The sequence below is a fragment of the Nodularia sp. LEGE 04288 genome (genome assembly GCF_963896525.1).
Taxonomy (GTDB): domain Bacteria; phylum Cyanobacteriota; class Cyanobacteriia; order Cyanobacteriales; family Nostocaceae; genus Nodularia.
Window position 1 is genome coordinate 1 of record NZ_CAWQOY010000109.1, and the last position, 57,671, is coordinate 57,671.

48 protein-coding genes and 1 pseudogene (1 of these 49 running past the window's edge) are annotated in these 57,671 nt (G+C 41.6%); 23 read left to right on the forward strand and 26 right to left on the reverse strand.

Annotated features, from left to right (window positions below; genetic code table 11):
* Positions 1-133: 133 nt before the first annotated feature.
* The 9 genes from AACX33_RS12285 to AACX33_RS12325 all read right to left on the reverse strand — a co-directional run bounded on the left by AACX33_RS12285 (position 134) and on the right by AACX33_RS12325 (position 5,170).
* A complete protein-coding gene (locus AACX33_RS12285) occupies positions 134-592 on the reverse strand; it encodes a ferredoxin (RefSeq protein ID WP_193997205.1) in 459 nt (152 codons plus the stop codon).
* A complete protein-coding gene (locus tag AACX33_RS12290; RefSeq protein WP_193997206.1) occupies positions 592-978 on the reverse strand; it encodes a DUF1257 domain-containing protein in 387 nt (128 codons plus the stop codon). The genes AACX33_RS12285 and AACX33_RS12290 overlap by 1 nt, the downstream gene beginning before the upstream one ends.
* 40 nt (positions 979-1,018) lie before the next feature.
* Positions 1,019-1,228, reverse strand: coding sequence for a DUF2997 domain-containing protein (locus AACX33_RS12295; RefSeq protein ID WP_193997207.1), 210 nt, complete (start codon positions 1,226-1,228; stop codon positions 1,019-1,021).
* A gap of 459 nt (positions 1,229-1,687) precedes the next feature.
* Positions 1,688-2,299 (reverse strand): PIN domain-containing protein, encoded by a 612-nt coding sequence (locus AACX33_RS12300; protein ID WP_193997208.1) that lies wholly within the window; start codon positions 2,297-2,299, stop codon positions 1,688-1,690.
* 18 nt (positions 2,300-2,317) lie between these two features.
* Entirely contained in the window at positions 2,318-2,764 is a 447-nt protein-coding gene (locus tag AACX33_RS12305) for a hypothetical protein (RefSeq protein WP_193997209.1), read from the reverse strand.
* A 95-nt stretch (positions 2,765-2,859) separates the two neighbouring features.
* Entirely contained in the window at positions 2,860-3,531 is a 672-nt protein-coding gene (locus AACX33_RS12310; RefSeq protein ID WP_193997210.1) for a hypothetical protein, read from the reverse strand.
* 146 nt (positions 3,532-3,677) lie between these two features.
* On the reverse strand, positions 3,678-4,316 hold the full coding sequence (locus AACX33_RS12315; protein ID WP_193997211.1) for a hypothetical protein: 639 nt from the start codon (positions 4,314-4,316) through the stop codon (positions 3,678-3,680).
* A 108-nt stretch (positions 4,317-4,424) separates the two neighbouring features.
* A complete protein-coding gene (locus AACX33_RS12320; protein ID WP_193997212.1) occupies positions 4,425-4,763 on the reverse strand; it encodes a XisI protein in 339 nt (112 codons plus the stop codon).
* Positions 4,751-5,170, reverse strand: a complete 420-nt coding sequence (locus AACX33_RS12325) for a XisH family protein (RefSeq protein ID WP_193997213.1) — start codon at positions 5,168-5,170, stop codon at positions 4,751-4,753. Before AACX33_RS12325 ends, AACX33_RS12320 begins: the two co-directional genes overlap by 13 nt.
* Positions 5,171-5,392: 222 nt before the next feature.
* Here AACX33_RS12325 and bioU point away from each other — a divergent pair, with 222 nt between their 5' ends.
* Positions 5,393-6,397 (forward strand): (S)-8-amino-7-oxononanoate synthase BioU, encoded by a 1,005-nt coding sequence (gene bioU / locus AACX33_RS12330; protein WP_193997214.1) that lies wholly within the window; start codon positions 5,393-5,395, stop codon positions 6,395-6,397.
* Positions 6,398-6,401: 4 nt separating this feature from the next.
* On the opposite strand, the gene AACX33_RS12335 is transcribed toward bioU, so the two are convergent.
* The 4 genes from AACX33_RS12335 to AACX33_RS12350 form a co-directional block, all read right to left on the reverse strand.
* Positions 6,402-6,953, reverse strand: coding sequence for a hypothetical protein (locus AACX33_RS12335; RefSeq protein ID WP_193997215.1), 552 nt, complete (start codon positions 6,951-6,953; stop codon positions 6,402-6,404).
* A gap of 126 nt (positions 6,954-7,079) precedes the next feature.
* Complete coding sequence (locus AACX33_RS12340) at positions 7,080-8,300, reverse strand: type II secretion system F family protein (protein ID WP_193997216.1); 1,221 nt, start codon at positions 8,298-8,300, stop codon at positions 7,080-7,082.
* A gap of 34 nt (positions 8,301-8,334) precedes the next feature.
* Positions 8,335-9,459, reverse strand: a complete 1,125-nt coding sequence (locus tag AACX33_RS12345) for a type IV pilus twitching motility protein PilT (RefSeq protein ID WP_193997217.1) — start codon at positions 9,457-9,459, stop codon at positions 8,335-8,337.
* Positions 9,460-9,518: 59 nt separating this feature from the next.
* Entirely contained in the window at positions 9,519-11,534 is a 2,016-nt protein-coding gene (locus AACX33_RS12350) for a GspE/PulE family protein (protein ID WP_227789065.1), read from the reverse strand.
* Between the two features lie 485 nt (positions 11,535-12,019).
* Between AACX33_RS12350 and grpE the strand changes: the two genes are divergently transcribed.
* The 8 genes from grpE (at position 12,020) to AACX33_RS12390 (ending at position 21,163) form a co-directional block, all read left to right on the forward strand.
* Complete coding sequence (grpE, locus tag AACX33_RS12355; protein ID WP_193997219.1) at positions 12,020-12,766, forward strand: nucleotide exchange factor GrpE; 747 nt, start codon at positions 12,020-12,022, stop codon at positions 12,764-12,766.
* A 294-nt stretch (positions 12,767-13,060) separates the two neighbouring features.
* Positions 13,061-15,025: a molecular chaperone DnaK gene (gene dnaK / locus AACX33_RS12360; protein WP_193997220.1), complete on the forward strand. Its 1,965-nt coding sequence runs from the start codon at positions 13,061-13,063 to the stop codon at positions 15,023-15,025.
* Between the two features lie 721 nt (positions 15,026-15,746).
* Complete coding sequence (gene dnaJ / locus AACX33_RS12365; RefSeq protein WP_193997221.1) at positions 15,747-16,883, forward strand: molecular chaperone DnaJ; 1,137 nt, start codon at positions 15,747-15,749, stop codon at positions 16,881-16,883.
* Positions 16,883-17,140 carry a sulfurtransferase TusA family protein gene (locus AACX33_RS12370; RefSeq protein WP_193997222.1) on the forward strand — a complete coding sequence of 86 codons (258 nt, stop codon included), beginning with the start codon at positions 16,883-16,885 and terminating at the stop codon, positions 17,138-17,140. The genes dnaJ and AACX33_RS12370 overlap by 1 nt, the downstream gene beginning before the upstream one ends.
* Positions 17,137-18,294, forward strand: a complete 1,158-nt coding sequence (gene rsgA / locus AACX33_RS12375; RefSeq protein ID WP_193997223.1) for a small ribosomal subunit biogenesis GTPase RsgA — start codon at positions 17,137-17,139, stop codon at positions 18,292-18,294. Before AACX33_RS12370 ends, rsgA begins: the two co-directional genes overlap by 4 nt.
* Positions 18,295-18,554: 260 nt before the next feature.
* Entirely contained in the window at positions 18,555-20,147 is a 1,593-nt protein-coding gene (locus tag AACX33_RS12380; protein ID WP_193997224.1) for a glycoside hydrolase family 57 protein, read from the forward strand.
* 297 nt (positions 20,148-20,444) lie between these two features.
* A complete protein-coding gene (locus AACX33_RS12385) occupies positions 20,445-20,831 on the forward strand; it encodes a hypothetical protein (protein WP_193997225.1) in 387 nt (128 codons plus the stop codon).
* Positions 20,831-21,163 carry a hypothetical protein gene (locus AACX33_RS12390; protein WP_193997226.1) on the forward strand — a complete coding sequence of 111 codons (333 nt, stop codon included), beginning with the start codon at positions 20,831-20,833 and terminating at the stop codon, positions 21,161-21,163. Before AACX33_RS12385 ends, AACX33_RS12390 begins: the two co-directional genes overlap by 1 nt.
* A gap of 123 nt (positions 21,164-21,286) precedes the next feature.
* Here AACX33_RS12390 and AACX33_RS12395 read toward each other — a convergent pair whose 3' ends face one another.
* The 3 genes from AACX33_RS12395 to AACX33_RS12405 form a co-directional block, all read right to left on the reverse strand.
* Entirely contained in the window at positions 21,287-21,718 is a 432-nt protein-coding gene (locus tag AACX33_RS12395; RefSeq protein ID WP_193997227.1) for an NUDIX hydrolase, read from the reverse strand.
* A 54-nt stretch (positions 21,719-21,772) separates the two neighbouring features.
* The gene (locus tag AACX33_RS12400; protein WP_193997228.1) at positions 21,773-22,225 is read right to left on the reverse strand and encodes a DUF3531 family protein; all 453 of its coding nucleotides are present in this window, start codon (positions 22,223-22,225) and stop codon (positions 21,773-21,775) included.
* A 134-nt stretch (positions 22,226-22,359) separates the two neighbouring features.
* Positions 22,360-23,298, reverse strand: a complete 939-nt coding sequence (locus tag AACX33_RS12405; RefSeq protein WP_193997229.1) for a Sll0314/Alr1548 family TPR repeat-containing protein — start codon at positions 23,296-23,298, stop codon at positions 22,360-22,362.
* A 280-nt stretch (positions 23,299-23,578) separates the two neighbouring features.
* On the opposite strand from AACX33_RS12405, the gene AACX33_RS12410 reads away from it, so the two are divergent.
* The gene (locus tag AACX33_RS12410; RefSeq protein WP_193997230.1) at positions 23,579-24,244 is read left to right on the forward strand and encodes an ABC transporter ATP-binding protein; all 666 of its coding nucleotides are present in this window, start codon (positions 23,579-23,581) and stop codon (positions 24,242-24,244) included.
* A 39-nt stretch (positions 24,245-24,283) separates the two neighbouring features.
* On the opposite strand, the gene AACX33_RS12415 is transcribed toward AACX33_RS12410, so the two are convergent.
* On the reverse strand, positions 24,284-24,454 hold the full coding sequence (locus AACX33_RS12415; protein ID WP_193997231.1) for a hypothetical protein: 171 nt from the start codon (positions 24,452-24,454) through the stop codon (positions 24,284-24,286).
* Positions 24,455-24,460: 6 nt separating this feature from the next.
* Here AACX33_RS12415 and rsmG point away from each other — a divergent pair, with 6 nt between their 5' ends.
* Complete coding sequence (gene rsmG, locus AACX33_RS12420; protein WP_193997232.1) at positions 24,461-25,210, forward strand: 16S rRNA (guanine(527)-N(7))-methyltransferase RsmG; 750 nt, start codon at positions 24,461-24,463, stop codon at positions 25,208-25,210.
* A gap of 142 nt (positions 25,211-25,352) precedes the next feature.
* Here rsmG and AACX33_RS12425 read toward each other — a convergent pair whose 3' ends face one another.
* Entirely contained in the window at positions 25,353-26,645 is a 1,293-nt protein-coding gene (locus tag AACX33_RS12425) for a family 10 glycosylhydrolase (RefSeq protein ID WP_193997233.1), read from the reverse strand.
* A gap of 168 nt (positions 26,646-26,813) precedes the next feature.
* On the opposite strand from AACX33_RS12425, the pseudogene AACX33_RS12430 reads away from it, so the two are divergent.
* A pseudogene (locus tag AACX33_RS12430) lies at positions 26,814-27,059 on the forward strand (hypothetical protein); the annotation flags it as partial.
* Between the two features lie 59 nt (positions 27,060-27,118).
* On the opposite strand, the gene AACX33_RS12435 reads toward AACX33_RS12430, so the two are convergent.
* The gene (locus AACX33_RS12435) at positions 27,119-28,540 is read right to left on the reverse strand and encodes an NADP-dependent isocitrate dehydrogenase (protein WP_193997234.1); all 1,422 of its coding nucleotides are present in this window, start codon (positions 28,538-28,540) and stop codon (positions 27,119-27,121) included.
* Positions 28,541-28,819: 279 nt separating this feature from the next.
* On the opposite strand from AACX33_RS12435, the gene AACX33_RS12440 reads away from it, so the two are divergent.
* A complete protein-coding gene (locus AACX33_RS12440) occupies positions 28,820-29,545 on the forward strand; it encodes a GUN4 domain-containing protein (RefSeq protein ID WP_193997235.1) in 726 nt (241 codons plus the stop codon).
* A 378-nt stretch (positions 29,546-29,923) separates the two neighbouring features.
* On the forward strand, positions 29,924-31,027 hold the full coding sequence (locus AACX33_RS12445; protein ID WP_193997236.1) for an ABC transporter ATP-binding protein: 1,104 nt from the start codon (positions 29,924-29,926) through the stop codon (positions 31,025-31,027).
* 146 nt (positions 31,028-31,173) lie between these two features.
* On the opposite strand, the gene AACX33_RS12450 is transcribed toward AACX33_RS12445, so the two are convergent.
* The 3 genes from AACX33_RS12450 to AACX33_RS12460 form a co-directional block, all read right to left on the reverse strand.
* The gene (locus AACX33_RS12450; RefSeq protein ID WP_193997237.1) at positions 31,174-32,058 is read right to left on the reverse strand and encodes a hypothetical protein; all 885 of its coding nucleotides are present in this window, start codon (positions 32,056-32,058) and stop codon (positions 31,174-31,176) included.
* 233 nt (positions 32,059-32,291) lie between these two features.
* Entirely contained in the window at positions 32,292-33,335 is a 1,044-nt protein-coding gene (gene mtnA, locus AACX33_RS12455) for an S-methyl-5-thioribose-1-phosphate isomerase (protein ID WP_193997238.1), read from the reverse strand.
* A gap of 106 nt (positions 33,336-33,441) precedes the next feature.
* Entirely contained in the window at positions 33,442-35,451 is a 2,010-nt protein-coding gene (locus AACX33_RS12460; RefSeq protein WP_193997239.1) for a cation:proton antiporter domain-containing protein, read from the reverse strand.
* Positions 35,452-35,790: 339 nt separating this feature from the next.
* On the opposite strand from AACX33_RS12460, the gene AACX33_RS12465 reads away from it, so the two are divergent.
* Complete coding sequence (locus AACX33_RS12465) at positions 35,791-36,177, forward strand: hypothetical protein (RefSeq protein WP_193997240.1); 387 nt, start codon at positions 35,791-35,793, stop codon at positions 36,175-36,177.
* A gap of 49 nt (positions 36,178-36,226) precedes the next feature.
* On the opposite strand, the gene AACX33_RS12470 is transcribed toward AACX33_RS12465, so the two are convergent.
* Positions 36,227-36,814 (reverse strand): TetR/AcrR family transcriptional regulator, encoded by a 588-nt coding sequence (locus AACX33_RS12470; RefSeq protein ID WP_193997241.1) that lies wholly within the window; start codon positions 36,812-36,814, stop codon positions 36,227-36,229.
* 56 nt (positions 36,815-36,870) lie between these two features.
* Between AACX33_RS12470 and AACX33_RS12475 the strand changes: the two genes are divergently transcribed.
* Complete coding sequence (locus AACX33_RS12475; protein WP_193997242.1) at positions 36,871-38,232, forward strand: cytochrome P450; 1,362 nt, start codon at positions 36,871-36,873, stop codon at positions 38,230-38,232.
* Positions 38,233-38,515: 283 nt separating this feature from the next.
* On the opposite strand, the gene dxs is transcribed toward AACX33_RS12475, so the two are convergent.
* Positions 38,516-40,423, reverse strand: coding sequence for a 1-deoxy-D-xylulose-5-phosphate synthase (gene dxs / locus AACX33_RS12480; protein WP_193997243.1), 1,908 nt, complete (start codon positions 40,421-40,423; stop codon positions 38,516-38,518).
* A gap of 87 nt (positions 40,424-40,510) precedes the next feature.
* A complete protein-coding gene (locus tag AACX33_RS12485) occupies positions 40,511-41,224 on the reverse strand; it encodes an S-layer homology domain-containing protein (RefSeq protein ID WP_228048602.1) in 714 nt (237 codons plus the stop codon).
* Positions 41,225-41,821: 597 nt separating this feature from the next.
* On the opposite strand from AACX33_RS12485, the gene rpiA reads away from it, so the two are divergent.
* Positions 41,822-42,532, forward strand: coding sequence for a ribose-5-phosphate isomerase RpiA (rpiA, locus tag AACX33_RS12490; RefSeq protein ID WP_193997244.1), 711 nt, complete (start codon positions 41,822-41,824; stop codon positions 42,530-42,532).
* Between the two features lie 162 nt (positions 42,533-42,694).
* The gene (locus AACX33_RS12495; protein WP_193997245.1) at positions 42,695-45,148 is read left to right on the forward strand and encodes a GH116 family glycosyl hydrolase; all 2,454 of its coding nucleotides are present in this window, start codon (positions 42,695-42,697) and stop codon (positions 45,146-45,148) included.
* Positions 45,149-45,488: 340 nt separating this feature from the next.
* Here AACX33_RS12495 and AACX33_RS12500 read toward each other — a convergent pair whose 3' ends face one another.
* On the reverse strand, positions 45,489-46,094 hold the full coding sequence (locus AACX33_RS12500) for a hypothetical protein (RefSeq protein WP_193997246.1): 606 nt from the start codon (positions 46,092-46,094) through the stop codon (positions 45,489-45,491).
* Positions 46,095-47,222: 1,128 nt separating this feature from the next.
* On the opposite strand from AACX33_RS12500, the gene AACX33_RS12505 reads away from it, so the two are divergent.
* The 5 genes from AACX33_RS12505 to AACX33_RS12525 form a co-directional block, all read left to right on the forward strand.
* The gene (locus AACX33_RS12505) at positions 47,223-50,258 is read left to right on the forward strand and encodes a cysteine peptidase family C39 domain-containing protein (protein ID WP_193997247.1); all 3,036 of its coding nucleotides are present in this window, start codon (positions 47,223-47,225) and stop codon (positions 50,256-50,258) included.
* Positions 50,259-51,176: 918 nt separating this feature from the next.
* Complete coding sequence (locus tag AACX33_RS12510; RefSeq protein ID WP_339406611.1) at positions 51,177-51,431, forward strand: hypothetical protein; 255 nt, start codon at positions 51,177-51,179, stop codon at positions 51,429-51,431.
* Positions 51,432-51,544: 113 nt separating this feature from the next.
* Positions 51,545-51,919, forward strand: coding sequence for a HetP family heterocyst commitment protein (locus AACX33_RS12515; RefSeq protein WP_193997248.1), 375 nt, complete (start codon positions 51,545-51,547; stop codon positions 51,917-51,919).
* Between the two features lie 2,392 nt (positions 51,920-54,311).
* Positions 54,312-54,944 carry a helix-turn-helix domain-containing protein gene (locus AACX33_RS12520; protein ID WP_193997249.1) on the forward strand — a complete coding sequence of 211 codons (633 nt, stop codon included), beginning with the start codon at positions 54,312-54,314 and terminating at the stop codon, positions 54,942-54,944.
* Positions 54,945-54,965: 21 nt separating this feature from the next.
* Positions 54,966-57,671: the 5' portion of a peptidase domain-containing ABC transporter gene (locus tag AACX33_RS12525; RefSeq protein WP_193997250.1), read on the forward strand. It continues 342 nt past the right edge of the window; only the first 2,706 of its 3,048 coding nucleotides appear in the window; its start codon is at positions 54,966-54,968; its stop codon lies off the right edge, out of view.

A 57,671-nucleotide genomic window follows, 5' to 3' on the forward strand; every position in this document is an offset into this window, starting at 1 on the left:
GGGTTGGGGTTCTTGTCTCTCACTTAACTGATAACTGCTATAACTCGTAAGTGATCATAATTATGTATCAGGTAGAAATTTTCATCTCCACCTGATACAAGACCACCTATAGCGGCTTTTTAATGAGGAATTATTAACGGGGTTTTTGGTTTTTTAACTTTTGCTTTTTACGTCGTCGTTCAGTCGTAGATACAGCTTGTTCCACTGGATAGCCGGCAATTGGTATAGCCTGATATTTGCGTTCTTCTTCTAACTTTTTCAGTTCAGTGTAATCAACCCAATGGATGCAATCGACCGGACAAGTCTCAATTGCTTCCTGGATGATTTCCTCCCCGTCACCATCTTGGCGAATCACACGCGATCGCCCATAATCTGGTTCAATGTAGAAGGTGTTACGCGCCACATGAGCGCAGTGTAAGCAGCCAATGCAGGTGATTTCATCAACGTAAACACCCTTTTGACGCTCAATACCGCCCAATTCCGGCTCTAAACCAGAGCGCTCTGGGTCATCCCGTAAGAAGCCGCCTAACTCTGGTTCCCAACCGGAACGGTTCTCTTCTGGTTCTGACTCCGACGGCAGAAAATCAGCCATTACGCACTCCAGCGCTGTACTACTAAGCGAATTGAGCCATCTTGATTTTTTTCTTGTTCAGTAACTTGAAAGCCTGCGCGAGCGGTTTCTTTGACAACTGACTGATAAGCATAGCCTTGAGTGACTTGGCGTAAGAACCCATCGACAGACAAGCCTTGTTGCCAATATTGCAAATCAGCCACCAACTCATATTCTTTGCCATTCCATCTAAAGCCGATGTCATAGCCGTTTTCCTGCTCAATCGTTACTTCCGCAGGATGAGTTTGACCGCGATAGCCGCGAACTTCGCGTGGGCCTGGTTTCCAGTCTATGCCCAATTCAGTTAGAGCATCTTTTAAAGAGTCAAGGTTACGGATTTGAGTCTTAATTTGGCTAAAGTGTGACATGGCAGTTGTGAATATAAGGACACGAAACTTTTAAGAAAACTTACCAATCGCTGTATGTGGCTTGGGTGGTTGCTACAGCAGATTGCTGCACCTGTGCAGCAAAAAATTCTGAGGTTGGCTCATGACTAAGTACTTGTCCCAGTTCTGCTTCTATTGCTGCTGTAACCTCAGCGCAAGAATTGCCCACAATGCCAGTGACTGTTTCTTGTACCCGACCGTCTGGATAGATGATGAACTCTAATGTCTCCATGCTTTTGGCCAACCGTGATAGTACTTTGGAACTTTACTGCCTGAGCAGCAGGCTAAAAATATAGCCGTCGGAACATTGTTACTTAGATACAAATCTTGCCATTTGTTAACTAATGTTCCATCTTTCAAAATATATATCTCAGAATCTTTACAAATTTTATTAATATTATAAGCACATACATCAGTTATTAGTTAGTTTCTCTTAACATACTAAATTAGTCAAGCTGACAATTTCTCTGCCAGAATTAGCGACAAAAGCCCTCAAAGCAAGCATTAGCAGTAGTTTAGCCAGTTCGCCGCTTCACAAAAATATACGATTTATTGAAAATATTTATCATTACCATTGAATCTCCACTATTCTTGCTAAGGATAGGTTCAATGAGGGTAGTTTCAGCCAGTCGGATTATTTCATCTGTGCGCTACGGGATGCGATCGCGCTACTGATTTTTTGACAAAATAGCTAAATGGACTGCAACCACCCTAAAAAATCTTTTGTACTGGCGAAATATTTTCGTATTCCTGCTGCGCCCAATATTTGCTTGATCTCTTTTGTCCCAAAGTCGTTAGAGTTTCCAGTCAACAGAACTTTCTGAGCATCTGAAGAGGTTTTAGCGTGATTAAGAATAGAATGTAAAATTAAGTTATCTGTGGGATCAGGAATAAATTTTTGATTAAGACTGTCTATAAATATAGCTGGTTCTAGATTTATTAAATTTAAATTATTTGCAGCCCATGTTAACACTTCAAATAGGCGATTTTCAATATCATCAGTCATCGCTTCGTTATTAATTTTCGCAATTTGAAGAGAACGCAAAATTTCAGCAGAATATTTTGACTTGATATTTCCTTTCAGTTCATTTCTTTCTTTTTCTAACTTTTCTGTAAAATCGTGTCGCCTTCTGCGTTCATCTGCTAAAACAGAAAGAGACTCCATATAACAAATTGCAGGAGTCACAATTGTAATATTTGATATTTCCTCCAACTCTTGAGGATAAATTAAAATCCGAGAATTTTGGTCTTGGTTTTTAGCAAAGCTAATAAAAAAATTAGTTTCAATATAAAGTGTAGTCACTAGATTTTATACCCAAAATTATGCTGCATCTGCCAAATTTTGCACAAAACCAATTTGTTTTAACTCTTGTAATTTAGGAGGATTATCTGTTTTCCAGTTGTACGCTAAATCTCTTAACCAACTCTCAACTAATGTTTCTAGATAAGATTCAGAAATTCTCTTAGTTGCAAATTCGGAATCGTATTCAGTCATCACTTCATGAGTTGGGAACGTGTAGACAGTTGCTAGATTTTTACCATCCCATTGAAAAATATTAATGTCTTCAGGAGTAGCAGTCATCCCATAAGGAACTATGAGATGATTATGTTCTTTCTCAAATTTGAGAATTTCTTCTACTTTTCCTTTAATATCTTCCTCAATGTCTCTGGCTCTAATTTTCGATACTAAAAGCTTTTGTCCCTTTTTATCCCAAGCTGTAATATCAGATACTTCTGTTATTGGGCTACTTAGCTTTTCAACGTCCATTTTTTCGTCCTCGTGACATTGACTGTATCGACTATATATTAATTTTAGACGATAGGCGATCGCACTCTACTTTACATCCACAATACAATCGCTCATTATGTGTTTAAGAATTGCACAAGAAACTGACCAATTTCGTTCGGATGATAGATGTCTTCAAAAATAAGTTCAGCACGAATTAATCCAACAGTATAAAGTGATTGACAAGTCGCATCGTCAAGGAAATTTGAGAATGGCTTACCACAGGAAGGCTCATATTCACTTAATTTTGAGTAATAGTTTTCTAGATTCTTTAGGTCACTAATAAAAGCTCGGTCTATTATATTAGCCAGCTTTGAAAAAGTTACATCATCTATAGCACCTTTCATGTATCCTGCAAATATCTTTCCTAGTATTAAAGATTTTTCAAAATCTTCATGCCGATCTAGCAAAAGTACCAAAGATTCACCAACTTTTTGGGAAAAAATGGAATCTGATTCCATTTTATTTTGAAATTTTTCCCTTTCCTGTTCAGGAACTCTACTTGTTCCATAGAGGAAATTTGCAACCTTTTTCAAGAACAGACGATCACGCACATTTATCACTGCACCATAACTTTTTACAAACCATCCAAAAATTGGTATTTCCTTTAGAAATCCTTCTTTTTCATCGAAGACAGCATCTAAAGCAATATCACCAAATTCAGTCGTCATCTCACTCAATTTAGGTGTCCATAAAGACTCAACCAGAGATTTTCCAATATTTTTAGTAGTCTGTTTTTGAGGTTCCATAATAAATGCGCTTAGGTATGAAAATTTATGTAAAATATCACAATTCGTGAATTTTATATCATTGGTTTGGTATTGTTAGGAAATGAGACAATATTGCAGCATATAAATATGTAATTAGAAATATATTTTTCTATGCTAACCATTTATCATGTAGTCAGATTTTTTTTAATAAGAAAACTTACAACTTTTTCTTCTAAATTTTTCGGTAAATACATTCTTATTAAATCATCTCCAAATCCATCTCCAATTGCTGTTTGGATACTTAGATAAAAAGAATAGTTATTATCTACTGTGTTTTGTATATTATGAATTAAATCTATTACCAAATCAAAAGGTTCTTGGGTATTAATATAAAATGAATCTCCTATATTCATGAACTCATACTTGGGAATTTTCTTTCCAAAGCTATAGTTAGCATATTCCCTCATTTCTTGTAGACTTTGAAAAGTGTCCAGGTAACTATTTGGTAGTAATTTCCTCTGCATTAATCTTTCCTTAATATATTTTTTTAGCGTCTGATGCTTGATTTTTGTTAATTCATGTGTCTGAGTTTGATAATCAATAAATAAAGCTGCAATAGACAAGTGAAAAACTGAATAATAAAATCCAATGGGTGGTAATAATATTGTATTAGTACTTTCCCATATTGCTTGGGAATTTTCTCTAAAACATATTGCTGCTAAAAGATGATGAGCAGACTTATGAAGACGACTAGACCAGATGTCTTCTTGTTCTGGTATCAAAACTTGTTTTAGGTCTATTAAATAATTAGATACTAAACTCATGTTTGCCTTTTATGCTACTCTAAACGACTTCCCTTAAACCAAATTCTAAATATAGAAGTAACTTACCTTAAATAAAGTTAAACTAATAATAAGTTTTTCATCTTACTATTAAGAAACAGCAAATTCTGTATATTTGCGAATCTCAGGAGATTTAAAACCTAAAATAATATGTGCTTTTGGTATTCCCGCCGCAACTAAATCATTAGCAACTCCGTCTTCTGTGCCATCATGTTGAATCCAAACTTTATGATCAATTAAATCAATATGTAATAAAGTTCCATAGATACGATAACCATTTTTCCAGCCTGACTCAACTAATAAATAACGATCATTTTTTTCATCTAACACCAGTTCAACTTGAACTTCTTCATCATTACCGAGAAAATCAGCGTAGTCTTCGAGAATCTTTTTAATAATCTGACGATATTTATTGGTTAAGGAATCCATCTCACAATTACCTCCTGTTCAGCATCGAAGCTAAATAAACGAATAACACCATCTTCAATTAAAGTTTGACCAGCTTCTTCTTCAAAAACTGTTTTACAAGTGCTTTCACTCACAGCTAAAAATAATTTATATTCAGGATAATAACGCGCCAATAAATGCTCATATAAAACAAATTGACCAACAGCATCTTCTAGGTCTTTCATATCCGAGGGACGAGTAAAACTTTTCACTTCAATAGCTATTTTTTCCGTTTCTCGCTCTGCTGCTAGTAATCTTTCTGCACCTAAATCAACAAATAGATTTTTACCTCTCGCTAAACGAATTCGTAAAGGGTCATAGACAATTTTCCAGCCATCTTTGATGAGTGCATTTTTTACGGTGCTGTGATAAATGTCTCTAGCTGGCATAATTAAAAATCAGGTTTCCAAACCTGAGCAACTTATTCATATTTAGTATTTTCTGTCAAGTCGTAAGTTCCATAACAATTGTAATCTAAACATTGCCGTCTTTGTAGTCAAGTTCAAATCAGCAAAATATTCTGGTAAAAAAATGATGAGTCAGCTAACGAACCAAGGATAATGGAGCATAATTAACCTTTATAGCTGTTAACACAACGCCACAAATTAAATATGAATACACAACCAACAAATCAACCTATCCGCGTCGGAGTCCTGGGTTTCGGTGGACTGGGACAAGCAGCCGCTAAACTCCTCTCCAGCAAACGGGAAATGATCTTAGTCGCAGCCGCAGACCAAAAAGGCTACGCTTACTCTACTGAAGGTTTAAATACTCAAGAATGCATTAAAACCTACCAAAGTCAAGGTTCCGTCGGTTATTTAGAACCAGTTGGCAGATTAAGCAATAACAGCATTCAAGATTTAATCGCTACCACTCAGCCTGTCGATGGGTATTTCCTCGCCTTACCCAACCTCCCCAATGACTTTATCCCCTCCGTCGCCCAAGAATTTATCAAATCCGGTTGGCGGGGTGTGCTAGTGGATGCAATTAAGCGCACCAGTGCAGTAGAACAACTTTTGTCGATGAAAGACGAACTGCAAGCCGCCGGAATTACCTATATGTCTGGATGTGGTGCGACACCCGGACTATTAACAGCCGCCGCCGCTTTAGCCGCCCAAAGCTACGCCGAAATTCACAAGGTAGAAATTACCTTTGGTGTCGGTATTGCCAATTGGGAAGCTTACCGCGCCACTGTTCGCGAAGATATTGGACATATGCCTGGTTATAGTGTAGAAACTGCTAGGGCAATGACTGATGCTGAAGTTGAAGCCTTACTGGATAAAACCAATGGCGTGCTGACTTTAGAGAATATGGAACACGCTGATGATGTGATGCTAGAGTTTGCCGGTATTTGTGCGCGCGATCGCGTTACAGTTGGTGGAGTAGTCGATACCCGCAATTCCAAAAAACCCCTCAGCACCAACGTTAAAGTCACAGGACGCACCTTTGAAGGTAAAATTTCCACCCATACCTTTACATTAGGAGATGAAACAAGTATGGCAGCCAATGTTTGCGGCCCCGCCTTTGGCTATCTCAAAGCTGGTAGACAATTACACCAGCGCGGTATATATGGCATCTTCACTGCTGCTGAAATTATGCCCCAATTTGTGAAATAAAAAACTAGGGGCTAGTCTCTAGCCCCTGCTGAATCTCCTCTTCTAGTAAAAAAGAGGGTGTTTGCATAATAAATGGCAGTTCTGCCCCCACAAGACCCCTCTGAATGCGTTCTGAGGTTTCACTAAAAACCACAAATAGGGGATATACAGTATTTGCGCCATCACTCAAAATATGACTGTGACGCAAAGGCATTAGCCACTCATAGTCTTTATCCAGCAGCACTTGGGTTTTTCGCCAACGCCCCAATAAATCAGAAAAGTCTTCCTGGGGACGATGAATAAAAAGTACAATTTCGACTCCAGTTTTAATCTTCCACTCTGGGTCACACATAATAATTCCGATGTCACAGGGTAAGCACGTTATCTGTGTATCGGTTGTGGCAGGGCTACGGAAGCGTACAATCGGTAAAGGGATAGTAATAATACTGTCATTTGGACGACGCAGACTGGGAATCATTTCTAAGTATGGTCGGTGTTGCTTGAGTAAGGCGATCGCAGCTAAATTATTGCTATACTCTGCTAAGCTGGCTTCATAGTGAGATTTTTTGACAGCCATAATTCATTTACTAATTCGTAATTAAAAACATTATTCAATTTGGGATTTTCAGCCATATCCAAAATCATATAGAGTTAGGAATAAAAACTTTTAACTCCTAACTCATAAATCATCAATTTTAATCACTTACCCCAATGTTTCAAACACTTTAAACATCGGCAAATACATCGCTAGCAAAATTGTCCCCACCATACCCCCTAAAACCACAATCATTACGGGTTCTAAAATACTGGTTAGTGATTTAACTGCTTGTTCTACTTCATCTTCATAAAAATCTGCGACTTTCATCAACATCGCATCTAATTCACCAGTTTCTTCACCAATACTAATCATCTGAATTGCCATAATCGGAAACACTTCATCTTGTTGCAAAGCCAGGCTAATCATTCCTCCTTGTTGAATCTCTACACGGGCTGCATCGATAGCGTTAGCAATTACTTGGTTTCCTGATGTATCCCGGACAATTTCCAAGCAAGTAAGAATTGGCACACCTGAACGAGTTAGAGCGCCGAAAGTACGACTAAAGCGTGCAACTGATGATTTTTGGATCAAGTCACCAAACAAAGGCAGTTTTAGAGAAAGGCGGTCAATAGTTATGCGCCCGATTGGTGTTTTGTAGTATTGCTGAAAAGCAATACGGAATACGATCAAAGCACCAATAATAGCTAAAGACCACCAACTTCTCAAGACTTCACTACACCACATCAGAAATTGGGTAAGGGCTGGTAATTCTACCCCTATATCTTCAAAAATATTCGCAAAGATAGGAATCAGAAAAACAGTCATAGCAACAAAGATAGTTGTTGCTAAAATACCAACAACAACTGGATAAGACAACGCTGATTTAATTTGGTTTTGTAATCGAGCAACATCCTCTAACAACTTAGCCAAACGATTCAGTACATCATCCAAAACACCGCCAATTTCACCGGCTTTAACCATGCTGACATACAAACCATCGAAGCAGGCAGGATGTTTCTGCATTGACTCGGAAAGGTTCATCCCAGTTTGCACATCATTACCTATTTCAATCAGTGCTTGCTTTAATTTAGGATTGCTACACTGTTCAGATAGCACCCCTAAACTTCTGACAATTGCTACACCTGCATTCATCAAAACAGCAAATTGACGCGAAAAGACGGCTTTATCTTTAACGCTCACTTTAACCATTGACATCTGAATTTTTTGCAAATCAAAGCTGGGAAGACTCTGAGATTGCTTTAAGTCTTGGATAACAAAACCTTGCTGTCTAAGATTAGTACGGGCTTCCGACAAGGATTCGGCAACAACTTTTTCCTTTCGGGATTTTCCTTGAGAATCCCGAATACGGGCAACATATGTTGGCATGGATTAATTAATTCCAAATTAGATCAGTAAAAATTTAATGCGCTCTCGTAGCGCCAGCACCAGGTCTTGTACCAGATGGTGGTGCAGAAGTACCGATGAGACGTTGAACTTCATCAGGCTTGGAAGTTTTAGACATTGCGGCTTCAAAAGAAATAGTTCCAGCTTTGTACAAATCAGCTAAAACCTTTTCCAAAGTTTGCATCCCCAATTTGCCCCCAGTTTGGATAGTGGAGTAAATTTGTGATGTTTTTCCTTCTCGAATCAAGTTAGAAATAGCAGGAGTAACAATGAGAATTTCTTGAGCCATTACCCGGCCAAATTCACCAGGTTTAGGATTTTTCTTAGTTACCAATGTTTGGCTAAATATGGCTACTAAAGAGTTAGATAACTGCACCCGCACTTGAGTTTGTTTCTCATGGGGAAACACGTCAATAATCCGGTCAACAGTTTGAGCTGCAGAACTGGTGTGTAAAGTCCCAAATACCAAGTGTCCTGTTTCCGCCGCCGAAATAGCCAAAGAAATCGTTTCTAAATCACGCATTTCTCCAACCAGAATAATATCTGGATCTTCCCGTAAAGCAGCTCTTAAAGCATTAGAAAAACTCTTGGTATCTTCATTGAGTTGTCTTTGGTGGACTAGGCTTTTAATTGGTTCATAAATAAATTCAATCGGATCTTCCACCGTGAGAATATGCTCTGCTTTGGTGCGGTTAATTAAGTCAATCATTGCCGCTAGAGTGGTTGTTTTCCCGGAACCTGTGGGACCTGTTACCAGAATTAATCCTCTGGGCTTATCTGACATTTCCCGCACTATATCTGGCAGACCTAACTTTTCAAAGTTAGGAATTTTGGAACTCAGCGCCCGTAAACAAGCAGCATAAGAACCACGTTCTTTATAGACATTCACCCGGAAACGAGCTAAACCTTTCACACCATAGGAACAATCCAACTCCCATGTTTGTTCTAAGGTTTTACGCTGGGTGTTATTTAGCATACTAAAAATTAGCCTTTGGCACTGGTCGGCACTCAATACTTCGTTACCGATAGGGGTCAGTTTGCCACTGATGCGAAAGTAGGGAGGCAAACCAGCGGATAAATGCATATCCGAGCCACCCATTTCAATCATCTGTTCCATCAAGTCTTCAATCATCATTTCCATAGTTCTTTGACCTCAATTTTTAATCCAAAATCCCAAATTCAAAGTCCAAAATTGTCTAACTAATCTGGAAAACGAGCTGTCATACAATATGGACAATCCAGCCATTCTGGTTGTAATACTGCATTACAATTCACACAAGTAAGACCACTCTTGCGTTTGGACTTTAACTCTGCTTCTAACCCAGTATCAGTAAAGGTTACGCGTTCCACTTCTTCGAGTGTGCTGACACCTTGGCGGACTAAATCCAGACTGTAAGACAGCAAAGTTTTCATGCCTTCTTCAACTGCAACTTCCTTAATGCGGTCTGTGGATGCTTCTTGGTTGATCATGGTTTGCAGGTTTTCGGTGACTCGCATCACTTCATAAACACCACAACGTCCTTTGTAGCCAGAGCCATTACACTTGGGACAAACTTCCTGATTTTTGGCTTTTGCCTCCGTAATTTCATCTAATGTTAAAGTGTTAGCTTTGTAAAAAGTTACGCCTACATTTTGGGAAGCTGATAGTCCATAGCGAGCTAGTTCCTCAGTTGTGGGAGTATAGGGAATACGACATTCAGAACAGACACGCCGCACCAAACGTTGAGCTAACACACCAATTAGGGAACTAGAAATCATAAAAGGCTCAATACCCATTTCTCCCAGACGCGCGATCGCACCTGGAGCATCGTTAGTGTGTAAAGTAGTTAATACTAAGTGACCAGTTAAGGCAGCCTCAATCGCGGTTTTTGCTGTTTCTTTGTCCCGTGTCTCACCCACTAGCAATACATCCGGATCTTGCTGCAAAAAGGCTCGCAAAGCCGTAGAAAAATCTAACCCTTTTTCCCGAATTACTTGTACTTGAGTAATCCCTGGCAAGCTGTACTCAATGGGGTCTTCAACTGTACTAATATTCACCCCAGGCGAGTTTTTTTCTGCTAATGCCGAATATAGCGATGTGGTTTTTCCAGAACCAGTCGGTCCAGTCACCAAAATCAACCCAAAAGGACGGCTGACCATATCTTGAACAATATGCAAAGTTTCGGGATCGGTAATTAACTTATCTAATCCCAATTGGGTGGCAGAATTATCCAAAATCCGTAGTACTACTTTTTCCCCGTAGCGACTAGGCAAGGTACTGACGCGGAAGTCCACCTTACGTCCCTCGAACATTCGCCGGATGCGCCCATCTTGGGGTAAGCGTCGCTCGGCAATGTCTAGATTGGAGATGATTTTAAATCGAGCTGTGACCGCCATCACGATTTTTTTGGGTAGGGGGTCGAAAGCTTCACTCAATACCCCATCCTTCCGAAACCGAATTCGTAAATTTTCCTCCTGTGGTTCGATGTGAATATCAGAAACCCCTTCATGTAAGGCTTTGGCCAAGACTCTGTTTACAAGGTTGATCACTGGGGCATCTTCCGCACCCTTAATGACCGCCCCTAAATCAGCCTCCATCTCTTCCGGGTTCTCGTCCACGTCGATATTACTCAGATTTTCTAAATCTTGATGAATATCTGTCAACTTTTCTTTGTCCAGCAACTTTTGCCGCACAGCTAAATCATCCAAATATTGGTTAATTAGCTGTTGGTAATCGTCTTGGGCAATTACCATGCGTTGTAATGCCAAACCTTGGGGACGCAGGATGCGGTTGAGATCATCAGAAGCTTCGAGATTATCCGGATCGACCATCGCCACCAAGACACTGGGCGGGTTTTGGTCTTCATTTTTGGATAATGGGACCAAGTGATGGCGACGACAAATCTCTGCCGGGATCAGGCTTTCAATCAGGTTGCCCACTTTGGGGTTGCCAATGTTGTTGACTTCTGGATCTAGGAACTCAACACCGTATAGTATTTTTAGCTCAAAGAGCTGTTGTTTTTTATATTGTCTGAGGAACTCAGGCGATAGTTGTTGTCCGGTAATAGACTCCAAGACTTCCGTCAGGGGTTTGCCAGACTTGCGGCTTTCAATCAGCGCTAGTCTCATCTGTTCGCTATTGATATAGCCAGACTGTACTAGCTTGTTGCCGAAGGGCGAAAACTCTGTCTTTGTAGTGAGAGCGGTACTGCGCCGTTGTGGTGACGAATAAGTCATAGGTGAGCAATGAGTAGGAAAAACCTCTAGTTACATTATTCCCAGGCTGGAGCCGATAATTTTCATTTGCACTGAGTAAATTTAGGTCAAAGTTTTTGCTGGTGCTTTTTTTGGATGTTCAGGTTTCCACTCCGGGGATTTGCCAGAGACAACTCAGTAATGTAAAAATATTTAATTTGGCTCGTAGTCAGCAACCATAAAGATTAATGATCATGTCCGCAGTTTCAGTAGTGACTTGTGACAAAACTGACTTATGACTAATGAGGAGGGACGAAGAATATCAAGCACCACTCTTTCAAAAGGCTTACTTCTGGTGCTAACCTACTCGTTCGGGATACCGTCCCGTGTCTACGCTAAGGTGTTCACCATTTGTCACAATAAAAGGACGGTGGCATCACTTCCAGGAAAATGTCAGCAAAAAAAATTAGCCTCAGTTGTAAGCTGTGGTGACATACTGCCATAAAACAATCTGGGACGAGTAGACAATGATGGACGAAAATAAACAGGTAAACAATACAAGCCAGCAATTGGGTGAACCAACAGAGGTAAAGCAATCAATGAAGAGCGACTCCCCAGCCCAAACCAACTCCAACGAATCTGGTAGCGAGGTGACTGAGCAAGTGACAACTCCAATAGATGTATCATCAGATACAGTAATTGCCCCAGAAAATGGTGTGGCTGCCACTGATCAAACGGAAATAGAAACGGCTGCTTTGGCAGAATTGACTCAACAAATTGAGTCTCTCAAAGGGCAACTAGAAGAACGCAGTACTCAATATATGAGGATTGCCGCCGATTTTGAAAATTACCGTAAACGCACCAGCAAAGAAAAAGAAGAGCTGGATTTGCAAGTGAAGCGGAATACTATTTTGGAATTGCTACCCATAGTCGATAATTTTGAGCGGGCGCGAGCGCACCTCAAGCCACAAAGTGACGGCGAGATGACAATTCACAAAAGTTATCAAGGGGTTTATAAACAACTAGTAGAATGCCTCAAGCGCATAGGCGTATCACCAATGCGTCCGGAAAATCAAGAGTTCGATCCCAATCTCCATGAAGCAGTTATGCGGGAACCTACGGATGAACATCCAGAGGGAACAGTGTTAGAAGAGTTAGTACGCGGATATTATTTGGGCGATCGCGTGCTGCGCCATTCAATGGTCAAAGTAGCTGCTCCCAAGGAAGACACACCACCTGCACCCCAAGATCAGTCGAGTTCAGCTGACAGTTAAACTGTACTTGCTTGTCTGGTTGACCAAAAGTGCCTAAGTTCTATCAAGAATAGGCATCGCATATCTCAGAAAGGATAGGGCTGTTGACAGTTTGCTGGACTTTCGCAGCCCGCCTTTTGGTAGCATCTGGCATCTGGGGCGCAACTTGAAGAGTAAAAAGCCGACGCTATAGAACTGTCCCTGTGTAAAATGCTCCCAAGAGAAATTCCACAGACGTTACCTTCAGCTTTCGCCAATACAAAAGATCATCCGTGAAATATCATAGAAGAATAAATAAGTAAAAATACTGTACGTATGGGAAAAGTTATTGGGATCGACTTAGGCACTACTAACAGTTGCGTCGCTGTTTTGGAAGGTGGTCAACCAATTGTGATCTCCAGCACTGAAGGAGGACGTACTACACCTAGTATTGTGGGATTTGGCAAGGGTGGCGTTCGCTTAGTCGGTCAGATGGCAAAGCGCCAAGCCGTAACTAATGCTGAAAACACAATCTATAGTATCAAGCGATTTATCGGTCGTCGCTGGGAAGATACTCAAACAGAACGCAGTCGTGTACCTTATACCTGTATCAAAGGTCGAGACGATACTGTTGATGTCCAAATTCGCGAACGGAACTACACACCCCAAGAAATATCCGCTATGGTTCTGCAAAAACTCAAGCAGGATGCAGAAACTTTCTTGGGTGAAGAGGTAACTCAGGCAGTGATTACCGTACCAGCATATTTCACAGATGCCCAAAGACAAGCCACTAAAGATGCTGGTATCATTGCTGGACTAGAAGTTCTACGGATCATCAACGAGCCAACTGCTGCGGCTTTAGCCTTTGGTTTAGAAAAGCAAGACCAAGAGCAGTTGATTTTAGTATTTGACTTAGGAGGGGGTACCTTCGATGTCTCCATCCTCCAACTGGGGGATGGAGTTTTTGAAGTTAAGGCAACTTGTGGTAACAATCATTTGGGCGGAGATGACTTTGATAACGCGATCGTCAGCTGGATGATGGAACGTTTCCAGGAACAAGAGAAAATCGACCTTGCCCCCGATAAAATGGCACTGCAACGTCTGCGAGAAGCAGCAGAAAAGGCAAAAATTGAACTTTCTCATATGGCAAGTACCTCAATTAACTTGCCATTTATTACTGCCGATGAGACTGGGCCAAAACATTTGGAAATGGAACTCAATCGCGCTCAATTTGAAGAAATGTCAGGGCTTTTAATTAAAGCTACCATTGAGCCGATGATTCAAGCTCTTAAAGATGCAGACCTCCAAACACAAGACATAGATCGGATTATTTTGGTAGGTGGTTCTACACGTATTCCCGCAGTCCAGAATGCCCTGATCAAGTTTTTTAACGGTAAAACTCCCGATCGCTCTATCAACCCTGATGAGGCCGTAGGTCTGGGTGCAGCAATTCAAGCTGGGGTACTCAGTGGCGAGGTCGATAATCTTCTGCTCTTGGATGTCACTTCCCTATCCCTGGGAATTGAAACTTTAGGAGAAGTATTTACCAAAATTATTGACCGTAATACGACAATTCCCACCAGTAAATCCCAAGTTTTTTCCACTGCTGTTGATGGACAAACCTCAGTGGAAATTCACATCCTCCAAGGGGAAAGAGCAATGGCACGGGATAACAAAAGTTTGGGTAAATTTCTGTTGGCAGGAATTCCGCCATCTCCCCGTGGTGTTCCACAAATAGAAGTATCTTTTGAAATTGATGTGAACGGTATCCTCAAGGTCGCAGCCCAAGACAAAGGTACTGGTCGAGAGCAAAGTATTCGGATTACTAATACAGGCGGTTTGAATAGCAACGAAGTAGAACGGATGCAGCAAGAAGCCGAAGTATTTGCCGAAGAAGATAAAAAACGTAAAGAATTGGCTGATCTCAAAAACCAAGCAGATAATTTGTTATTCAGTTACGAATCAAGTCTCAGGGATAATGCTGACTTTATTGGTGAGCAGATTAAAGCTTTAGCCAAAGAAAAAGTCATTCAACTCCAAGCTGCAATGGCTAATCCCAGCATTTCGCTCACAGAATATCAACTCTGCTTAGATGACTTTCAACAGACTTTGTTTGCTATTGGTGCTGATGTATACAACCGAGCTAACGACCAAGAAAATATTGACGAAGTTGGAAAAGTTTCAGATAGTCTGTTGACATCAGAATTAGAGCTACCGAACAATGAAACACCAATACCAGAATTCAACTTTGATTTTGAGGACGAAAGTACAGCACAGGCTGATTATGAAGCGATAGATTAGTCATTGGTCAATCAATTTTAGATTTTAGATTTTAGATTTTGGATTAGACTGCAATCTAAAATCGCCAATCCAAAATTTATTAGTCATTGGTCATTAGTCATTAGTCATTGGTCATTGGAAAGTTTCTTCTCCCCTGCTCCCTGCTCCCCTGCTTCTTCTCCCCCGCTCCCTGCTCCCCTGCCTCTTCCCCTCTCCCTAATTTTGCTAGATTGTAGAAGCGAATTGCCGTGGGCTAGACATTGCACCAGTACAAATGCCAGCAAATGCATCTGGGGGGTTTTCCGCACCTAATTGTGCGGCTAGCTCCTATGATTCATGAGCGGGGGTTCACCCTACTAAGTAGCACAATGTAAAAGAGACAGTTGATCTCCCCGACTTGAGCGGCTATTGTTGTCTCCCATGAGGAAAGCAACTGTTGCTTTAAACTGGCTGGTGATTTTTGTGAAAGGTAAAAGGTAAAATCAATATATTAATAAAAATTTACTTTTTCTTTCTGCCTAGTTTCCGGCAAGCCGCCCTCCCAAGAACCCTGCGTTACCCAAACAAGTCAACTGAGGGAGTTTTCGCCCTTGGGCGAACCACAGGAATAAAATTTATTGTCCTGACTGGCTTACTGTCATGAGTAGCCGCTCCTCAAGAATATGACTTACCGTAGGATAGCAAGTGTTTGTGGCGTGTATTGCCTTGTTGCTTTCTTCCTCCTAACTTTTACCTTTGCTATATGGCCCGCGACTATTATGAAACTCTGGGTGTCTCTCGTGACGCCGACAAAGAAGACATCAAACAAGCCTACCGCCGTTTAGCCCGGAAGTATCACCCAGATGTGAACAAAGAACCGGGAGCGGAAGATCGGTTTAAGGAAATTAACCGCGCTTATGAAGTGCTTTCTGAGCCAGATATTCGAGAACGTTATAACCGTTTTGGTGAAGCTGGTGTTTCAGGTGCTGCTGCTGGCGCAGGTTTCCAAGACATGAGCGATATGGGCGGCTTTGCCGATATCTTTGAAAGTATTTTCAGTGGCTTTGCTGGTGGCGGTATGGGTGGTCCCACGACGCAACGACGGCGCAGCGGTCCAGTGCGGGGTGACGACTTAAGGCTAGACCTGAAGTTAGACTTTCGAGAAGCGGTCTTTGGCGGCGAAAAAGAAATTCGCATTTCCCATTTAGAAGTCTGTGATACCTGTGGTGGTTCTGGTGCCAAAGCTGGTACTCGCCCTCGGACTTGTTCCACTTGCGGCGGTTCGGGTCAAGTCCGTCGTGTGACAAGAACACCTTTTGGTAGCTTTACTCAAGTCTCCACTTGTCCCACCTGTAACGGTACGGGAATGGTGATTGAAGACAAATGTGATGCTTGTGATGGTAAGGGTACAAATCAAGTACCGAAAAAACTAAAAATTAACATTCCGGCTGGGGTGGATAATGGCACGCGTTTGCGGATCTCCCAAGAAGGAGATGCTGGTCAACGTAGTGGACCTCCTGGGGATTTGTATGTCTACTTATTTGTTAATGAAGACGAAGAATTCCAAAGGGATGGTATTAACGTTCTCTCGGAACTCAAAGTTAGCTACCTGCAAGCAATTTTAGGTTGCCGTTTGGAAGTAGAAACGGTAGACGGGCCAGTGGAACTAATTATTCCTGCTGGAACGCAGCCGAATACAGTCATGAAGTTGGAAAATCGCGGTGTACCTCGCTTGGGAAATCCTGTGAGTCGCGGAGACCATCTGTTGACAATATTAATTGACATTCCGACTAAGGTGACCCCGGAGGAAAGAGAATTGCTGGAGAAGCTGGCTAAAATTAAGGGAGACCGTACTGGTAAAGGTGGTCTAGAAGGATTCTTGGGAAATCTGTTTAAGTAATGAAGTCTTCTCACCTTTCAACTCCTGACGCTCAACTTGACTTGCGCGGCACTCCTTGCCCGATTAATTTCGTGCGGACAAAATTATGTTTGGAAAAAATGCTGCCGGGATGTTTGCTCGAAGTCTGGCTAGACTCTGGAGAACCTATTGAGCAAGTTCCCGATAGCCTGATTATGGCAGGTTATCAGGTTGAGCAAATTACAGATTGCATTGGTTATTTTTCTTTGTTAGTACGCCGTCCCGCGACTGCCCAATGACAACAGTGGAAACTATGTCTACTAATGGACAGTTACTCGGTACGGTGCTAGCCGTGCAAGCAAATTTTTATCGTGTGCAGATGGATGTAGAAGACAAGAGTACAAGGGTACAGGGTGACAGGGAAGATTTTTCCCCACTTCCTACTCCCCACTCCCCTTCGGCTTCGCTCAGGGCAAGCCTACTCTCTACTCCCCCTATGCTTCTTTGCACCCGCAGAACTCGGTTAAAAAAAATCGGGCAACAGGTGATGGTAGGCGATCGCGTGGTGGTGGATGAGCCAGATTGGTCTGGTGGTAGGGGGGCAATTTCCCATGTTCTACCCCGTCAAAGCCTCTTAGACCGCCCTGCGATCGCTAATGTTGACCAAATCCTCCTGGCATTTGCGGTTACAGACCCACCTCTGGAACCTTATCAATTAAGTCGATTTCTGGTAAAGGCTGAGTCTACTGATGTAGATGTGCTGTTATGTTTGAATAAGAGTGATTTAATCTCACCACAAGTCCAAGAAAAAATTAGCGATCGCCTATTGGGTTGGGGCTATAAACCCCTATTTATTAGCGTCCAAAATGGCATCAATCTTGCAGAATTAACTAACCATCTAAATAATAAAATTACCGTGATTGCTGGGCCTTCCGGCGTGGGAAAATCTAGCCTGATTAATGTGCTGATACCCACTCTTAACCTGCGAGTGGGGGAAGTCTCTGGCAAACTAGCACGAGGTCGCCATACAACGCGCCACACAGAATTATTTGAATTACCTGGGGGTGGTTTGCTGGCAGATACTCCCGGCTTTAACCAACCTGATTTGGATTGTCGTCCCGAAGAATTAATCTATTATTTCCCCGAAGCCAGAGAGCGGTTAGCAGCGGCTAGCTGTCGATTTAGTGACTGTTTGCACCGAGACGAGCCTGATTGTGTGGTGCAAGGCGACTGGGAAAGGTATGAACATTACTTGGAATTTTTAGATCAAGCGATCGCGCGTCAAACACAGCTTCATCAACAAGCCGATCCCGAATCAACGATGAAAATCAAAAGCAAAGGAAACGGTAAGCAACAGTACGAACCGAAGTTAGAGAGTAAAAAATATCGTCGCATCTCTCGGAAAACACAGTTGCAAGAGTTAGAACAATTGTATAAAGAACCCGAAGATTAAATCAGTTATCAGTTATCAAGGGATAAGGTGGGGGATTTAAATTAGCCACCGACCCTTAACACTCATTGGCTTTCAGTTGTCAGTTAACGCCGATGTCGTGGAGGAATTGAACCTCAAGGCTCTGGAAAAAACCCTAGTTAAATATCTTAACAATACAGCCAACTAGAAAACTACAGTCACGCACCCCATAAAGTCTTAAAATATTGTTAATTTCGCCAAACCCTCGTTCTTAAACTTACAAGTACTACCCTTAAATCATTATGGCTATCGGCTACGTCGCGCTTGTACTTCATGCACACCTGCCCTTCGTTCGTCACCCAGAAAGTGACTATGTGTTGGAAGAAGAATGGCTTTATGAAGCCATCACCGAAACATACATTCCTTTATTAAAAGTATTTGAGGGCTTAAAGCGAGACGGGATCGACTTTAAAATCACCATGAGTATGACACCGCCACTAGTGTCAATGCTCCGTGATCCCCTACTGCAAGAACGCTATGACGCGCACCTAGCCCAACTAGAAGAACTTATAGAACTGGAAATTGAGCGTAATGCCAAAAATGGGCATCTTCGTTATTTAGCAGAACATTACGCTACTGAGTTTAACGAAGCGCGTCAGGTCTGGGAAGGCTACAAAGGTGACTTGATCACAGGTTTTAAGAAGTTTCAAGATAGCAACAACTTAGAAATTATCACTTGTGGTGCTACCCACGGCTATCTACCATTAATGAAAATGTATCCCCAAGCTGTGTGGGCGCAAATTCAGGTAGCTTGCGAACACTACGAGCAAACCTTTGGCAAAGCACCCAGAGGGATTTGGTTGCCAGAATGCGCTTACTATGAGGGTGTGGAGCGAATGCTAGCGGATGCTGGTTTACGCTATTTCCTCACTGATGGACATGGCATTTTATATGCCCGTCCTCGCCCACGCTTTGGTACTTATGCGCCGATTTTTACAGAACCTGGTGTTGCAGCTTTTGGTCGGGACCATGAATCTTCGCAGCAGGTATGGTCTTCTGAAGTGGGCTATCCCGGTGCAGCAGAATATCGGGAATTTTACAAAGATTTGGGCTGGGAAGCCGAATATGAGTACATTAAGCCCTACATCATGCCCAATGGTCAGCGCAAAAACACGGGGATTAAGTATCACAAAATTACTGGACGTGGTTTAGGACTTTCAGATAAAGCCCTCTATGATCCTTATTGGGCGCGGGAAAAAGCGGCAGAACACGCTGCTAACTTTATGTATAACCGTGAACGCCAAGCAGAGCATTTACACGGTATTATGGGTCGCCCGCCAATTATTGTTTCGCCCTACGATGCCGAGTTATTTGGTCACTGGTGGTATGAAGGACCTTGGTTTATTGATTACTTGTTCCGGAAATCATGGCATGATCAAGGAACATATGAAATGGCTCATTTGGCTGATTATTTGCGGACAGAACCGAACCAGCAAGTTTGTCGCCCTTCGCAGTCAAGTTGGGGCTATAAGGGTTTCCATGAGTATTGGTTGAATGAAACAAATGCTTGGATTTATCCACATTTACATAAAGCCACCGAACGCATGATTGAAATATCCCACATAGAAGCGGAAGACACTTTGCAGGAAAAAGCACTGAATCAAGCCGCGCGGGAACTTTTACTAGCACAATCTTCTGACTGGGCTTTTATTATGCGGACAGGAACAATGGTTCCCTATGCTGTGAGAAGAACGCGATCGCACCTGATGCGGTTTAATAAACTCTACGAAGACGTTAAAATTGGCAAGGTCGATAGTGGTTGGCTGGAAAAGGTGGAATTAATGGATAATATTTTCCCTGAAATCAACTATCGGGTTTACCGTCCTTTGTCGTAGTAGCCTCAAATGGTAGTGGACTGACAAGCCTAAAATAGTGTATAAGCATAAATATTGTGGGGTGGGCTTCTAGCCCGCCCAGGGATAATCAAACTTAGACACCAAAAAGGTTTTCACCCACTCCCCACTCCCTACTCCCTACTCCCTACTCCCTACTCCCTACTCCCCAGCTATATCACTACAACATTTATTAGTAAAATTTGCTTTTTTTGAATTAGCATAATGAAAAACTTCAATTATTTATTCTCTACGTTAAATTTGAAGTAAGTTGAGGATTTAATCCCAGGAGCGATTGCTATGGATATATTGATTGAATCTACAAAAGATTTTGAGCAAGATTTAGAGCAATTTAGTAATACAGAAAAATTTAAGATTATTAAAAAACTGAATCGATATGTTGAGTTACTTTCAGTAGACACAAATCTATTTTACAAAAATAGCACACAATTAAGAAATATCAGACTCAATGAAAATTATGATTCTTCCATATATTCTCTGAGAATTAATGAAAAAATTAGAATCATTCTGACTATTGATGATGATCCCATTTTTGATCGGACAGTGATCACTTTATTTCGAGCTGTCAAGGCTGAAGATGCACCAAAAGCATATAATTCAGTTGCAGAGACTCTTTACCAAGACTTCACCGTAGAGAATCAAGAGTTTGAGGTTCATTCTAGCTAATGGCACAAATTAAGCCTCTTTTAGATGAATATGGTGTGATTCATGAAGCAATTAAGATTTTACCAGAAGATTTAAAAGTTGATTTTCTTCAGGCTTTAGCTGAACTAGAAGATAATGAGTGTCATCGAACTAGAAGTTTTCCTAAAACCAGATTACATAAAGTCACAGGTATTAAACAAGCCATATACAGAGCCGATATCGATAAAATATCAGGTTGGCGTATTCATATTCAATATATTGAAGGAAAAATACATTTAAAAGACATCATCGAAGGTCAACAACATGATGATGTGATTAAAGTCATTAAGTCAAAGAAGGATAGATATGAGTAATTCGTAATTTGTAATTCGTAGTTCGTAATTTGTAATATTTTCTATGGCTAATTCCATGCTGTGCTATCGGAAACGCTGCGCGAACATAGTTCGTAATATTTACTGGATTACTGGGTTAATACTTTACAAGTAGGCGAAAAATGCTTCGGGAACTAATCTGAATTTACCAGATTTAAAGTCAGCAATATCTACCCATAGTGCTTTATGTTGATGATTTTTTGATTCAGAAAATATTAAGCTTTCCAGTTGATAGAATTTGGAATCAACAAAATCACATTGATAAAGTTGAATAATTTCGTGTCCTTGCTGACCGTTAAATGTAAAAATACTTTCTATGCAACCCAGATAGTGAATATTTGTTAAGTCTGCTTGAATTTCTTCTTGAAATTCTCTTGCTAAAGCAGCTTGGCTAGTTTCACCAAAGTCAACTCCACCACCTAAAGCCCGATAATAAGTTTCTTGCTTTACGGGTTCGTAGCCTTCATAAACAAAAATGCGTTCGCCATCCCGGATCAATCCTAAAGCTAATAGCCGAATTTTTCCTAGTTTGCTCATCTAAAAATCTCCGGGAATATGGTAAAGGTGTATTTTAAAGCTTAGGCAATATAGTTAATTATCATACATAGAGTGGTTTGGGTTGTCACTATCCTCGACAGGCCAATCTTCATTTTCGCCACCGATGTATAATTCCTCAATAGTCACATATTCTTGATTTAACTGTTTGAGAGCATTGATTAAAATATCAAGTGCGATCGCATCACTAGTTCCCATGTCAAACCAACAACGCGCCCACTGTCCTTCATACTCAAACTCGCCCATATTGTGCATGAGTGCCAGCAAGCTTTTATCATACCCTTCTGGGTCATAATTCATATAGCTAATTTCCAGTCCTGTTTCTTGGACTTGCAGATTTTCGGCATTAAATGCTCCCAATTTTCCTAGATAAAACCAGGAATTAAAAACTTCTTCGACGTATTGCTTTTCACGTCCAGAAGGAATTGTATTGAACTTCAGCCAAATCCACACATCAAAAGGGTTAATTTCACGGAACTGAATTTGCATTGCGTTGGAATATCTAAATTACTATCTCTGAAAATAAGCATATCAGGGTAAGGAGTGGGGAGACGCGATGAATCAAGTTTCTAGAAAAGAGACGCAACTCATCGCATCTGTACAAGACTATTCCCTATTCTCAATCAACCACCTAAACTATTTAGCTGGTTAAAAGTATTGTTGCGTTCACGTTCAATTTGTCTGACCAAATCGGCTGGAAGTTGGGATCTTTTCGTCAAGGCTTTATCGAAATTAACGATCGCTTCTTGGATGATTGACTGACTTTTAGCTTCTTGTCCCTGTTTTCTGAGGATTTGAGCTTTCAGATAAAATAACTCTGGGTGATCAGATGTGGTTTTTAAAGCACTGTTCACATATTCCAAAGCCTGAGAATACTGTTTTAAATCCCGATAAGCAACGGCTATACCCCTATCCGCCAAGTATTTCGGCCCAGCATTGGTCTTTAATCTTGCAATAGCATCATCAGGATTAGCAAAGGGTAAATTGACAGAGAGCATCAAGTCCATATAACCCTTGAGCAAATTCAGCTCTGGATCTTGAGGTGCGATCGCTTCGGCTCTGTCTAAATGTTGATAAACTTGTCGCAGCCGAGTTAAGGCTTGGGGCGCACCTTTGAGTGTTCCCTCACGGGTGATAATTGTTGCACCTTCAAAAAAATGTCCCACAGCAGTGTATATATTGCCACGTAATTGATCTGTAGCAATCAGCTTTTGTCCAGCTTCTAGAGTTTTCTTGCTGTAAGTATCTAGTGTAGCAAAATCCTTATTTGCGTATGCTAAAGATGCCTTCATGGCATAAGCTAAAGGTTCATTGGGTTCACTGGATATTGCTTTTTGCAAGTAACTTGCTGCGGCTGGATAATTACCCTGTTGAAAAACTGCTTTAAAAGCTGCTTCTGTATTGTCACCAATATTACGAGCTTCGTTAGTGCGAAAAGGATCGCCAGCTAGAGAGGGATTCACCCACAAATTAAGTGCGACTACAGCTACAAAAGTCGCCTGAGCCAGCTGAGAGAGTTTCGCAAAGCCTATGTGTTGAGGAGTAGAAGACCGTTTAATCATTGTCACCCTTAGAAAATTAAAATGCCAAAGAAAGTTAACTATAATTTGTGTCGGGTTCAGCCCAAATATTCTACACGGGTTGACTCTGGTTGTGCTGCCATGTTCCCATTTTGGTAACCTTTGTTAAAGGTGAAGTCTGCCACAATGTAGAAAAGGAAAAAAGTAGCTTTTTGCAGATGGAATCAGATTTTTACGAAAAAAACTGGTAATTTCAGAAATTTTATTTTTTAGTTAATCTAAGTTAACGAGTAATTCGCCAACTTTTTAGTAATCCTCACAAATGCTCTATCTCAGAAATCTAACTTATCATCCCACAGCCAGCCCCACAGCGATTCTCAAATCAATTAATCTGGAATTAGCACCCCAGCAGCTAGGTATGATTATTGGGCCGAGTGGTTCTGGTAAAAGTACCTTACTAGAAATTTTGTCTGGACTAGCCGAACCAACTTCCGGCTCACTTTTCTGGCGGGAACAAGAACTTATCCCCGAACAGCTACAACAATTGGCCGGGTTAGTATTTCAGTTCCCAGAAAGGCACTTTTGCGGTGGTACTATTTTAGAAGAATTGCGCTTAGGGCATCCGGAATTAGGGTCAGAGCGAGTTAGGGGAGCATTAACCGAAGTGGGGTTAGAGGATTTATCGCTTTCCGCCGCACCTCATGCTTTAAGTGGTGGACAGCAGCGGCGTTTGGCTTTGGCGGTGCAATTGATTCGTCAGCCGAATTTACTGTTATTAGATGAACCGACAGCGGGGTTAGATTGGTCAATGCGTCGGCAACTGGTAAATTTATTAGCGAAACTCAAAAAAGATTGGACATTGTTGGTAGTGACTCATGATGCTGGGGATATGTTGGCGATCGCCGACCGATGTTGGACACTCAACCACGGTGAACTACAATCAGTAGACCCAGAGATACTCAAAGCCAAAGCTCCAGAAGCTGTGTGAGAGCGTTGACTGTTGACAGTTGACTAATCACCAAGGGATTTACCCAAAATAAAATACCCCAAAATCGTAGGGTGGGTTAGCGACAGCGTAACCCACCATCATCAATAACCAATGACAAATGACTAACTCAACAATTCCCTTATTGCCAGAAATGGCAGGGTTAGCGACAGCGTAACCCACCATCATCAATAACCAATAACCAATGACCAATAACCAATGACTAACTCAACAATTCCCTTATTGCCAGAAATGGCAGAAATATGGCAGCAAACCCTAAATTGGCAACCCAACGAACAACAGCAGCAAAAATTTCAGCAGTTGTATGAATTAATTGTGGTAGGTAATCAACAGTTAAATCTAACTCGCATTACTGAACCCGAAGAATTTTGGGAAAAACATCTTTGGGATTCATTGCGAGGAATTGCACCACAAGGCCAGTTTATCCCATTCCTCTCAGAAAATACTTCTATAATTGATATTGGCACAGGTGCGGGTTTTCCAGGTATTCCCGTAGCAATCACCATGCCAAATTGTAAAATTACTCTGCTAGATTCAACCCGGAAAAAAATTAATTTTATTGACGAAACCTTGACTGAATTGACTCTTAGCAATACTAAAACTTTTATTGGCAGAGCTGAAGAAATAGGTCATCATCCCCAGCACCGAAAAAATTACGATATCGCTTTAATTCGCGCTGTGGGTAATGCTGCTATCTGTGCAGAATATACTCTACCCTTGCTGAAACAGGGTGGTTTAGCAGTAATGTATCGGGGTAATTGGACAGAAGAGGAAACTAAATCTTTGCAAAATGCTGTTAACCAATTGGGTGGAATAATTGAATCCTTAGAACAATTTACAACTCCTTTAACTAACAGTATTCGTCATTGCTTGTACTTGCGGAAAGTCGTCAATACCCCAGCTAGTTTCCCCCGTGGTGCAGGTGTAGTAAAGCAAAAGCCTTTGTAAATTTGGTAAGGGGTAATAGGAAGCATTTCACTTTTGTATAAAGCCCTAAAAAACCTCACCCCAACCCTCTCCTTCTCCAAAGGGAGACGCTACGCGAAAGTAAGGAGAGGGAGCCGGAATATGGATAACTTAAAATACTTACTCATGGTTTCTGTGTTATTGATTCTACCAAGTTTTGCAATTTAGTAGCAGTTTTTTCGGGTTGTCCATCTATGGGAAACACTAAAACACTTTTGATTTGTGGATTATTAATTATTGCTTCTAATCGATGAAATTGGTTGTCACTAATGCCAATTCCATCAACACTTCTAACATATTTTAATTCTTCTTGGAAATTGTCATCATTATAAACTTGAATAAACACTCTATCGATGTTCCAGTTTAGCCAATCAGCAGCAAAATATCTTTTAGCCCAATAAGGATTATGATGGGAAATATCAAAACTAACTTTGGGGTTAGCTTGTTTAATTCCACTCACCATTTCTTGGACAAACTTTGTCAAATTAGCGGTACGGTCTACTTGTCCTGGTAGTTCGGCATGGTAGCCTAAATAATCATCCCATTGGACTGCATCAATTTGCGGGTATTTGGTGACAAATTCTACGGAAATATTTTTAAAGAAATTAGCAACTTCGGGTATCTCTACATCCAGAACATAATGTTCAATATTGGAGTAAGTTCTATCTACACCCGGAACAACCCATCTGCGTGCGATCGCTAAATCAAAAATTGGGCTATTTTTATCGATTTTAATCCCTTTTTCAAAGTAAGCATGAACTTCCATGTCCTGCTTATGTGCTTCATCAATCAACCAATCTAGCCATTGATCTTGGAACTTATTGGGACAACTTTTAAACCCCAATTTTTGTTGCATGACATCACTGTTGTACATTGTACAACCATTACCCCAAACGCCATGAATGATTGTATTAAATCCTTGGGAACGATATTGGCGAACTCGTTGACGAATCGTTTGTTCGTTAGCATTATTCGTAATATAGTAACGGCTAAAATAAATACCTCTAATTGCTTTTTTCTTCCAAGGATTTTGAGCTAATGATGTTTTTTGCTCTGGGGTTTTTGGTGGTAAAGTTGGTTTTTTGTTGCTATCGGGATTTACCGTGTTCGTGGGGGTGGGAGTGGGAGTCAAAGTAGGTGTTATATCAGGAGTGGGAGTGGGAGTCAAAGTAGGTGTGAGATTAGGAGTGGGAGTGGGAGTAAAAGTAGGTGTCAGATTAGGAGTTGGAGTGGGATTTAAAATGGGTATAGCTATTTGTTGATGCTGAGATAACAGGTTAGTAAACGAATTGCTAATCATGTCTCGATTACTTTTCTGGCTCAATATCCACCAACCAAATCCTAAAAACAGTAAAATTACTGATATGGGAATATTCGCGCATCCACACCCCTTTGGCTCTTTTTTCTCTGGCGACATAGTAATCTGGTGACTCCCTGATGATGTGAATCTATCCAATATGTACCATCAAGATAGAATGCTGGGATTCCGCAAAAACTCCTAATTATGCGATCGCCTACATGAGATAAAACCCGAAAATCGCCATAATTATAGCTTTGAGTGATAATTTTATGGAGGTTAAGAAAAATGACACAGGAAGTAACTGACCTCAGAAATAGTATTTTACAAGGACGTTACGCAGATGCTTTGGCTATTGTTGATGAGTTAGAGGGGATGAGTAAAAAGGCAATTCTGCGGCAAATTAAATCTTTTTTGAATATTTTATTAATCTATTTAATTAAAAATCAAGTAGAATAGCGATTAACAAATTCTGGGATTGCTTTTATTCGTAATTCCATTTTAGAAATTCAAGACGTGAATCTCAAAGATAATCATATTAAATGGATGATGGTGGGTTACGCTATCGCTAACCCACCCTACGTGGGAAATCCCTAATCGAAATGTTTGATGATTGCGTCGGCAAATTCAGAACATTTTAAGGGTTTTACTGGTGGTTCTAGCAACCGGGCTAAATCGTATGTCACTTGACTATTAGCGATCGCATTCCCTAAACCTTTCTTTACCAAATCGGCGGCTTCTTGCCAACCCATAAATTCCAGCATCATCACACCGGAAAGAATTACAGAACCGGGATTAATCCGATCCAAGCCCGCGTGTTTGGGTGCAGTGCCGTGGGTAGCTTCAAATATGGCACAGACATCGCCGATATTTGCCCCTGGCCCCATGCCTAAACCGCCGACAATGGCCGCAGCCGCATCAGACAAGTAATCGCCGTTTAAGTTCATTGTGGCGAGAATCGAATACTCATCTGGTCTGGTTTGGATTTGTTGGAAAATACTGTCAGCAATCCGGTCATTGACCATGATTTTTTCTTTCCATTGACCGTTACCGTGGGTTTCCCAAATTGTGCTGAGAACGGTTTCGACTTCTTGGACAATTTGCGCTTGCTTCTCTGGTGTGAGGGAATCATAGCCAGGATCAACCTCACGGGCGTTAGCTTCGGCGGAAATATCGGGATTTTTCTCTTTATTACTCAAAATCCAAGATTCCCGTTCAGTGACGCATTCACTGCGAAATTCACTAGTTACCAATTCATAACCCCAATCACGGAAAGCGCCTTCGGTGTACTTCATGATGTTGCCCTTATGCACCAGTGTCACCTGTTGCTTGGCTTTGGGCAATAACAAAGCGTGTTTCATCGCTCGGCGGACTAGGCGCTGAGAACCAGTTTTGCTGATGGGTTTGATACCAATACCAGAATCGAGGGGAATTTGCTTTTTGCCATGTTCTGGGGTGGCGGGGATGAGTTCTTCGTTGAGGATTTTAATCAGGCGATCGCCTATTTCACTGCCCTGTTTCCACTCAATCCCCAAATAAATATCTTCCGTATTTTCCCGATAAACAATTACATCCAGCTTTTCTGGGTTTTTGTGCGGCGAGGGAGTTCCAGCATAATAACGACAAGGACGCACACAGGCATATAAATCGAAAATTTGTCGCAGTGCTACATTGAGAGAACGAATGCCACCGCCTACAGGGGTAGTCAAAGGGCCTTTAATCGCTATACCATATTCTTTGATGGCGGTTAATGTATCCTGGGGTAAATACTGATAAGTGCCATATAAATCACAGGACTCATCCCCAGCGTAAACCTTAAACCAACTGATTTGACGTTTCCCTTTGTATGCCTTGGCTACCGCAGCATCTAGCACCTTTTGGGTAGCAGGCCAGATATCTATACCTGTGCCATCGCCCCGAATAAAAGGGATAATTGGATTATCAGGCACAATCGGTTCACCATTTTTGAAGGTGATTTTTGTTCCGGTTGTGGGGGGGTTAATCTTGTCGTACATACTTCAAAAACTCCTGAGTGATACGCCGCCCGCCAAAAAAAATCTGGTTTTGACAGGCTAGCTGTTTTTGCTGTGTCTTTTGTTCACCAAGTCACAAGGCGCAGATTTTCCCCTTATTTCCCTTGTACAGTATTTGGGGTTAAGCTGTGGGATTTAATAAAGCCATTGCAATTTTGTCCGACCAAAAATAGTAAACTACTTTTCGCTATCAGTGCTTCACTTTCGATAAGATTCGATAGCCAACCGCTTTTTCACGCTCACGCTTACACGATTAATGGCATGACAGACCCAATGATTTTATCAGGCACAGCTGACATAGACTCTCTCCGACAATCGTTAATTGCTGGGTCTTTTCAAGTCCAACAACAAATCATCCCCCAGTTGTCTAACTTGGGTAATCAGGGATTAGATGTGTTGATGGAATTTTTACAAAAACGACGTGAACACCCAGCGAATTGGATCGATGGTAAAGCTTACCAAGTCCTGTATAACTCTGATGCACCTCAAGTTAAACAATTTCTGCTTGACTGTTTTCCTGAAGGAATTGTACCTCTAAAATCAGAGTGCGGGATTGATTACAAATCTTTGCAACAGCTTCTAGCTGTCCAAGACTTCCAAGCCGCTGATCTCGTGAGTATCCAAAAAATGTGTGAACTGGCGGGGCCAACGGCTGTACAGAGAAAATGGTTGTACTTTACTGAAGTAGGAAATGCCCCGATTCTTGACTTACAAACTATTAACAACCTCTGGTTAGTCCACTCAGAAGGCAAATTTGGCTTTTCGGTACAGCGAGAAATTTGGTTGAGTTTAGGCAAAAACTGGGAAAGTTTATGGCCGAAAATTGGCTGGAAAAGCGGTAATATCTGGACGCGATACCCACATCAGTTTATTTGGGATTTAAGCGCCCCTAAAGGTCATTTACCCCTGTCTAATCAACTCCGGGGGGTGCGGGTGATGGCGGCGTTATTGTCTCATCCGGCTTGGTCTACAAGTAACAAAACGTGAAACAAGTGCTGAAATCATCGTCACGAAGGAGTTGAACAATGGTTCCTGAAGATGACAAACCCCCAGATTTATCTGTGGAATCAATCGAAAATCCTCGCACTCGCTGCGTAGGCTTCGCTAAACTAAATCTAAAATTCGACGCGTTAACTCGCTAACGCTTCTCTATCAAGCCCCTAGTACCGCCGTGAAGTCAAAAGTCAAAAGTCAAAAGTCAAAAAGCTTATAAAATGGGCTTTTCATGGATTTTGAATGGTCTGTTTATTTACGCCAACTTGTACTAGATTTATCTGTAGTGTCAATCTAAAATCTAAAATCCAAAATCCAAAATTCTTGGACTGGGCTTGATCCGCAGCAAAAGTTAAAATTTCATATCGGCTTATGGCAAAAGTTCATTTAGAAGACATTAGGCGTAAATTCAATAACGTCACTGCTATTGAGGACATTACCTTTGAAATTCCCGATGGAGAATTTTGGGTGTTAGTGGGACCATCAGGTTGTGGTAAGTCTACAATTTTACGCACGATCGCCGGGTTGGAATCTGCGACATCTGGTAACCTGTATATCGGCGATCGCTTGGTCAATAATATTCCCGCCCGACAGCGTGATATCGCGATGGTATTCCAGAACTACGCCTTGTATCCCCACATGACGGTGGCGCAAAACATCGCCTTTGGCTTACAAATGCGGAAATTTGACCCGAAGCTGATTCAAGAACGAGTGGTGAATGTGGCGCGATCGCTTTCTCTAGAACATCTACTAGACCGCAAACCCAAACAACTTTCTGGGGGACAGCAACAACGGGTAGCATTAGGAAGAGCGATCGCCCGTGAACCACAAGTATTTTTACTTGACGAACCTTTGTCTAATTTAGATGCTCAGTTGCGAGATGAAACTAGGGCAGAATTGAAACAGTTACATCAACAATTAGGTATTACTACAATTTACGTCACCCACGATCAAGTTGAGGCGATGACCTTGGCTGATAAAATTGTGGTGCTAGATCGGGGTAGGATTCAGCAAATTGGTGATCCTCAAAGTATTTATGCCCTTCCCGCTAACCAAATGGTAGCCACTTTTTTGGGTAATCCTCCCATGAATATTCTGCCTGCTATCTACAAAAATGATGTTTTTGATGTTAGCGGACAGTCCTTAGCGGTTCCAGCAGTAGTGAGGGAAAAGGTGCAGCTACGTCCAGGTCAAAGTTTTGATTTGGGGATTCGTCCTGAACATATCACAATTAACATTGACTCTGCCCTCAACAATCATCAATCAGAACCCTTATTTGTGGAAGTTAAGGTAGTAGAACCTTTGGGGCGGGAAACCTTGATTCGTGCAAGTTTACCAGGTTCCCTGGCGGTGCTAAATATCCAGACGACTGCTGATGTGCGTCCGCGTCCAGGCGATCGCTTGTCTCTACAACTTGATTTAAATCAGTTATTTGTTTTTGACACCACCACTGGTGATAGAATCTCACCAGCATAATGGCGATCGCTCCGAAGTCCAAGCTCAAACCCTTTTGGTGTCTAAGTTGGATTATCCGTTTCAAGTGAGGTACAAGCAGTCATAATTAAACGCAGATGGACGCAGATAAACGCAGATAATTTTGTCCTGTATTAGAGTAGGAAATGCTATACAAGTTTAAATCCTGTAGCATTCAGGATTTCCCTGTCGCCTTGCTTGACAATCAGGGTGGGAGAAGCAGTCCCATCTTCTGTAATCGGTTGAGACAAAATGTATCGATAATTTCCATTCACCCAACCCATAACACATTCACCATTGCGACAGCTAACTTTACCACCTGTTAAGTCTATACAGTTGCCTTGAGAATCACATCCTTTATAAGTCAGATTTCCCGTATTGTTCACCCCTGTCCAAGAGTTTCTGTTACCAATAGTGATTTTCCACTGACCATTACTGTAAGTTGATGAATTACTGGCTTGGGGTTTAGTGGGTGATTGTTCCCCCAAAATTTCCATCTGAGAAATTATCGATTCTTGACGACTTTTACCGCAGGGTTCAATACTTTCGCAATCATTTAATGATGCGATTTTATAAGAGGCGCGTACCTTCTGATTTAAATATTTTTCTGATTCTGCACAAATTTCAAAGGATGCGCTGACCCGATGTTCTTTTCCCTGTTCATCTACTAGAGTGGCGTAGCAGATAATATCACCCGTGACTAACTCTTTAACAATACCAATTTTGGGTTGATTGTTGGCAACTGGTTGAGTTTTACTATTATTAGCTTGATTACTATTGGCAGTTTTATTGACTACCTCCGTTGTCTTTTTTGTACTTTTATTATCTACATTAGCAGTTGCGGTTGAACTCTTGGGAGTAGATGGTGTAGTTTCATTAGCAGTTACCGTTGAATTCTCTGGTTGAGATTCCGTTTGAATGGTTTCTACAGTATTAGTGTTAGTTTCCTTCCCAGCATCAATTGAGGGATGACCACAACTTGTAATCAAGATTGAGGAAACAATTAAGGCAATTGTAGGGATTAACTTGTTCATATATTTTTAAGAATCTAAATATTACTCATTTGACTGTTGATGTAGATTAACTACAGCCTGCGCTTCCAGAATTTCGCACTGAATCCCTAGAAAATTAATAAAAGTTTTATCCAAAAATTGTAGCCAGTAGGGTGGGTTAGCGACAGCGTAACCCACCACAATCCAGAAATTTATGCTTTTTTCAGGCTAAAACTTGGGGATTTTGGGATTTGCAAGTCCCTCAAGCCGGATTTCTATATTACTAGCTGAGGCTGAGATTGTGGCAACTCACCAGGAGCAAATGCCCCATTTTCGGTAATGATAGCTGTAATTAACTCAGCCGGGGTAACATCAAATGCAGGGTTGTAAAAATCAACACCCGACGGTGTGAGTATAGTATCACCTACTTGGTAGATTTCCATCGGGTCACGCTCTTCAATGGGAATCTGACTACCATCAGCTAAGGCAAAATCAACGGTAGAAAAGGGAGCTGCCACGAAGAAAGGGATATCATGGGCTTTAGCTGCGATCGCTAAACTATAAGTCCCAATTTTATTCGCAGCATCGCCATTAGCAGCAATCCGGTCAGCACCCACAACCACAGCATGAATTAAATTCTGTTTCATACAATGGGCTGCCATACTATCAGTAATTACAGTCACCGGAATACCTTCTTGAACACATTCCCAAGCCGTGAGTTTTGCCCCTTGCAAACGAGGACGAGTTTCGTCAGCAAATACACGTTCTAAACGTCCTTCCCGCCAAGCCGAACGCACAACACCCAATGCTGTACCGTAACCAGCAGTAGCTAAAGCCCCAGCATTGCAGTGAGTCAGAATTGTCAGCTTTTGAGGAGTCGTAGGTAATGCAGCCAAACCATGATCACCAATAGCCTGACAGGTTTGTAAATCTTCAGCATGAATGGCTTGGGCTGTCTGCAAAAGATTCTGTTTAATTTCTGCCACAGTTCCCAAAGTTTCATAAGCAGTTTTCATCATCCGGCTAATAGCCCAAAATAAATTAACTGCTGTCGGGCGAGTAGAACGCAATAACTCGGCGACCTCTTCTAAAGCTGATAAAAACTCATGGTGATTTTCCGCCTCAATTTCCCTCGCACCCAGATACATACCATAAGCCGCAGCCACACCAATAGCCGGCGCACCGCGGACAATCATCGTTTTAATCGCCCGTGCCATATCTTCACAGCGGTGAATTTGCACAGAAGTATACTCACCAGGTAAGCGAGTTTGGTCAATGAGAGAAACAGAATCATTTTGCCAAATAACCGGGTAAAGCATTGGAAAAACAGGGTAAATGTATAAAACAGTTTTATGTACTGAGAGACTCAACTCTTCTCTTCCTCTCTGCGTCTCTGCGCCTCTGCGTGCAATAAAACTCACCTTTTTACTGCGGAAAATAAGCAATAATCATCGCCACTTCGGCATGACTACGAGCGATCGCTTCCGGTGCATGACCCAGAAGTGAGAAAAGCTGAGTTTTCTGCTCCACAGTACCATTTAACACCAGCAAGTCGTTAGTTTTGAGTAATCGAGAAACTTGCCGCACAAAATTACCTCGTACCTTGAGAATAGGCGTGTCTGGTGGTAATTCCAGATCAGTAAGTTCAACAGTTGCTCCTCTGACTGCAACCACGTGTAACAGTTGTAGCGATGCTTTCAGTTCTATGGCCAGACTTTTGGCTAATTGGATACTTTGCTTAAAAGAACTAGCGTAAGTTTGCTGAGTGGTGAAAGCCAGAAAGACGCGCCCTGTATGCTCGATTGGTAATGGAAATCGACTGACTAAAACTGGTACGGAACTGCGATTGACAATTTTGTCAATCACACCGCCAAATAAATTTTCCTGATAAGTAGAGTAACCCTTCCAACCGCAGACAATCACACTCGCTTGTTTTTCTTCGGCGACGCGAGCGATACCCTTATCAATTGATTCATCAATGCGACCAATGGGCGTAACATTGGTGACAGATGCATGGGCAATCATTTCCGCCGTCGATAATAATTGGCTTTGTCTAGATTTATCCTCTGGGGAAATGGCGGAATTTTGTTCCAGTAAAATGTGCAGGGGTAGGAGAGTTCCTTGAGCGGATTTTGCCAAAATAATCGCCAACTTTAGGAGATTATCTTCAGTACTGGGGTTAGCAACTGGGACTAAAACGCGATCGCCTATGTTTGCTGAATTTGGGTTTTGAGTCGTGACTTCTCCGGGCTTGATTTTTTGTCCCCATTGCGCTGTTACCCAAGGTGAAGCCACACAGGTAACTAAAATCATGGCAATAGTCCCATTGACAGTCAATTGGTCAACTAACTCAATATTAAAAGCAACAGTAATCGCCGCTAGAGTCGAAGCAGCTTGAGCTACTGATAGCCCAAACATCACCATAATATTGTCAAAATTCAAGCCAAATAATTTACCTGCACCCCAAGCCGGAATAAACTTGGCAATAATCGCCACAAACACCATCACACCTGAGACTAGCAGCGCTCGCGGTTCTTGAAACAAAATGCTGGGATTGACCAACATCCCTACAGAAATCAGGAAAAATGGCACAAACAGCGTATTGCCGATAAATTGAATCCGATTCATTAAGGGGCTAAGTTGCGGTATCAGTTGGGTAATGGCAACTCCCGCTAAAAAAGCCCCAATAATTGGCTCAATTTGGACTAATTGTGCGCCGTAGGAAACGACAAACAAAGAAGCTAAAACAAAGGTAAACTCTGCCCCTTCATCGTGTCCAAAGCGCTGAAAAAACCAGCGTCCCAGGCGAGGTAATCCCCACAGGATCAGGAAGGTATAGATGATCAGTGAGGGAATCAGGAATAGCCAAAACTGTAAAGTTAAATTGCCTTCATGCGCTCTCACCACCACAGCTAACACTAAAAGAGCCAAAATATTGGTGATTAATGTCCCTCCCAGAATGGTAGTCATCACCTGCGATCGCATAATTCCCAGTTTGCTGGCGACAGGTAATGCTAGCAAGGTATGAGAGGCGAAACAGGATGCAACCAGAACAGCAGGCAATAAATCGTAGCCAATAGCCATCATGGCAGCAGTACCCAATGCCATCGGGGCGAGAAAAGTAGCGAATCCAAAAATCACCGCCTTATCAGCGTTATATTTCATGTCATCCAGGCTAGTTTCTAGTCCCGCCATGAACATGAGAAATAATAAACCGACTGTACCCAGGAGTATAATTGTGCTATCTCGTGCCAATAATCCCAGTCCATTTGGCCCGACTACGACCCCAGCCAAAATTAATCCCACAATCCCCGGTAGGCGAATTTTCTCAAATAGCAGGGGAGCAATGAGCATAATCCCCAAAATCATCAAAAATACTGGTACTGGGTCTTTAATGGGTGTTGATATGAGGGTAGTCATTAATAAATTAGTCATATCCTGCCCTTAAGTTGCGATATCTACGATAAGCTACGCTAACGCATCTGATTTGATAGCTATTCTTCAGGCACTATACTTAGTTGCACTGACTCAAATATTAGTACCTTCTCAAAACTTCAAGAGTATTGACAGGAGTTGAAATATCTATTCTTTTAACTGGGATGGAGACAGGTTAATCTCTAGTGGTGGATTAAAATTCATAGTAATCTGAATTTTACCAAGATGAAATGTGAAGTTATGATAAAGTTATTAAAATAATTTTTCAGTAAATTAACCCTGACAGTGGCGGTATCAAAATTAATAGAATAAATATACTAACTAAATCTGTATTTTTCTATGAGATTTTACTCTCAGTCCTTGGCATTTTTAACTTATTCTTGGGGATTATTCACAATTAGTTTTGCTATGTCCCTGCCGGCTCAAGCATCAATTGTCTGTGAACCAGGAACAATTATTAATCATGCCAACAACTCATTAGCCGCTTGTAACCTTGGTCAAGATATGACCTTGCAGTTGTCTAGTTCTAGTTCAGGTATATCTAATTTTCCTTGTCGAGCCAAAAGTTATATCTCTTTTGATGATAAAGGACAATTTAAAAGTTGCCAGCTTGCAGAAGATATAGAAATTAGACAAGGTAACTCAATAACCAAATGCCTAGCAGAATATAGAGTAAATGTTTCAGTTTTAACTAATGGGACTTTATCCATTAATTGTAGTCCTTAGACACTATCTCAAAACTGATTTGCCTAACATTGGCGTAGGAAGATGTGTACTAGACTACTGCATTTTGCAAAACAAGATTTAAGCAACGACGAACGTGTACTTCCCAAAAGTTAGTTGTAGGGGGAAAAATTAGTGTGTACAGCATTACACCACTCATAATGTCAAATACTAGATCGGAATCGATCTCAGGTTGAACTTCATTTCTTGCTTTTGCCCGTTCCAAGACAATCGTAAAAGCCTGTCGCCGAGGTTGTAAGTATTTTGTCCAGTAAATTTGAGCAAACTGAGAATTACTGGACGCACTACTAATAATCATGGCAACCGTTTGTCGCCCCAGGGGACTGAGTGTAATTTGTGATGCGTTCTCGATCAGCGCATCAATATCCCCCCACAAGTTGCCCGTATTCGGAATCACAACCTCTTCTCGCATATTTTCGATGGCATCAGCCATCAACTCTTCTTTACTTGCGTAACGGCGGTAGATGGTTGTTTTGCCAACTCCAGCACGAGCCGCAATTGCTTCAATACTCATGGCATCAAACCCAATTTCTGCCAACAACGCTAATGTTGCTTGCAAGATGGCTTGATGTGATTCGACACTGCGAGGTCTTCCCGGCTTTTTGTCAATTTTGCTCATAAAAGCTATTATAGTTTACGAAACGGTATCGTATCAAAATACGGAGTTAACCAAATATGAGCAGTTCTTCCACTTCCCAAACGCTGTCACTTCCCCCAGGTCATCTTGGTTTACCTCTAGTTGGAGAATCCATTCAGTATTTAAGTGATCCAGAAGAGTTTATTGACAGACGACAGCAGAAGTACGGCAATGTCTTCAAAACTTCCCTATTTGGTCGCCCAACCATTGCTTTGATTGGAGCAGATGCCGCAAGATTTCTATTTGCCAATGATGGTCAGAAACTTGAGATGACAAACACACCCAATTTTGAGGTGTTACTTGGCGAAAAATCCATTGGTGTTCAAATTGGTGCGGCTCACCAAGTCTTGCGTCGCCAACTGTTTCAAGCCTTTCAACCGAGAGCCTTAGAAACGTATGCGACTACGATGACGGACATGACTCCTCACTATTTACACAAGTGGGAACAGATGGGAACGCTGACTTGGTATAACGAGTTAAAACAATACACGCTCGACATTGCTTGTCGATTATTCATTGACGTTAGCACGAAGGTGGATGAAGAACTGGCGAACGTCTATGAAACTTGGAGTAGAGGGCTATTGACGATTCCGTTGCGTTTTCCTGGCAGTAAGTTCGAGCGGGCAGTACGAGCAAGAGAGCAACTACTCATGCAGTTTGATCAACTCATCAATCAACGTCAGCAACATCCGACCGATAAGCAAGATGTTTTAAGTATTTTGCTGATGGCAAAAGACGAGGCAGGAAATGCACTCAGCCGAGTTGAGATTAAAGACAACATTTTAGGAATGCTCATTGCAGGACATGAAACACTCACATCAGCACTGACTTCCCTATGTCAGCTTCTAGCTCAACATCCAACAGTATTAGAGGCGCTTCGTGTGGAACAATTACGCCTTGGTAATCCCCTAGTTCTAACCCAAAATACTTTGAAGCAAATGACTTATTTGGAACAAGTTCTAAAGGAGGTTTTAAGATTTGTCCCGCCTGTTGTTCGGAGTGGTTCCCGTCGAGTTTTAGAAGCTTGTGAATTCAGTGGATACGTGATTCCGCAGGGTTGGGATATCTATTATCAAATTCCTGAAACTCATCAAGATCCGCAGATATATAAAAATCCAGAACAATTTGACCCTGACCGCTTCTCTCCAGAACGGGCTGAGGACAAACAAAAAGTTTTCAGTCACATTCCATTTGGTGGCGGAATTAGAGAATGCTTAGGTAAAGAGTTTGCCAGATTGGAAATGAAAATATTTGCTGCTTTGTTAGTGCGTAACTATCAATGGGAACTCCTGCCTAACCAAAATCTAGAACGGACTGTGTTACCTTTCTCGCGTCCTCGTGATGGATTGAAGGTGAAGTTTTGGCGGTATGAAGGCGAAAGCAGCGAAAAATTGTGCTGATTCAGAATGATCAAGATGGATAACAGTCAAAGAATATTAGAAACGATTTGGCGAATACCAGATGCTTTGTGGATTAAGCCTGAGAGGGTGACAAAAACCTTTGAAATAAAGACTCAGCAAGAGTTTTAAACGGTTGCACCATCAAAAAATAAACCTCATAAAGAGATGGTATTAGTAATTTGCTCAATTAAACATCAACCGAATGGAAAGATGTATCTTCCATCATCCTTGTAGGGACAATTGATGAATTGTCCCTATTTTGTCACCAGATGTCAAATCTTAACTAGACAACAGGAGATGCTTGCTTTTGAAAGAAAGCAGTCATGACTGTTTCAGCTATTTGACGACTAGTTAAACCTAATTCCGCCTTAGATTCATCTGGTGTCGCATGATCTACCAAGATATCTGGTATACCAATCCGCTTCACAGGAACCACGACATCAGCATCTAGTAATGCTTCCGCCACAGCCGAACCAAAACCACCCATGACACAGCCTTCTTCCAAAGTCACAACACGGCCGATTTGCTTCGCCAAAGGCAAAATTAATTCTGTATCCAAAGGCTTGACAAAACGGGCATTAATCACTGTTGCTTGAATGCCATGTTCGCTGAGAATTTCCGCTACTTGCATACTGGGATAGACCATAGTCCCGTAGCCGATGATTAAGACATCATCGCCGTTGCGAAGAATTTCACCTTTACCAATTTCTAAAGGTTCCCAGCCTTCTTCCATCAGGGGAACACCGTAGCCGTTACCACGGGGGTAACGCATGGCAATTGGTCCACTTGTATGGTTAACGCCAGTTACTACCATGCGTTGCAATTCGGCTTCGTCTTTGGGTGCCATCATTACCATATTGGGAATACAGCGCAGATAAGCGATGTCATACATACCTTGGTGGGTGGGACCATCAGCACCAACAATTCCCGCCCTGTCTAAACAGAAGAACACAGGCAGGTTTTGAATACAAACATCGTGAATTATCTGGTCATAAGCCCGTTGCAGGAAGGTGGAGTAAATAGCAGCCACAGGGCGCATTCCTTCACTAGCCATCGCCGCAGCTAGGGTGATAGCGTGTTGTTCCGCAATCCCGACATCAATATATTGATTGGGTAGTTTAGCTTGGAGTTTATCTAAACCTGTTCCAGTAGCCATTGCAGCGGTAATGCCCACAATTTTGGGGTTTTGTTCCGCCAGTTTGACTAAAGTGTGGGAAAAGACTTTGGCATAAGCCGGGGGCTTGGGCTTAGTTGAGGGAACAGCTTTACCTGTGGTCAAGTTAAATGGGCTTTGGGCATGGTAGCCTACTTTGTCTAGTTCGGCGATTTCGTAGCCTTTACCTTTAACTGTAATCACATGGACTAAAACAGGCCCTGTCATTTCATGTGCTTGGTTGAAGCTAGAAATTAATTCTTCTAGATTATGCCCATCCACTGGCCCAATATAAGTAAAACCGAGTTCTTCAAAGACTGCACCGACCTTGGGAACCGCTAAACGCTTCATTCCTTCTTTGATGCGTCCCAGTTCGGGAGACAAAGATTCACCAACAAAGGGAATTTGCTTAAACTGTTCCTCAAAATTATCTTTGATAAACTGCACGGGTGCGCTGAGACGCATTTTATTCAGGTAGCGGGGAATTGCGCCGACGTTGGGAGAGATAGACATCTCGTTGTCGTTGAGAACCACTAGCAGTTTCGTTTTAGGTAAATGTCCGGCGTGGTTGATGGCTTCCAAAGCCATTCCTCCAGTTAAAGCACCATCACCAATTACGGCTACTGATTTAAATTTTTCTCCTTTCAATTCTCCCGCTAAAGCCATACCCAATGCTGCGGAAATACTGGTAGAAGCGTGTCCGGCACCAAAGTGATCGAATTTGCTTTCACACCGCTTGAGATAACCAGCAACTCCGGCTTTTTGTCTGAGGGTATGAAAGTCGTTGTAGCGTCCTGTCAGGAGTTTGTGGGGATAAGCTTGATGTCCCACATCCCAAATGACTTTATCCCGATCCAAATCCAGTGTCTGGTAAAGCCCTAGTGTTAATTCTACAACTCCCAAACCAGGCCCCAGATGTCCTCCACTTGTGGCTACGGTTTGTAGGTGCTTGTCTCGAATTTGACGGGCGATTTGTTGCAATTGTCGGATCGACAAACCATGCAACTGGTTAGGATGGGTGATTTCACTCAGATGCATATTATAGGGTGTTCCTCTCTAAACTCTACTTCTAACATTCTTTGATTTTCCCACGGTCGGGATGCTTCTAAAATTATCCGCTTCCCTTTAAAGTGATTCAGGGCTACGAGTAACGCCAGGAACTACTGGCATTTTTGGTTGTGGTTGCTGCCTTTGTAAATATTGACTCAACAGATACGCCATGTCTCCACGGGTCATTGGCCGTAATGGGGAAATGTTATTTTGGGCATCTGTGTTAATAAATCCTTCCGCAACTACTGTGGCGATCGCTCTTCTAGCCCATACTGGAATTGATGCTGCATCTGGATGCGGATCAAGTATTTCGTTTACGGTGTCATCACCAAACTGAAATACACCATAGGCTTGGGCAAAAATCGCCAAACCTTCTGCCCTTGTCACTCTTTGATTAGGGAAGAATAAATTGCCCCGATATCCTTTCATAATATCCGTTTTTAAAACTGCCTGAATCTCATTAAATGCCCAATGGGAAGGGGGAACATCTGGCACTATTTTAGATTCTTGGTTTTTAACGGCTTCGCGTTGATCGAGGTTAAATGCTTTCACCAAAATTGCAGCTAATTCTGCCCGACTAATCATCCTTTCTGGATAAAAGTTACCATCAGGTGAATTCGTCATTAATTTAGCTGTAATTACCTGTTGGATTGCTTCAGATTGCAATGCTTCACTAGGTTCTAGCGCTCTAGCAACACTTAATGTCAGGTTTTGCAGTAGTAATACTAAGGAAAGAGTACCTAGCAACTTTCGCATATTGATCATGATGGTGATTTTGCTATTCTGCATCTATAAATAACTGAGATACTCACCTTTGGGGGTGATACTCAGAATATTGACTTAGGCTGGTTGACGCATTTTAGCTTGACAAAGTTGCCATTGTTAGGTAAAGAAGTAATTTGACTGTTTTTAGTTATTCAATCATGGCTTACTATTAACGTGGGTGGACAATTTTTGCTAGTTTAAATTTAATTAAGCTCGCTCTTTTTTGATTTAGCCTGCACAGTCTATATTAACTAACTTTACTGGGACATTCAGATGATTAGTTTAAATTTAAAATTTCCCTAATTTAAAATTTCAAGTTAGGTTTTATAGTCACAGCAAAACAAACCCTAACAGTGGGTAGTGAGAATGTAGCACTGAAGATGCAAAATCGAAATTAAGTAATCATTAGAACGAGACTAAAAAGACTTTTACGTAGAATTAACTGGTAAATTTAAGCCAGACAAATATTATAACCTAACTGCAATTATGCGGTTGTGTAGCTGATAAATCATGTATTTGCTGGAAATAATGGGGAATTTTGCGTGAGTGAATTGGGAATGCCTAGTATGTAGTATAGTCGGCCGTAAGAGACCATTTAGTCAATATTTCCGGAGTTTTGGGATGAGTGCAACAGCAGATCCAGTAAAGTTGATGAAGCAAGAAGTTGGCAAAGCCGCCGCCGCCCTGGTAAAATCAGGCTCGATTGTCGGGTTGGGTACGGGGTCTACCACAGCTTATACAATTCAGTTTTTAGGCGATCGCATCAAATCTGGTGAACTTAAAGATATTGTGGGGATTCCTACCTCTTTTCAGTCAGAAGTGCTGGCGAAACAATACGGCGTACCTCTGACCACCTTAGATGCTGTTGACCACATTGATATTGCTATTGATGGGGCTGATGAAGTTGATCCTCAGAAGAATTTGATTAAAGGCGGCGGTGCAGCACATACCCGCGAAAAAGTAGTTGATTACTTAGCAGAGCAATTTATCGTTGTGGTTGATAGTGGTAAGTTAGTCGAGCGCTTAGGTTCTACTTTTGCTGTACCAGTAGAGGTGATACCAATGGCTATTACCCCTGTGACTAATGCCATCAAAAAACTCGGTGGTAAACCTGAACTCCGCATGGGTGTTAAAAAAGCCGGGCCAGTCATCACCGACCAAGGCAATATGGTACTAGATGTAACATTTGATTCGATTGACGACCCCGTTAGTCTAGAAAAAACACTGAATAATATTCCCGGTGTGTTGGAAAATGGGATCTTCGTCAATTGTGCAGATGTAGTTTTAGTCGGCGAAGTTAAAGACGGTAAGCCTTTAGTACGTCAACTGTAAGAGGAACTGGGGAGTGGGTGAAAATTTTGCTCATCTCCCCATCTCTTTTGTGAAACAGTTAAGATGTCTGTTCTGGGCGGGCTAGAGAGCTTACCCCACAATATTTATGCTTATGCACAAAATTAGCTGTGCTAAAGTACTTAAATTTTGTAAAATCAGGCGATGAAAAAACCGCTTTCGTCCGTAATTCCTGCTTGCACTTGGAGTCGTCCCATCGGCTTAGGCTGGGACAAGCCCTATACTGTTCGCTACGCTAGTAATATTGATGATGGCCCTTGGCACGGTATGCCTTTGGGTGGCTTTGGTGCAGGTTGTATCGGTCGTTCTTCACGAGGAGACTTTAATCTGTGGCACATTGACGGCGGTGAACATACGTTTCAAAATATCCCCGCTTGTCAATTTAGTGTGTTTGAATCCAATGGGACATCTTCTCAAAGTTATGCTTTGGCTACAGAACCGCCGGAGAATGGTAGTCTCGCAGCTTGGAAATGGTATCCAGCATCTACAGCCACACAGTCAACAGGAACTTATCACGCTTTATATCCGCGTAGCTGGTTTGTCTACGAGAATGTGTTTCAAGCCCAGTTAACTTGTGAGCAGTTTTCACCAATCTGGGCAGGAAATTATCAAGAATCTAGCTATCCGGTGGCGGTGTTTCACTGGAATGCTCATAACCCGACAAATGCACCTATTACTCTGAGTATTATGCTCACTTGGCAAAATATGGTGGGCTGGTTTACTAATGCGCTCAAGTCTCCAGAAGTGCGGATACGGGATGATGGTAGTCCGGTTTATGCCTATCAGCCGTGTTTAGGCAATAGTAAAGATAATTACAATTTAATAAGTGAAGATACAGAATATTTTAGTTGTATTTGTAGCCGAGTTTCTGGTGATCAGTCAGTAGCAGAAGGCGATGGTAGTTGGTGTATTGCGACTATCAAACATCCCCAAGTAGAAGTATTTTACAATACTCGCTGGAATCCTGCGGGTACGGGGTCAGATGTGTGGCAAAGCTTTGCTGCTGATGGTTCTTTGCCTAATTTTCAAGATGCCACTCCCGCGTCAGACAATACACAAATTGGTGTGGCGATCGCACTCCGTTTTACTCTGCAACCAGGGGAAACTTTAGCAATTCCTTTTGTGTTATCTTGGGATTTTCCGGTAACAGAATTTGCCGCCGGGATTAATTATTACCGCAGATATACAGACTTTTTTGGGCGTGGTGGTGATCATGCAGGTGCGATCGCTTCTACTGCCCTGACAGAATATCAAACTTGGTATAAAAACGTATTAAATTGGCAACAGCCGATTATTGACCGGGAAGATTTACCAGACTGGTTTAAAATGGCTCTATTCAATGAGCTATATGACCTAACTAGCGGTGGAACTCTCTGGAGTGCAGCCTCAGAACTTGACCCCATTGGGCAGTTTGCGGTGCTGGAATGCTTAGATTATCGTTGGTACGAAAGTCTGGATGTCCGGTTATATGGTTCCTTTGGGCTGCTGCACTTGTTTCCAGAACTCGAAAAATCGGTGATGCGGGCATTTGCACGGGCAATTCCCCATAGTGACGATCATCAGCGTGTGATTGGTTATTACTACACCATTGGCGCAGATACCACAACCGCAGTCCGGAAAGTCGCAGGTGCAACACCTCACGATTTGGGCGCACCGAATGAACACGTTTGGGAAAAAACTAATTATACCTGCTATCAAGACTGTAATTTGTGGAAGGATTTGGGTAGTGATTTTGTCTTGCAAGTATACCGAGATTTTCTGCTAACTGGTGCTGATGATGTGCAGTTTTTGGCAGATTGTTGGGAGGGAATTGTGCAAACTCTCAATTATCTGAAAACCTTTGATTTAGATGGTGATGGGATTCCTGAGAACTCTGGCGCACCTGACCAAACTTTTGATGATTGGCGTTTGCAAGGTGTGAGTGCTTATTGTGGCGGTTTGTGGTTGGCGGCTTTAGAAGCTGCGATCGCTATTAGCCAAATTATATCAAACAACAACCTTGGCGACCTACAGCCCTTGCGGGCATCGCTGCGCGCGGGCGACTTGGCGGTACAAAAATCTACCTACCAAACATGGTTAACACAGTCACGTCCTATTTATCAAGAAAAGCTTTGGAATGGTCAGTATTTCCGCTTGGATAGTGAGAGTGGTTCTGATGTAGTGATGGCGGATCAATTGTGTGGGCAATTTTATGCACGTTTATTGGGATTGCCAGATATTGTACCAAGCGATCGCGCTTTATCGGCTTTAGAAACTGTTTATGATGCTTGCTTTCTTAAATTCTGTCATGGTGAGTTTGGGGCTGCTAACGGTGTCCGTCCTGATGGTTCACCAGAAAACCCCAATGCTACCCATCCACTGGAAGTCTGGACAGGAATTAACTTTGGACTGGCGGCTTTTCTTGTCCAAATGGGGATGGAGGATGAAGCATTGAAGTTAACGGAAGCTGTGGTGCAGCAAATTTACCACAATGGCTTACAGTTCCGCACACCGGAAGCGATTACCGCATCTGGGACTTTCCGGGCTAGTACCTATCTACGGGCGATGGCTATTTGGGCAATTTATCTCGTTATGGATGCCAAAAAGCACATCTCTTAAATAGAATTGCCATATAGCGTTTCCTCATCACATGAGGTAGATCATAGCCCCCTCCTCGCTGGCGCTACCGTGTACACACAAGTCCGGCCTGTCTGCGTTTGAGCCTGTTCTGCCCTCTAAATCCCCCAAGTTTGGGGGACGAGTGAAAAATCTTGTTCCCCCATAATTGGGGGTTAGGGGGCGATTCGATCACTTGTGTGTACACCGTGGCCTCCTTTGCGGAGGTGGGGTTCTTGTCCCTACCCAAGCGAGAAACGCTATATTAAAACTATGTTCAGATCAAGTCTGTTACCTAACAGGCTTGCTTTTTTTAGTTAAAAAACAACTAGCACTGCTGATCTCAAGCTTTTTTGCGGAACTTTAATTGAGAAATTCCCACTCCACCTGCAAACAAAACACCTAAAAAAGTAGTTGGTTCTGGTATAGATTGTGGGTTGCTACTAATAGCACCAAGGACTTGGAGTTGTACGTCGTCATAGCTAAAATCCCCACCGTTTTCACCGTCTTCAAAAGTAGCATTGATTACTCCTGGTGCAATCGTTGCTAAACCTGCATGGATAATATTGTCAGGGTTGCGGTCTGCTGAACCTAAGAAGTAAGTTTCGTCAGTATTACCGACATATATGCCAAAAAACAATTCTTGTCCAGATGGAAATATTCCTAAATCGACAATTTTACCAATCTCTTGATTAGTACCAATTAGCGTGAATGCTCCATTGGGGTCAAGTGTACTAAATAGTTGTAAGTCACTGACAAATGAAGCATTTGGGTTGCCTTGTAGAATTGTTGCAGCTACGTTACCCCCGGTGGCAAAAATTTGCTCGCCCAGAGTATATTCAATGCCGCCGATAGTTATTGCTTGGGCAGAAGCAAGACTTCCTAAAACCATAAAGGTGGCTCCAGTTGTTGCCATTGCCAAGTTTTTCAAAAAAGCTGTTGTTGTCATAAAAACTTCGTAAACTCTTGTGAAACTAGTAATTTAGTTTTTCCAGTTTTGGTCTAAACAATCCTAAAGTATCTGTCTGTAAAATAAAGACACTACAATATTGCTTAATAAAAAAAACACAGATAAATATTGTTTAAAAATCTAGTAATTATTTAAAAAGTCTGACATTTAAAGGGTTTCAGGTAATACCAAACATAAATTTCAGCTTCACAACATCTTTGTGTATATTAAGCTACAAAAATTTTCAAAGACCAATACAGATGTTTTACCGTGCAGCTTGTCATTGCAGCCAAAAAACTAAGTATCGCCAATTTTTGGTTTTATTTTCCGGGTGTTTCATCAACCAAAAGAACATATAACTAGGGTTAAAAAAAGATTTCCAATACTTACGCAGTCAAACTGCTTTTTGCCAAAATCCAAAGATGACTAAGTAGGTTGGCGTAAATAAAGTTAACTAGGGTCGTCATTTGTCATTGTTCATTGGTGAGGGTTTCAGGAGTATTTACGAGTTGTAATCTAGTTTGGTTTATTCCTGCTTACCTACTTAATTTTAGTCAGACAAAGAATTAGTAAAGGCTTTACTAAATATGATTTGACATCAGAATGCAACAGCAGCTGATGAAAAGTTTGATATTTATCGCATCTGCATTTTGTGAGTAAAATATTGTTCTTAAAATTGTTGTATAAAAAAAATCAAAAAAATGAAACTTCAGAAATCTGTGATTAATAACACCCTTTCTTGTTTTTTTATTTACAGCCGATAGTCATGAAGTAAAACCCCATTATTGCCAGGATTTACAAATTTCCTTCTTTTTGTCCTTCTTCCTTTGGGCTACGGTGTATACACAAGTCCTGTCTGTCTGCGTTTGAGCCTGTTTTGCCCCCTAAATCCCCCAAGTTTGGGGGACTTTGAAAATTCTTGTTCCCCCAGAATTGGGGGTTAGGGGGCGATTCGATCACTTGTGTGAACACGATAGCCCTTGGGGAAAGGCTAGCACCATAAGCGTTCGCGGAGCGTCTCGTAGAGAAGCTATGCCGTTCGCGGAGCGTCTCGAAGAGAAGGCTTTATGCGATTGTGGCCAGCCCTTCGGTCTACGTTACTCTTTATAGTTCAGAGTTCAAGGAGATATGACGAAAAATACCAGAAATCAACAATCTCCGACTCCACCAGTATCTATCCTCAAACTTTTACAGATAGTGGAGGGGGATACAAGTCTAGAGTCAGACTTGAGCCAATCTTGGGTGATACGAGAGTTTCAAGCAGGTGAGGATTTGAATGGACACACTGAAGATAGCAGCAATTTTCTGTATTTAATTTGCCAAGGTCAAGTGGGCTTGTGGGCTTTTGATGCCACTCTGGGGCAGGAAGTTTCTACACAATTGCTATTAGCAGAGCAAACTTTTGGGGCAGAACATTTATTTTTTCATCAAACTTTACCATATCGAGCGATCGCAACTAGTGCAGGTTGTGTGGCGCAAATAGCTATTGCTGACCTCAAACAGTGCTTACACTCCATACCTGATCTCGAAAGTGATTTACAGCTGTTCACTTATCAGCAGCAAGCACTGATTTTTTTTAAAACTCATACCCAGTGGCGTTCCCTCACCAGTTCCACTCTGGAGGAATTGCTATCCTACCTCGTAGCCATGAAGATTACGGCTGGTTCATCCTTGCAAGCTGCAACAGCGCCAGCGCAAGGACGATTTTGGTTGGCGGGGGGGAAAATTGACAACTCACAACATATAGGAGACAGCTGGGTATATCCTGATGACACACTGACTGATGGCATTGCCCAAACGGATGTGTTAGTTTACCACCTGTCAATAGAGCATTGGGAATCTGTAAAGGCCTTAGCACCTGATTTATTTCCTGAACCAAAAGCACAACAGACAAATTCACAAATCATCCAAATCCCCCTTCCTCTTCCCCAGAGTACCGAAGATGATCCTGATACATCAGAAGTGGAAAAAATTGATTTTCCTCAAGGGGGAAACCAGCCGAAATTTAGGGCTAAGTTATGGCCTAACTATCCGTTTATTCCACAACAAAGTGCATCAGATAGTGGTGCAGCTTGTTTGGCGATGATTAGCCAGTATTGGGGTAAGCGCTGGGGACTCTACACTCTGCGAAATTTAGCACAAATCGATCGCATGGGTGCGTCTCTCCACGGTTTAGCCGCCGCCGCCGATAATTTGGGCTACGATGTGCAAGCAGTGCGGGCTAGTTTGGATAAATTAGATACTCATACAAATCCTTGGATTGCCCACTGGCAAGAAATTGACTATGTTGTGGTTTGGCAAGTTAAAAGCGATCGCCTTTTGATTTCTGACCCAGCTATAGGTAAACGGTGGCTGTCACTGGCGGAGTTTGCAGCTAGTTGGACAGGATACGCTTTACTTCTAAATCCTACTCAGCGTTTTTATACCCTCAAGAGCAAAAAAATTTCTCTGCGTCGTTATTGGAATACATTGCGGAATTACCGAAAATTACTCGGTCAAATTCTTCTCGCCTCAATGTTGGTGCAAGTAATTGGGCTGGCGATTCCCCTATTTACTCAGGTGGTCATCGACCAAATAATTCCCCTGAAAGATGTTGATACCTTAAATATTTTTGCTCTCAGCTTCCTGTGCTTGGGTATTTGGCGCACTGTCTTAATCGCCCAGCGTCAATACCTTTTGGAATATATTGCCAATCGCATCGACATTCACTTAATTGGTCGTTTTATTAACTATACGTTGCAGTTGCCCTTGCTGTTTTTTGCATCGCGTCCAGTGGAAGACATGATCAACCGGGTTGAGGAAAATAGCAAAATTCAATTGTTTCTGACTCGAATGGCGGTTAGTGGCACTATAGATAGCTTGATGGTGCTGATTTATTTGGGACTAATGGCTAATTACAACTGGCAACTTACTCTTCTAGTGCTGGTTTGGATGTTATTCATAGTAATTGTGAGTATCGTTTCTAGCCCATTTCTCAAAAAAGCATCGCAGGAAGTCTTCCAGGAATCAGTCGCACAAAACTCCGCCATCAGCGAAATGTTTGCTGGTATTGTCACAGTCAAAACCGCAGCAGCTGAATATTCAGTGCAGAAGCATTGGGAAAAGCTTTTTCAGAATATGTTACAGGTGCGGTTGCGTGGGCGGAAGTTGGCGAGTAACTTACAACTGATCAGGAGTGCGATTAATCAGCTGGGTAGCACTGTGATTTTGTGGTTGGGAATAAATCTGGTGATTAGTCAACAGATATCACTGGGTAAATTTGTCGCTTTTAATCTGCTTGTGAGTCATATGGCGATCGCAGTTTTAGCTTTAGTAGACTTGTGGGATGAGTTCCCAGAGGTACAGGTTGCTGTCGAGAGGATAGAAGATGTCTTCGCCTCCCAACCAGAAGCAAATTTTCACACCCCACTTCCCGCAATACCTGCGATTCGGGGGGAAGTGCATTTTGATCATGTTTGCTTTCGTTACCACCCCGATGAAGATGGCGAGACTTTGCAAAATATCTGTTTTCAGGTGAAACCACGGCAAACAATTGGCATTATCGGTGAGAGTGGTTCTGGTAAAAGTACTTTAGTGAATTTGCTGGCTGGTTTATATCGTCCTGACACAGGGCGGATTTTGATTGATGGACAAGATATTTCCCTGGTTTCGCCCCAATCGTTGCGGAGTCAGTTGGGTTTTATACCACAGGAGTGTTTTCTGTTTTCTGGAACCATCCTCGAAAATATCACCCTGTACAATTCCGAGTTTAGTACAGAACAGGCGATCGCCGCCGCCCAGCGAGCCGATGCACACAGCTTTATAGCCGCATTACCTTTGGGCTACAACACCCAAGTCGGAGAAACAGGTGTCAGGCTTTCTGGTGGACAAAAACAAAAAATTGCGATCGCGCGCGCCTTAATCACGAACCCAGCTATTTTAATTTTGGATGAAGCCACTAACGCCCTGGATGCAGAATCAGAACGGCGCTTTCAGCAGAACTTAGTCCAGATGAGCGAAGATATTACCACATTTATCATCTCCCATCGTCTATCTAGTGTGCGTCACGCCCACCGCATACTTGTCCTAGACAAAGGTGTGCTGATTGAACAAGGTACTCACCAGGAATTAATCGCACAACCTGGTCTTTATCGCCACTTAGCCCAACTGCAATTACAACTGTAATCTCAATTCAGGCAATTTTGTTCCGGATAAACTTAATAACACATTCTACAAAGTAAACTTGTCTAATTTTTGCAATTACATGAATGATGTTTAGACAAAAAGTGCTAAAGCATACTTTTCAAACATCCTTTTGAGGATGTTTTATTTTAGGCAATTCAAAATATTTAAAAATTTACAAAATAATACCATGAAGCATTAATAAGTACAAATTATTCTTCGTGGTTACTTGCTCAAGATTCAGCCAGATAAATCATAATTTTCGGCATTTTTACAGATGCACTCCAGCTAGAAGCCATTCATAGCAAGCAATTATCGTCGCATTTGCTCAGAAATATTTAGGAATTATTCTCAATAAAATTAACTCAACAAAATATTTTGATTTTTTTTGATGTTATTTATATTGCTCTAATTCTCAGTTGTTTATTAATCTATTTAGTGGTAAATTTTCTAGTAACCTCATAAACAAACAAGTATCAAAGGCATTTTAAACGAGGGGTTTGACCCCCCTCACGCATTAGTAACTAAATGGCATAAAATAAACTTACACACGATAAAACTAGAGATGAAACCAGTCAGTAAATTTAATGATCCATATCCTAAAACAGGAGATGACATTAATAGTGAACAGTAGTATACTTACTAAAGTTGTTCCTAATTTTCTCAGATAAATAGTTACTTTTTTAGAGAATCAACTGAACTTTGTTACCAAAAAGCTCTGAATTTGAGAGCAAAAATATACAATAAAATTATCAGGGAAAGTCAATTAAATTAGAAGTTGAGACATTCAAAAGAGGTCAAAACTGCATCTATCACGATCCATATCAAGCAGCAAATAGACTTTTGATTGAAGGTCAACTCATGGCAAGAATCATCAGGTCAAATGCAGTCACAACCTCAAGTAAAGGGAGAAGTTTAGAGATGAAACTTGATGATTTTTATTTTTACTACTATTTACCTTCTCCGATGGTGTCAACTTACAGCAGTTTTGCCGCCTCAATCACAATGAATTTACCAGAAATAAATCTCCTGGTGTGTCTCTCACTGCAACCTTTAATTTTTCTACTCTTAGTTTTCCAGTCGGAAACTAAAACCCTCCTTAATAGTCTTCTAGCCAAACTCAAGGGACTAACACAGCGACTTAGGACTTCCCAAATGTCTGGATGTACCTGTTAATCAAAGTCTTTTGCCCTCAATTATCAGCCCCACTACCCATAAGTAACTGCAAGTCAAGTTTTACACGAAACACCTCCGAATCTAGACTAGTCTCATCAAAGATAACTAACACTATGAATCAAAATATTCCTGGAATTAGTAGCAACTTCAATAAAGCAATGAATCCTCAACAATTCGATCAAATAGTAGAAGCGATTCTTGCCGGTAAGTATTCCTGGGCGTGTGTTTTAATGCTACGCATAGTTGGTTACAATCCTTTGCATTACATTCCCTATCGCACTTACAATCGATTGCTGAAAGACAATACCCAAGTTAGCAGAACGCAGCAACAGCATCATCAAAATATGAAAGCTGCCCAACCATCGATGAATCACAGGTCTAATACCAATGCTTCAGCCAGTTGTTTAAGTAAAATTAAAGACTTTGCTTATCTTGAGGTGGTGGGAAAGCAAACAAATGAAATTCGTGGTAGCGGTTTAGATAATTAGTTGATCCCATCAAATGTTGACCATGAACGACTCTATTCCTCAAACTAGGGATAGAGTCAATTTTTTGATCACCTGTTGGGTGTGTTATTTAACATAAATAAGGCTAGTTTATAACAGCAAAATTGCTCAATAAAATCTGCCAAAATGGCAAATATTGGACACAAAAATCCTATAAATTAGAGATAACTACTAAACAAGAGGTGATTCCCCCCCCAAATTTAGTTACAAACATCAAATGAATGAATATCTGATTATGAATCATATCTAACTGATTGCTGTTGCTGAGTAGTCAGTATCTAAGGGAGTAAATAACTCCTAAACCAAGACTGATGATACAAGCGTTGCTATTGGTGGTTCTTGTTTCCAGGAAGTCTGAGCCAAGAAAATTTAGAGTAGCGTCTCCCCGCAATTTTGAATTTTCATGCTTGCTATTGAGTCTCTAGACGTGGATAAACTGAATAGAGCTTCTTGACTGAATTTGGTGTTATGTGTGCCTAAAAAGGTGATATTTAGCGTCAATACCAGCAGTGGAAACAGAAAAAGTAACGTTGAAATCGTAGTTATGGCTGATAGATTTTATAGCTCTTACGCTTTTTTTCAAATATCATAATCCTCTGTCTCCCAAACAGGATTATTTCTGCAACTACTGGAAGCTCAAAATGAGTAGCTTCCAGTTTTTTTATTTATGTAGTGGCGTGACAAGCTTAAAATGTTGCATTATGTTTCTCTTGTGGAACAGGCATCTTGCCTGTTCTGGGCGGGCTAGAAGCCCACCCCACAATATTTATGCTTATGCACTAATTTAGGTTTGCCACGCCACTACAAGACTGAAACCCTCACCAATGACAAAGGACAACCCTAGCCAGTTAACTTTATTTACGCCGACCTACTTATTCCTACTTGGAAGAGTTTTGACTTCCGCCTTGCGGTACTAGGGGTTTTTGGTAATATCTTTTCGGACATATAGGAATCCGGTTTGATTTATGAAAAAATTAAGTATTGTAGGGTGCGTTAGGATGAAGTCCGTAACGCACCATTATTAAAGTTTTGGTGCGTTACGCTACCGCTAACACACCCTACGTGTCTGTTCAAAAATCAAACAGTAGTCCTATATTTCAACAAAACTAATCAATTTCATCCTATAGATAGATATGTTAAATCTCAAAAAATAGATATGAATTCATATATTTTTATGTCGCTAAAGATAGATGTAAAGACATGATTTATTATTTATGATTTTTATTTACGCTAAAAATTCATGCAAGTATCTTATAGTATTGTCATACATACTAGAGATTAATCAGTAAACTTTAATGCCCCAGTTTTACTTAACATAAAACATCATAAATATATTGATTTTATCCAGACAAAATTAATTATTAATTTTAAATAAAGATATAATCAATATTGAGTGAAGATTTCGTCTTTTTTGGCAAAACCCTTGACTAGATGTAGGAAAATTTCTAAAAGGATAACAGTAGGTTAAGACAACAGAGTGAACACCTGTCGCTTTTTCGTTTAACTTGTTTTCGAGATAATTCTAGATTTATTGAAATCTGCTGATGAGATATTAGCTAGTATTAGGCTAGTCTAGGAAGTAGATTTGTATTCATAACCTGACCTTAGCTGCCTCTAAGTTCCATTTTGTGATGGAACACGTTTCAACCAGATTTTTGGTAATCGAAACACAACCAGTTTAAATATTTTGAGGTTGACTTATAAACCTGTATTGCAGAGTATGGCTACGCCACGCCAGCTATCGGTAACATCCTCAAAATAGGAGTCACTGTCTGACTCCAAATTACTTCCCTGTGAATATCAACCAAGACGACTGGTTGAAACCACTACCAAGATCACACTAGATTCTCTGGGAAGTTTGTCGAGTTATTGGGGTTAGCCAGTGAGTTGTTTACTGGTTTTAGGTGTCTTACCAGAAATTGCTGTTTATTAGATTAGACAACAGCTATGCTTGCTTCATATTTTGTCAGGTTTGCTTACTACTACTTACTGACTATTTATGGCTACGCCACGCCAGCTATCGCTCACACCACAAGAGCGCAGCTTTTAACTAAGAATGTGTTGACTGGGAAAAATATAAAAATACCGTGATGTATCAGCAGCTTTTTGATAACACCTCTCATTGGGTGTAGAGCCAATTAGCATGGTGAAATTTTGAGGACAAAAAGCCAAGATGACATGGGTATATATCCTCTAGTCCGTCACAATACTAGAGGTAAATTACCAAGCATTATACCCAGATCACGTAAATACTTAATTAGCTGGAAAAGGCTAATTACTTTTGCAGTTGTGAAGCCTGATTTATTCGGGTTTGACTATAGCTGCAACAGATGAAATTACCCACATTTTCAGTAAATGACAATTGGTAATAAATATGTCACACTCTCTTAGTCAAAGCGAAACCTTTGAAAATTACAACATCCCCAACTTTCAAGAAGGTAAGTTTCTGACATCTTTTCAAAGGAAAGCTTTGCTGAAAAGTTTACAAACTGATTTGCAGCCAGAATATCGGCGGCGGATTGAAATTATGTTATTAGCCGATGTGGGTAAATCTCAAAGTCAAATCTGTGAAATCATCGGTTGCTCTCAGGAAATGGCCCGCTACTGGATTGGTTTAGCGGAAGCCGGTTTAGCACACAAATGGAATGAGCGACCCATCGGTAGACCGAAAATTGTCAATGACCAATATCTGGCTCGATTGAAAGAATTGGTTAGCCATAGTCCTCGTGATTATGGTTATGCATTTACTTATTGGACAGCCCAATGGTTAAGCAAACATTTAGCCAATGAATTTAACATCCAAATTAGCGATCGCCACATTAATCGCCTTCTTAAACAAATGGGACTGTCAACCAAACGGAAAAGTTCCACCCCACCAGAAACTGATCAAACCAAGGCTTGTCCTGAGCGTAGCCGAATGGATACTGGGATTACGATTTGCGACTTGCAATCTAACTCCGAGCCTAATTTCCATTGGTCATTAAATCTGATTCAGACCAATAAATAATTCTGTCTTGGAGGTGAGTAAATGGCATCAGCGTTTTCCCCGGAATACTTAGCGCAACAACTTATCCACAGCTTGGGTGAGCCGTTATCAGACAAAGAAATTGAAAGATGCTTGATTGGGGTGGAAATTGTCGAACCACCAGTAGCCAAGCAATTTTGGCAAGCAGCCAGCGCACCGAATGGCATATATATCGTCCTGGGAGGTAAAGTCAGACTTTTAGATGGCTCGAATAACTTAATTACTACCCTGACAACAGGAGCATCATTTGGTGAACTGACTTTATTTACAGAACAAGAGTTTAGTCCTTATGTGGCTAGAGCTTCTGTGAAGTTAAAACTGGCGTATTTTCCGCAAGCATCTTTACAAGAGGTGATCCGCAGACATCCGAGTATTCGCGATCGCCTCAAACAACGTGCCGAACTGTGGGATCTACTGTTATTATGTTGCCAAACGTCCCTAGTGCCTCACAATGGGTCTGTAGAAGGGATACTCAAAGCCTTGGCTTTATTTGAGCGCCACAGTGTAGAAGGTGACTCACTCCCAGCCAAACTCTTTAAAGACACCAAACTCTGGTTATTGCATCAGGGCGAACTACAGCACACAGATGGGCGGACATTAACGCCGGGAAACATCTATGTATATCCCCAGCAGGAAGATTGGCGCGCTACTCAACCTACGCAGGTTTACAGCCTAAAAAATGCTGATTGGCCACTGGCATTAGAATACTGGCCGCAATTAGCCGAGTTATCATCAGAACGGCAAAATGTTACACAGAATACACCTGTACAAGTCATTACCCCCAGGAGAAGCAGAGAATTACCACCAGACCCAGAACCGAAAAAGAAGCAAAAACAAGCTTATTTTCCCAGTCCTACAGTTAAAGCTGGTCATTGGTGGGGACGTTTAACCAAGCGGTATCCGTTCTTTGAACAACAAAGCGCTGCTGACTGTGGAGCCGCTTGCTTGGTGATGATTAGCCGCTATTGGGGTAAGCGCTTGAGTGTGAACCGACTGCGGGATTTAGCTAATATTAATCGCACCGGTGCTACATTGCGGGGTTTAACAACTGCGGCGGAAAGTATTGGTTTTACTACCCGTCCGGTAAAAGCCAGCTTGGATAAATTAGCACAACAAACCTTACCTGCGATCGCACATTGGGAAGGTAGACACTACATTGTTGTCTATGAAATCAGCAAAAAGCAGGTGATTGTCGGTGACCCAGCCTTCGGACAACGTACCCTCACCGATGAAGAATTTAAAGCTGGTTGGACTGGTTACGCGTTGTTATTGCAACCCACAGCCCTCCTCAAAGAAACTGAAGAATCGAGTACACAATTTTGGCAGTTGTTTGATTTAGTCAAACCTCATTCCAAAGTCCTGTTAGAAGTCTTCATGGCTTCGGTGTTAATTCAGATATTTGGATTGGTTACGCCTTTATTAACTCAGTTGCTCTTAGACCGAGTACTTGTGCAGCGTAGCACCCTGACATTAAACGCCGTCGGTTTCGGGTTGCTGATTTTTGGCTTGTTCAGTGTCGTGGTCAATGGACTACGGCAATATCTACTCGATCACACAGCCAACCGCATTAGTGTAGCTTTATTGGTGGGTTTTATTAAACATACCTTTCGCTTACCTTTAGCCTTCTTTGAATCCCGCTACGTTGGGGATATTATTTCCCGCGTCCAAGAAAACTATAAAATTCAGCGATTCCTCACCGGGGAAGCTTTATCTATCACCTTGGATTTGCTGACAGTGTTTATCTACGTGGGTTTGATGTTTTGGTATAGCGCCCCAATGGCATTGCTGAGTTTATGCATTATCCCCCCATTCTTTATTTTGGCGCTCGTTGCTACACCTTTCTTTCGGCGCATTAATCGCGAGGCTTTTAATGCCTCAGCTAGCGAAAATAGTTATCTGATTCAATCCCTCACAGGTATTAGCTCAATTCGCTCAATGGCAATTGAACAAACAGTTCGCTGGCATTGGGAAGAGCTATTAAATAATGTGATTAAAAAGACCTTTGCTGGGCAGATAATTAGTAACAAAATGCAACTTTTTAGCTCTGGAATTGAAACGCTAGTAACTACGGGATTGCTGTGGTTTGGGTCATGGTTAGTCATTCAAAACCAACTGACAATTGGGCAGTTAGTTGCTTTTAATATGTTGTTGGGTAACATTATTCGCCCCTTTCAAAGGCTGGTTGTTTTGTGGAATCAACTTCAGGAAGTAGTTATTTCTAGTGAACGAATTAACGATGTCTTAGAAGCAGAACCAGAGGAAGATTTACACCATCAACCCCGGCAGTTTTTACCGAGATTAGAAGGACACATTAAGTTTGACAATGTGACTTTCCGCTATCACCCAGAGAGTGATATTAATGTCCTAGAAAATCTCAGCTTTGAAATCCTGCCGCAGCAGACTGTAGCGGTTGTGGGACGTAGTGGTTCAGGGAAAACAACCCTCGCCAAGATGATCTTGGGACTATACCTGCCGACAGATGGCAAAGTATTAATTGATGCCCAAGATGTGACTAGTATTTCCTTACGATCGCTGCGATCGCAAATTGGAGTTGTCGATCAAGATACCTTCTTGTTTGGCGGGACAATCCGCGAAAATATCAATATTGCTCACCCAGAAGCCACATTAGAGGAAATTATTGAAGCCGCAAGTTTAGCAGGAGCCGATGAATTTATCAAGCTGATGCCTGCTGGCTACGAAACCCAAATT

Bases quoted from the DNA above. Each gene is read 5' to 3' on its own strand.
- AACX33_RS12285 (WP_193997205.1), bottom strand. From the start codon at position 592: ATGGCTGATTTTCTGCCGTCGGAGTCAGAACCAGAAGAGAACCGTTCC.
- AACX33_RS12290 (WP_193997206.1), bottom strand. From the start codon at position 978: ATGTCACACTTTAGCCAAATTAAGACTCAAATCCGTAACCTTGACTCT.
- AACX33_RS12295 (WP_193997207.1), bottom strand. From the start codon at position 1,228: ATGGAGACATTAGAGTTCATCATCTATCCAGACGGTCGGGTACAAGAA.
- AACX33_RS12305 (WP_193997209.1), bottom strand. From the start codon at position 2,764: ATGGACGTTGAAAAGCTAAGTAGCCCAATAACAGAAGTATCTGATATT.
- AACX33_RS12310 (WP_193997210.1), bottom strand. From the start codon at position 3,531: ATGGAACCTCAAAAACAGACTACTAAAAATATTGGAAAATCTCTGGTT.
- AACX33_RS12315 (WP_193997211.1), bottom strand. From the start codon at position 4,316: ATGAGTTTAGTATCTAATTATTTAATAGACCTAAAACAAGTTTTGATA.
- AACX33_RS12320 (WP_193997212.1), bottom strand. From the start codon at position 4,763: ATGGATTCCTTAACCAATAAATATCGTCAGATTATTAAAAAGATTCTC.
- AACX33_RS12325 (WP_193997213.1), bottom strand. From the start codon at position 5,170: ATGCCAGCTAGAGACATTTATCACAGCACCGTAAAAAATGCACTCATC.
- bioU (WP_193997214.1), top strand. From the start codon at position 5,393: ATGAATACACAACCAACAAATCAACCTATCCGCGTCGGAGTCCTGGGT.
- AACX33_RS12335 (WP_193997215.1), bottom strand. From the start codon at position 6,953: ATGGCTGTCAAAAAATCTCACTATGAAGCCAGCTTAGCAGAGTATAGC.
- AACX33_RS12340 (WP_193997216.1), bottom strand. From the start codon at position 8,300: ATGCCAACATATGTTGCCCGTATTCGGGATTCTCAAGGAAAATCCCGA.
- AACX33_RS12345 (WP_193997217.1), bottom strand. From the start codon at position 9,459: ATGGAAATGATGATTGAAGACTTGATGGAACAGATGATTGAAATGGGT.
- AACX33_RS12350 (WP_227789065.1), bottom strand. From the start codon at position 11,534: ATGACTTATTCGTCACCACAACGGCGCAGTACCGCTCTCACTACAAAG.
- grpE (WP_193997219.1), top strand. From the start codon at position 12,020: ATGATGGACGAAAATAAACAGGTAAACAATACAAGCCAGCAATTGGGT.
- dnaK (WP_193997220.1), top strand. From the start codon at position 13,061: ATGGGAAAAGTTATTGGGATCGACTTAGGCACTACTAACAGTTGCGTC.
- dnaJ (WP_193997221.1), top strand. From the start codon at position 15,747: ATGGCCCGCGACTATTATGAAACTCTGGGTGTCTCTCGTGACGCCGAC.
- AACX33_RS12370 (WP_193997222.1), top strand. From the start codon at position 16,883: ATGAAGTCTTCTCACCTTTCAACTCCTGACGCTCAACTTGACTTGCGC.
- rsgA (WP_193997223.1), top strand. From the start codon at position 17,137: ATGACAACAGTGGAAACTATGTCTACTAATGGACAGTTACTCGGTACG.
- AACX33_RS12380 (WP_193997224.1), top strand. From the start codon at position 18,555: ATGGCTATCGGCTACGTCGCGCTTGTACTTCATGCACACCTGCCCTTC.
- AACX33_RS12385 (WP_193997225.1), top strand. From the start codon at position 20,445: ATGGATATATTGATTGAATCTACAAAAGATTTTGAGCAAGATTTAGAG.
- AACX33_RS12390 (WP_193997226.1), top strand. From the start codon at position 20,831: ATGGCACAAATTAAGCCTCTTTTAGATGAATATGGTGTGATTCATGAA.
- AACX33_RS12395 (WP_193997227.1), bottom strand. From the start codon at position 21,718: ATGAGCAAACTAGGAAAAATTCGGCTATTAGCTTTAGGATTGATCCGG.
- AACX33_RS12400 (WP_193997228.1), bottom strand. From the start codon at position 22,225: ATGCAAATTCAGTTCCGTGAAATTAACCCTTTTGATGTGTGGATTTGG.
- AACX33_RS12405 (WP_193997229.1), bottom strand. From the start codon at position 23,298: ATGATTAAACGGTCTTCTACTCCTCAACACATAGGCTTTGCGAAACTC.
- AACX33_RS12410 (WP_193997230.1), top strand. From the start codon at position 23,579: ATGCTCTATCTCAGAAATCTAACTTATCATCCCACAGCCAGCCCCACA.
- rsmG (WP_193997232.1), top strand. From the start codon at position 24,461: ATGACTAACTCAACAATTCCCTTATTGCCAGAAATGGCAGAAATATGG.
- AACX33_RS12425 (WP_193997233.1), bottom strand. From the start codon at position 26,645: ATGTCGCCAGAGAAAAAAGAGCCAAAGGGGTGTGGATGCGCGAATATT.
- AACX33_RS12435 (WP_193997234.1), bottom strand. From the start codon at position 28,540: ATGTACGACAAGATTAACCCCCCCACAACCGGAACAAAAATCACCTTC.
- AACX33_RS12440 (WP_193997235.1), top strand. From the start codon at position 28,820: ATGACAGACCCAATGATTTTATCAGGCACAGCTGACATAGACTCTCTC.
- AACX33_RS12445 (WP_193997236.1), top strand. From the start codon at position 29,924: ATGGCAAAAGTTCATTTAGAAGACATTAGGCGTAAATTCAATAACGTC.
- AACX33_RS12450 (WP_193997237.1), bottom strand. From the start codon at position 32,058: ATGAACAAGTTAATCCCTACAATTGCCTTAATTGTTTCCTCAATCTTG.
- mtnA (WP_193997238.1), bottom strand. From the start codon at position 33,335: ATGCTTTACCCGGTTATTTGGCAAAATGATTCTGTTTCTCTCATTGAC.
- AACX33_RS12460 (WP_193997239.1), bottom strand. From the start codon at position 35,451: ATGACTAATTTATTAATGACTACCCTCATATCAACACCCATTAAAGAC.
- AACX33_RS12465 (WP_193997240.1), top strand. From the start codon at position 35,791: ATGAGATTTTACTCTCAGTCCTTGGCATTTTTAACTTATTCTTGGGGA.
- AACX33_RS12470 (WP_193997241.1), bottom strand. From the start codon at position 36,814: ATGAGCAAAATTGACAAAAAGCCGGGAAGACCTCGCAGTGTCGAATCA.
- AACX33_RS12475 (WP_193997242.1), top strand. From the start codon at position 36,871: ATGAGCAGTTCTTCCACTTCCCAAACGCTGTCACTTCCCCCAGGTCAT.
- dxs (WP_193997243.1), bottom strand. From the start codon at position 40,423: ATGCATCTGAGTGAAATCACCCATCCTAACCAGTTGCATGGTTTGTCG.
- AACX33_RS12485 (WP_228048602.1), bottom strand. From the start codon at position 41,224: ATGCAGAATAGCAAAATCACCATCATGATCAATATGCGAAAGTTGCTA.
- rpiA (WP_193997244.1), top strand. From the start codon at position 41,822: ATGAGTGCAACAGCAGATCCAGTAAAGTTGATGAAGCAAGAAGTTGGC.
- AACX33_RS12495 (WP_193997245.1), top strand. From the start codon at position 42,695: ATGAAAAAACCGCTTTCGTCCGTAATTCCTGCTTGCACTTGGAGTCGT.
- AACX33_RS12500 (WP_193997246.1), bottom strand. From the start codon at position 46,094: ATGACAACAACAGCTTTTTTGAAAAACTTGGCAATGGCAACAACTGGA.
- AACX33_RS12505 (WP_193997247.1), top strand. From the start codon at position 47,223: ATGACGAAAAATACCAGAAATCAACAATCTCCGACTCCACCAGTATCT.
- AACX33_RS12510 (WP_339406611.1), top strand. From the start codon at position 51,177: ATGAAACTTGATGATTTTTATTTTTACTACTATTTACCTTCTCCGATG.
- AACX33_RS12515 (WP_193997248.1), top strand. From the start codon at position 51,545: ATGAATCAAAATATTCCTGGAATTAGTAGCAACTTCAATAAAGCAATG.
- AACX33_RS12520 (WP_193997249.1), top strand. From the start codon at position 54,312: ATGTCACACTCTCTTAGTCAAAGCGAAACCTTTGAAAATTACAACATC.